The sequence below is a fragment of the Synechococcus sp. MIT2312 genome (genome assembly GCF_059772315.1).
The window spans coordinates 1,927,580-1,985,250 of record NZ_CM186281.1 but is presented as its reverse complement, the minus strand read 5'-3'; the positions used below and the strand labels follow the sequence as shown (position 1 = coordinate 1,985,250).

General features: G+C 58.3%; 43 protein-coding genes and 1 pseudogene (2 of these 44 running past the window's edge). 32 read left to right on the top strand and 12 right to left on the bottom strand.

What is annotated here, in order from left to right; genetic code table 11:
• Window positions 1–3,365, bottom strand: the 5' portion of a protein-coding gene (locus tag AC6EI9_RS10995; protein WP_498467800.1) for a CHAT domain-containing protein. 709 nt of this gene lie to the left of the window's left edge; 3,365 of the gene's 4,074 nt are visible here — the first part of the coding sequence; its start codon is at window positions 3,363–3,365; its stop codon lies beyond the left edge, outside the window.
• Between the two features lie 112 nt (window positions 3,366–3,477).
• Here AC6EI9_RS10995 and AC6EI9_RS10990 point away from each other — a divergent pair, with 112 nt between their 5' ends.
• Window positions 3,478–5,175, top strand: coding sequence for a ShlB/FhaC/HecB family hemolysin secretion/activation protein (locus tag AC6EI9_RS10990; RefSeq protein ID WP_498467799.1), 1,698 nt, complete (start codon window positions 3,478–3,480; stop codon window positions 5,173–5,175).
• Between the two features lie 16 nt (window positions 5,176–5,191).
• Here the strand turns inward: AC6EI9_RS10990 and AC6EI9_RS10985 are convergent, their stop codons facing one another.
• Window positions 5,192–5,872 (bottom strand): Crp/Fnr family transcriptional regulator, encoded by a 681-nt coding sequence (locus AC6EI9_RS10985; RefSeq protein WP_498467798.1) that lies wholly within the window; start codon window positions 5,870–5,872, stop codon window positions 5,192–5,194.
• Window positions 5,873–6,051: 179 nt separating this feature from the next.
• Between AC6EI9_RS10985 and AC6EI9_RS10980 the strand changes: the two genes are divergently transcribed.
• Window positions 6,052–6,714 (top strand): Coq4 family protein, encoded by a 663-nt coding sequence (locus tag AC6EI9_RS10980; protein ID WP_498467797.1) that lies wholly within the window; start codon window positions 6,052–6,054, stop codon window positions 6,712–6,714.
• A 65-nt stretch (window positions 6,715–6,779) separates the two neighbouring features.
• A complete protein-coding gene (locus AC6EI9_RS10975; protein WP_498467796.1) occupies window positions 6,780–7,346 on the top strand; it encodes a cyclic nucleotide-binding domain-containing protein in 567 nt (188 codons plus the stop codon).
• Between the two features lie 5 nt (window positions 7,347–7,351).
• Here AC6EI9_RS10975 and alaS read toward each other — a convergent pair whose 3' ends face one another.
• Window positions 7,352–10,030: an alanine--tRNA ligase gene (gene alaS / locus AC6EI9_RS10970; RefSeq protein WP_498467795.1), complete on the bottom strand. Its 2,679-nt coding sequence runs from the start codon at window positions 10,028–10,030 to the stop codon at window positions 7,352–7,354.
• Window positions 10,031–10,065: 35 nt separating this feature from the next.
• Here alaS and AC6EI9_RS10965 point away from each other — a divergent pair, with 35 nt between their 5' ends.
• From AC6EI9_RS10965 to AC6EI9_RS10910, 12 genes are all read left to right on the top strand, one after another.
• Window positions 10,066–10,479, top strand: coding sequence for a hypothetical protein (locus AC6EI9_RS10965; protein WP_498467794.1), 414 nt, complete (start codon window positions 10,066–10,068; stop codon window positions 10,477–10,479).
• Window positions 10,476–13,676 (top strand): DEAD/DEAH box helicase, encoded by a 3,201-nt coding sequence (locus tag AC6EI9_RS10960; protein WP_498467793.1) that lies wholly within the window; start codon window positions 10,476–10,478, stop codon window positions 13,674–13,676. The genes AC6EI9_RS10965 and AC6EI9_RS10960 overlap by 4 nt, the downstream gene beginning before the upstream one ends.
• 4 nt (window positions 13,677–13,680) lie before the next feature.
• The gene (locus tag AC6EI9_RS10955; protein ID WP_498467792.1) at window positions 13,681–14,589 is read left to right on the top strand and encodes an SWIM zinc finger family protein; all 909 of its coding nucleotides are present in this window, start codon (window positions 13,681–13,683) and stop codon (window positions 14,587–14,589) included.
• The gene (locus AC6EI9_RS10950; protein WP_498467791.1) at window positions 14,582–15,040 is read left to right on the top strand and encodes an MEKHLA domain-containing protein; all 459 of its coding nucleotides are present in this window, start codon (window positions 14,582–14,584) and stop codon (window positions 15,038–15,040) included. Before AC6EI9_RS10955 ends, AC6EI9_RS10950 begins: the two co-directional genes overlap by 8 nt.
• Window positions 15,041–15,215: 175 nt before the next feature.
• Complete coding sequence (locus tag AC6EI9_RS10945; RefSeq protein ID WP_498467790.1) at window positions 15,216–15,629, top strand: Hsp20/alpha crystallin family protein; 414 nt, start codon at window positions 15,216–15,218, stop codon at window positions 15,627–15,629.
• A gap of 154 nt (window positions 15,630–15,783) precedes the next feature.
• A complete protein-coding gene (locus AC6EI9_RS10940) occupies window positions 15,784–16,908 on the top strand; it encodes a TRAP transporter substrate-binding protein (RefSeq protein WP_498467789.1) in 1,125 nt (374 codons plus the stop codon).
• Window positions 16,905–17,477: a TRAP transporter small permease subunit gene (locus AC6EI9_RS10935; RefSeq protein ID WP_498467788.1), complete on the top strand. Its 573-nt coding sequence runs from the start codon at window positions 16,905–16,907 to the stop codon at window positions 17,475–17,477. Before AC6EI9_RS10940 ends, AC6EI9_RS10935 begins: the two co-directional genes overlap by 4 nt.
• Window positions 17,474–18,865: a TRAP transporter large permease gene (locus AC6EI9_RS10930; RefSeq protein ID WP_498467787.1), complete on the top strand. Its 1,392-nt coding sequence runs from the start codon at window positions 17,474–17,476 to the stop codon at window positions 18,863–18,865. Before AC6EI9_RS10935 ends, AC6EI9_RS10930 begins: the two co-directional genes overlap by 4 nt.
• 38 nt (window positions 18,866–18,903) lie before the next feature.
• Entirely contained in the window at window positions 18,904–20,676 is a 1,773-nt protein-coding gene (locus AC6EI9_RS10925; protein ID WP_498467786.1) for a diflavin flavoprotein, read from the top strand.
• Window positions 20,676–22,505, top strand: coding sequence for a flavin reductase (locus tag AC6EI9_RS10920; RefSeq protein ID WP_498467785.1), 1,830 nt, complete (start codon window positions 20,676–20,678; stop codon window positions 22,503–22,505). The genes AC6EI9_RS10925 and AC6EI9_RS10920 overlap by 1 nt, the downstream gene beginning before the upstream one ends.
• Before the next feature lie 88 nt (window positions 22,506–22,593).
• A complete protein-coding gene (locus AC6EI9_RS10915) occupies window positions 22,594–23,121 on the top strand; it encodes an NAD(P)H-dependent oxidoreductase (RefSeq protein ID WP_498467784.1) in 528 nt (175 codons plus the stop codon).
• Window positions 23,122–23,277: 156 nt separating this feature from the next.
• Window positions 23,278–23,484, top strand: a complete 207-nt coding sequence (locus AC6EI9_RS10910) for a hypothetical protein (protein ID WP_498467783.1) — start codon at window positions 23,278–23,280, stop codon at window positions 23,482–23,484.
• 4 nt (window positions 23,485–23,488) lie between these two features.
• Here the strand turns inward: AC6EI9_RS10910 and AC6EI9_RS10905 are convergent, their stop codons facing one another.
• From AC6EI9_RS10905 to AC6EI9_RS10890, 4 genes are all read right to left on the bottom strand, one after another.
• Window positions 23,489–23,749, bottom strand: coding sequence for a hypothetical protein (locus AC6EI9_RS10905; protein ID WP_498467782.1), 261 nt, complete (start codon window positions 23,747–23,749; stop codon window positions 23,489–23,491).
• Window positions 23,750–23,845: 96 nt separating this feature from the next.
• Complete coding sequence (gcvP, locus tag AC6EI9_RS10900) at window positions 23,846–26,788, bottom strand: aminomethyl-transferring glycine dehydrogenase (RefSeq protein ID WP_498467781.1); 2,943 nt, start codon at window positions 26,786–26,788, stop codon at window positions 23,846–23,848.
• Between the two features lie 57 nt (window positions 26,789–26,845).
• Window positions 26,846–27,235, bottom strand: coding sequence for a glycine cleavage system protein GcvH (gcvH, locus tag AC6EI9_RS10895; RefSeq protein WP_498467780.1), 390 nt, complete (start codon window positions 27,233–27,235; stop codon window positions 26,846–26,848).
• Window positions 27,236–27,254: 19 nt separating this feature from the next.
• A complete protein-coding gene (locus AC6EI9_RS10890; protein ID WP_498470041.1) occupies window positions 27,255–28,532 on the bottom strand; it encodes a methionine gamma-lyase family protein in 1,278 nt (425 codons plus the stop codon).
• A 210-nt stretch (window positions 28,533–28,742) separates the two neighbouring features.
• On the opposite strand from AC6EI9_RS10890, the gene AC6EI9_RS10885 reads away from it, so the two are divergent.
• Window positions 28,743–29,606: an acyl-CoA desaturase gene (locus AC6EI9_RS10885; RefSeq protein ID WP_498470040.1), complete on the top strand. Its 864-nt coding sequence runs from the start codon at window positions 28,743–28,745 to the stop codon at window positions 29,604–29,606.
• On the opposite strand, the gene AC6EI9_RS10880 is transcribed toward AC6EI9_RS10885, so the two are convergent.
• A complete protein-coding gene (locus AC6EI9_RS10880) occupies window positions 29,594–30,319 on the bottom strand; it encodes a DUF8644 domain-containing protein (RefSeq protein WP_498467779.1) in 726 nt (241 codons plus the stop codon). The genes AC6EI9_RS10885 and AC6EI9_RS10880 overlap by 13 nt on opposite strands.
• 56 nt (window positions 30,320–30,375) lie before the next feature.
• Here AC6EI9_RS10880 and AC6EI9_RS10875 point away from each other — a divergent pair, with 56 nt between their 5' ends.
• The 12 genes and pseudogenes from AC6EI9_RS10875 (at window position 30,376) to AC6EI9_RS10820 (ending at window position 51,480) form a co-directional block, all read left to right on the top strand.
• Window positions 30,376–31,308: an acyl-CoA desaturase gene (locus AC6EI9_RS10875; RefSeq protein ID WP_498467778.1), complete on the top strand. Its 933-nt coding sequence runs from the start codon at window positions 30,376–30,378 to the stop codon at window positions 31,306–31,308.
• Window positions 31,309–31,350: 42 nt separating this feature from the next.
• Entirely contained in the window at window positions 31,351–31,809 is a 459-nt protein-coding gene (rplI, locus tag AC6EI9_RS10870) for a 50S ribosomal protein L9 (protein WP_498467777.1), read from the top strand.
• Window positions 31,810–31,884: 75 nt separating this feature from the next.
• Window positions 31,885–33,303 (top strand): replicative DNA helicase, encoded by a 1,419-nt coding sequence (gene dnaB / locus AC6EI9_RS10865; RefSeq protein WP_186989711.1) that lies wholly within the window; start codon window positions 31,885–31,887, stop codon window positions 33,301–33,303.
• Window positions 33,304–33,311: 8 nt separating this feature from the next.
• Complete coding sequence (locus tag AC6EI9_RS10860) at window positions 33,312–33,536, top strand: hypothetical protein (RefSeq protein WP_498467776.1); 225 nt, start codon at window positions 33,312–33,314, stop codon at window positions 33,534–33,536.
• 210 nt (window positions 33,537–33,746) lie between these two features.
• Window positions 33,747–34,628, top strand: a complete 882-nt coding sequence (locus AC6EI9_RS10855; protein WP_498467775.1) for an AraC family transcriptional regulator — start codon at window positions 33,747–33,749, stop codon at window positions 34,626–34,628.
• A gap of 210 nt (window positions 34,629–34,838) precedes the next feature.
• Window positions 34,839–36,356: pseudogene (locus tag AC6EI9_RS10850) on the top strand (DUF4347 domain-containing protein); the annotation flags it as partial.
• 147 nt (window positions 36,357–36,503) lie between these two features.
• Window positions 36,504–43,358, top strand: coding sequence for a cadherin-like domain-containing protein (locus tag AC6EI9_RS10845; protein WP_498470039.1), 6,855 nt, complete (start codon window positions 36,504–36,506; stop codon window positions 43,356–43,358).
• A 410-nt stretch (window positions 43,359–43,768) separates the two neighbouring features.
• Window positions 43,769–47,533, top strand: coding sequence for a SwmB domain-containing protein (locus AC6EI9_RS10840; protein ID WP_498467774.1), 3,765 nt, complete (start codon window positions 43,769–43,771; stop codon window positions 47,531–47,533).
• 60 nt (window positions 47,534–47,593) lie between these two features.
• Window positions 47,594–49,570 carry a tRNA uridine-5-carboxymethylaminomethyl(34) synthesis enzyme MnmG gene (mnmG, locus tag AC6EI9_RS10835; RefSeq protein ID WP_498467773.1) on the top strand — a complete coding sequence of 659 codons (1,977 nt, stop codon included), beginning with the start codon at window positions 47,594–47,596 and terminating at the stop codon, window positions 49,568–49,570.
• Window positions 49,571–49,594: 24 nt separating this feature from the next.
• Window positions 49,595–50,353, top strand: coding sequence for a hypothetical protein (locus AC6EI9_RS10830; RefSeq protein WP_498467772.1), 759 nt, complete (start codon window positions 49,595–49,597; stop codon window positions 50,351–50,353).
• A 32-nt stretch (window positions 50,354–50,385) separates the two neighbouring features.
• Complete coding sequence (locus tag AC6EI9_RS10825; protein WP_498470038.1) at window positions 50,386–50,961, top strand: chorismate lyase; 576 nt, start codon at window positions 50,386–50,388, stop codon at window positions 50,959–50,961.
• 87 nt (window positions 50,962–51,048) lie between these two features.
• Complete coding sequence (locus AC6EI9_RS10820; protein ID WP_498467771.1) at window positions 51,049–51,480, top strand: hypothetical protein; 432 nt, start codon at window positions 51,049–51,051, stop codon at window positions 51,478–51,480.
• A 10-nt stretch (window positions 51,481–51,490) separates the two neighbouring features.
• Here the strand turns inward: AC6EI9_RS10820 and AC6EI9_RS10815 are convergent, their stop codons facing one another.
• The 3 genes from AC6EI9_RS10815 to AC6EI9_RS10805 all read right to left on the bottom strand — a co-directional run bounded on the left by AC6EI9_RS10815 (window position 51,491) and on the right by AC6EI9_RS10805 (window position 53,312).
• Complete coding sequence (locus tag AC6EI9_RS10815) at window positions 51,491–52,012, bottom strand: DUF1269 domain-containing protein (protein ID WP_498467770.1); 522 nt, start codon at window positions 52,010–52,012, stop codon at window positions 51,491–51,493.
• A gap of 44 nt (window positions 52,013–52,056) precedes the next feature.
• Window positions 52,057–52,653, bottom strand: a complete 597-nt coding sequence (locus AC6EI9_RS10810) for an RNA helicase (RefSeq protein ID WP_498467769.1) — start codon at window positions 52,651–52,653, stop codon at window positions 52,057–52,059.
• 110 nt (window positions 52,654–52,763) lie between these two features.
• Entirely contained in the window at window positions 52,764–53,312 is a 549-nt protein-coding gene (locus AC6EI9_RS10805; RefSeq protein ID WP_498467768.1) for a SprT family zinc-dependent metalloprotease, read from the bottom strand.
• 92 nt (window positions 53,313–53,404) lie between these two features.
• Between AC6EI9_RS10805 and AC6EI9_RS10800 the strand changes: the two genes are divergently transcribed.
• The 4 genes from AC6EI9_RS10800 (at window position 53,405) to AC6EI9_RS10785 (ending at window position 57,334) form a co-directional block, all read left to right on the top strand.
• Complete coding sequence (locus AC6EI9_RS10800; protein ID WP_498467767.1) at window positions 53,405–53,824, top strand: hypothetical protein; 420 nt, start codon at window positions 53,405–53,407, stop codon at window positions 53,822–53,824.
• 48 nt (window positions 53,825–53,872) lie between these two features.
• Window positions 53,873–55,936: an NAD-dependent DNA ligase LigA gene (gene ligA, locus AC6EI9_RS10795; RefSeq protein WP_498470036.1), complete on the top strand. Its 2,064-nt coding sequence runs from the start codon at window positions 53,873–53,875 to the stop codon at window positions 55,934–55,936.
• 85 nt (window positions 55,937–56,021) lie between these two features.
• The gene (locus AC6EI9_RS10790) at window positions 56,022–57,149 is read left to right on the top strand and encodes a TIGR00341 family protein (RefSeq protein ID WP_498467766.1); all 1,128 of its coding nucleotides are present in this window, start codon (window positions 56,022–56,024) and stop codon (window positions 57,147–57,149) included.
• A complete protein-coding gene (locus tag AC6EI9_RS10785; protein ID WP_498467765.1) occupies window positions 57,146–57,334 on the top strand; it encodes a hypothetical protein in 189 nt (62 codons plus the stop codon). The genes AC6EI9_RS10790 and AC6EI9_RS10785 overlap by 4 nt, the downstream gene beginning before the upstream one ends.
• Here AC6EI9_RS10785 and AC6EI9_RS10780 read toward each other — a convergent pair.
• Window positions 57,316–57,671, bottom strand: partial view of a TVP38/TMEM64 family protein gene (locus AC6EI9_RS10780; RefSeq protein WP_498467764.1) — the 3' portion only. 286 nt of this gene lie beyond the right edge of the window; the window shows 356 of its 642 coding nt (coding positions 287–642); the start codon falls outside the window, past its right edge — the gene reads right to left on this strand; its stop codon occupies window positions 57,316–57,318. The genes AC6EI9_RS10785 and AC6EI9_RS10780 overlap by 19 nt on opposite strands.

The following is a 57,671-nucleotide window of genomic DNA, read 5'->3' as shown; positions in this document are numbered from 1 at the left end:
AGAGCCAGAGACGGCGTAAGACCGAAGGCATAATCCAGACCGAAGAAGCTGGATCCATCGCTCAGCGCCGCGAAGGGCACGGCCTGGAGGCCCTGATCAGCAGCAATCAGAAGCGTCTGGATGCCCTGGCCCTGAAGCGCATCCTGGATCGGTGCCACCAGCAGTGCGTGCAGCTGACGGGTCGGCGACGTGGGGTCGCCAACCGCCAACGGCTCCTGCCGTGACAGCTGGCGATACAGGGCCTTGAGCAAGCCAGCAAAGCGCTCGCGGTCCACCGTTAAACGCCGAGCCTGGACTGGAGCTTTCGAACTGATCAGGGTCAGGTCGAGGAAACCATCCTGAGCGTTGTCAGATGAAGACGACGTGAAACGCACCTGAAGCACCGCAGGACTGATGCCGAGGCCTTGACGCTCGACCTGATCCAGCACACCCTGCAAATCCTCAACAGTGGGTGTGGAGGGGAGGGCACTCTGAAGAGCTTGGTCCAAGCCAAGCAAAGATGCCGTGCGGCTTGCAGCGGCCTGGTCAGACTCTTGCAACTGTGCAACGGCCTGTTCGGGAGCCATGGTCTGGGTGCTCTCAGCCATCACCGTTGTTTGTGTGGTGACTGCTGTTGCATCCGTCGATGCATCGCTGCCACTGCCGAGATCAACCTGAAGACCGGTTTCAGGACTTTGCCGCTGCGCCGCGAGCAGAGTCACCGATCCGGCGGAGGACGTCTCTGGATCAGAGGCAACAGCAGTTGTCTGATTCGTCAGTTGAAGAACAGGAACATCCTCCACAGCGTTAAGCAGCTCGACCGAGACGATGTCCTCCTCGGACTCAGGCTGCTCTTGGATCACCACTGATTCCGGTTTGGTCTCCGATACAGGATCCAGCCCGTTGTTTCCACCATCGTCATCGCCACTCTTACCGCCGCTGCCACCGCTGCCGTCACCGCTGCGACCGCTGCCTCCGCCGCTACCAGAGCAAAGACTCGATGAACCTGTTCCAGTGCATGTGGCAGTGGTCGGCGACGTTGAAAGCACCTCAAGGGAGCCGTCCTTCACAACGGTGGCTCCGCTGTAGCTGATGGCCGCCGAAGCAGGAAAGCGGAGCGTTCCAGCTCCGGCCTTGGTCAATGCACCAGAGCCTGTGATGGGGGAATCCCAAACCAGCGTGGAACCAGACCCAACGCTGAGCTCACCACCGCCAGCACCCAGCTCGAGGCTGGTGCCGGTCACCGTTTCTGAGCGGTCACGGCGCAAGGACGAACCGTTATCCAGAAAGAGTGACCCCCCTGAAGGGGTCAGCACTGATGATCCCGCCGGCTGATCCATCCAGATCGTGCCACCGCCGGTGGCCTCCCCTCTCTGGACCAACACGGCATTCTTGAAGCGAGCAACACCTGCCCCTGTCTGGAGAAGGTCGCCGTAGGTGGCGGTGGACTGACCATCCTTGAGGTTCAGCTCGGCCTCCACAACCAGTTCACCCACACCAGCCACTGTGAGATCAGAGTTGTAAGCCGAAGAAGCGACATCAACGGCAACAGCATTGCCAGTACTGGGGTTAAGCGTGAGGCTGTCCTGGTTTAAATCAACTGTGGAACTGGATCTGAGCAAAACGGGAGTGGTAATTGTGTTGTCTCCCGACCAATTCGTCAGCGTGCCCCCCCAGAGCTCAATGTTCTCGGCAAGGCTGATCCCACCGGCAACCTCGAGGGTGGCGCCAGACTGAACCTTCGTCACTGAGGAAATGCCCAATGCATTGGCACCAATCACCCTCAGTGCCCCCCCCTGCACATCACTGTTACCTGACCAGGTGCTGCTGCCTCCCGACAAAATCAGTCGGCCGTTCCCTGTTTTGGTCAGTTCACCACTGCCTGTGAGCGTGGCGGCCAGCTCTGGAGACGCGTGACCAGAGGTACCGATGGTGGTGTCACCGGTGGAAACCTCAAGTGGCCCCTTAAGGTCCATGGTGACACTCGAGGCAGACTCAACAAAACCAGTACCGGCCTTGAGAGTGAGGCCTCCGGTGCCGGTTGTGATGTTGGAATTGAGCTGGATATATCCGGCGGCATCAAGAGTGAGATTTCCTGAGCTGTTGGAGTAATCGATCGATGCATCTGATTCCCAGGTGATGTTGCCTCCCTCAGAAGGATCCGTTGATCCAGTGAGAATCCGCACATCGGTTGCGCTGCCAAGTGCCGTCTTGATGTCAGCAACATCCACCCGTGAAGCGGACGCACTGGATTCAAACAACCGTCCCCCACCTAAGGGATCGGTTTGTTCATTGATCGTTCCAGCTGAATTCCCAATCGTGATGTTGTAAGGATCAAGCAACCATTCACCTGCCGATCCCTTGATCGCTGAGACATCAATGACTTCAGGTTGAGCACGCAAATAGGAACCTGATGTTTCAATCCGCCCTCCATCTCCACCAGCGGGCCCACCGCGGGCGAGAAGAACTCCCTCCGCAACCGTCCCTCCAGAGGGATGGTTGAGATCACTCCAAACCACAACTGTTCCGCCGGAGCCGTTACCCGTCGACGACACATCCACAAGAGAGCCACGCTGCATCCATGTCTGGGTTGCCTGGCGCACCGCTGGATCGGTGTTCTGCCAGCTGCCGCCGACCTGAACCAAGCCCCCGTCTCCGGAGCCAGTCGCCAGCAATTCCGCACCATCCCCAATACGGATCAAATCTGCGGCAAGCGTGAGATTGCCCCCATCGCCTGCTGGATTGCCAAGCGAAAGCCGGCTCTGATCCACATCAATACGGCCGCCAGGAGCATCCACGAGCAGAGCCTCGTCGACATCGATGGAGATTCCCTCCATGCGGATCCATGGTCGTTTCCCGGCCAATTCCCCAGACAGCAAGCCCAGCGCACCGGGCAATGGGTCACCAGCCAAAGCTGGAATTGCATGCTGCGGAGTGTGAAACACATCGAACACACCACCGGCAAAGCGCAGTTGTGCCGCTGTGCTCAGCGTCAGCTGAGGGATCTGCTGAAAAGAGGCACCAGGCATCAATTGAATCCCCCCTGGAGAAAGCAGGAACAGATGCGAGGGAGATGTCAGTGAAACGCTTTTGTTGATGAAGCTGCCGTCTGGAGATGTGACTCCCAGAACCAGATTGCGAACACCATCGCTGTTGATCGAGACGCCTTGAATCGCACCGCGGGTGTCGAATTCACTGAGTCGATGAAAGCGGTTGGTGCCGCTGTCTCTTCCACCATCGATCCGGCAAAGACCACTGCTGCAGCGACCGTTCGCCGACCCATTGACCAGAGTTCCCAGTCCATCCGCAGCGCGACCGGCGACATCAGCCTGCGCGGGCGAAACACCGAGAAGGGCAACCAGTGGAAACAGCACCAGTCGTCGCATTGCGTGCTGCCTCCGTGGAGTCCGTGCAACGAATTTGTTGCTTGAAACCGACGTTAAGCCAATTTTGTTTGTTCAACTTTAAAGTTCGCGACAATGCTCAGTTGCCAGGTCAATGCTGCTTCTGCTGGCGCAACTGGTGTCCCCTCCCCTGCAACCAGGTCCAGTTCGCCTGCCCGAACAGGCACCGGTTCAGCAACTTGAGCCAGATCCTTCCAGCACCAAGCCAGAGCTCGACGATCGACAGCTTGTGCCAAACGGTGATGGCTTGAAAGAGCCTGGCCAGCTGCCACTCAAACCAGCTTCAAGAGACGGCGTCTCTTCTTCAGTTGAGATCAAAGGGACAACGCCATACAGCCAGACGGAACTCCGTCAACTGCTGAGCCGTTGCCAAGCAGACGGCAGTGCACAGTCCGACCTGAAACGCTGCGCCGAGGCCCTCAGCGGAAAACTGCAGCAGGACGGCTATGTGAATTCACGGGTGTTCATCGACGACGAACCCGCGCCAGGTCATCTCACTGTCGTGATGGGCCGTCTGGTCGAGCTGCGCATCAACAGCGAGGATCAGCGTCTCGAGCAAAAGGTGCGCCGTCGTCTCGCCAACCTTCTTGGTCAGGTCCTGCACCTGCCCGATCTTCAGCAACAGCTGCAGCAACTGAAACAGCAATCTGTCGTCGGTAGCGTTTCAGGAAGCCTGGGGAAACTTGGAAGTGACCCCACGCAAGCCGTTCTGACTCTCACGGTGACCGCTGCAAGTCATCCCTGGAGGGGAGATCTCAGTGTTCGCAACGACGGCAACGCAGGCAGCGGTGAATGGCGAGCCGTCACTGTGCTGCAAAAACCGAAAGTTCTGATCGATGACGACCTGCTTCAGATCTACGGCGAACTCAACGCTGACCGCGATCCGGAACTGGGCGCCTCACTCGGCTCGATCAGCTACACCCTGCCCTTAGGCGAATCGGTGGACATCACTGGATCCTTTGGTGCCAGTCGCCGCAATCTGGTTGAAGCCCAAGGACCTGCCCACGGCCTCAGTTTTCGTCAGTACCAAGGACTGGCACAGCTGCAATGGACGCTCAAAGATTCGGATAACCAGCTTTGGTACGCCCAGGCCGGCCTCAGCGCCAACCGCAGCGACAGCTACCTGGATGGTCGCTCAATTGGTCTGATCATCGGAGGTCCGGACGGCGACCTGAGCACCGGATATCTGCGAATCAGCCTCGGCCATGCGGGCATGAACAACAACCTGGCCTGGACAGGTCAGGCGTACTGGCTTCAAGGAATCGCGGGCTTCAGCAGCGAAAAACAACTGAAGGATCTTGCCTTCTATGGCATCCATCCCGATCAATCCCGAGCGCTGGGTGGCATCACCACCCTCGGCTGGCGGATGGCGTCCAACCTGCAACTCAATTGGCGGGCAGCAGGTCAGGTGGCCTTCAACGAGCTCACCAATGACATGGGCTTTTCGCTGGGAAGCGATGTGGGGCTCAAAGGGCTTCCAGGAACATTGATCAGCGGAGACACCGGCTGGCTGAGCAGCGCTGAATTGAACTGGTCTTTCTGGCAACAACGCAACAACACTTTCCAACTCGTGCCCTTCTTCGGCATCGGCGGAATTCAGACCACACGCGACACAGTGAGCTTCAGCGACACGATTGGCTCGGGGGGGATCCTGCTGCGCTGGTTGCATGGACGCCATTGGTCACTCGAACTGGGCTGGACAGAACAGTTCAACGACGGCGACAACATCGGTGTCTGGAACGACTGGTTGCTCGGTAGTGGAGCCTATGGAAAATTGCGATATCGGTTCTAGCGATACGACAATCCTTTTAATCAATCAAGCCGCGCTTCTCCAACGGCTTGAGATCAGCCAGAGACAGACGCCCATCCTGCTCAATCACCGTGCCGCGTTGACGCAATTTGCTCAGGGTGCGCGATGCGGTTTCCCTTGCAAGGCCCGCAATCAAGGCAATTTCCTGCTGCGCGAGAGGCGGGATCTGAGCCTGAAGATCGTCGTCAATCGAGCTCTTGCGAGCCAGATAGGCGAGAGCACCCAGCAACCTCGTCGTGGCATCCGCAGTCTGTAGTGCAAAACGACGGTTGAGGTCTCGCAAGCGGTTCGCCTCCAGCTTGGCGAGGGCAAGCGCAAAATCGGCTTGCTGACTGAGCAGTGCAGCAAAGGGTGGAATCCGCAGTTTCACCAAACGCAGACTGGTCAGAGCGACCACATCAGCCGATCGCGAGTCTCCATCGAACACCGCCATCTCGCCAAAGACATCGCCAGTGCCCAACAGGGACATCACGACCTCATCACCATCAGTTGTGTACGTGCGCACTTTGGCCAACCCATCACAAAGCAAAAACAGAGACTCACCCCAGTCCTGCTCCATGACAATCACCTGATCGGCTTCATGAACTAGTTCACGCTGCCGATCAAGGATCTTGTCGAGCAATTCATCATCAAGACTCTCGAAAAGAGCAATAACCCGCAGATCGTCGCGACTGATCATCGGCAGCGCAGAGAAATTGAATTTGAGTCTCTCCAAAGCGACGTCATCGCCATGAAAAAGACTCTGAATCCATAGCACGTCAAAGCTCAGGCTTCATGCGGATGGTGGATATCCACCCAATCTTCAGACCATGACTGAGCATCGGAAACAACCCAAAATGGGCTATCTGCTCAGCATCCATGCAAATCAAACTCGGAGAACGATTACAGAGCCTGAAGTTGCTAGCCAGCCTGGCGGCCTTTCTGAAAAACCCCGGCTCTCTCGACAGTGTCCTCGCCGTGGGCGCCAGCGTGAAGAACAGCCCACTCGCCGAACAGATGACCCGCCATCTGCTGGATAATCCCGACTTCGCTCAACTGGTGAGCGACGGTTGGCGTCCGCAGCCGATTGACTTGACGGCACTCCAGACACTTCCTGCGGGAACGCTCGGACGCTGCTACGCCGATCAACTGATCAGCCAGGGAATTACTCCTGACACACTGATCGACGCTTCACCCATCAACGATGAGCGTGACTACATCACACATCGCCTCAAAGAGACCCACGACATCACCCACGTACTGACCGGGTTTGGAATCGATGGCGTCAGTGAGCTGGGCCTGCAGGGGTTCAACCTTGCCCAGAACCGATCTCCACTGGCGGTGATGCTGATCTTCGGTGGCATGCTCACGGCACTGCAGAATGATGAACCTCTGGCTCCGATGCTGCGCGCACTGGCAAAGGGCTTCCAGATGGGACTGGATGCTGAGCTTGTGATCGCACGCAAACTGGAAGAGGGCTGGGATCGCCCCCTCAGTGCGTGGCGTAGTGAGCTCAGACTGCCCGAAGCAATCCCTGGCTGATCCTTCCATAGGCGCGGGCGTTATCGCACGAATGGAGGTATCACGGAAAGAGCCGCCGAGAAGCCGTGTGGGGAGATGAACCTCAGCTGCAGGCCTTCCGAGAACGACTCAAACTCCTGCTGGTCACACACCAGCAGGAGCTCAATCCTGAGCAGGTTGCCGCTAGCGAAGGAGACATTCTGTTTCGTCAGGGCGACTCGGTGGAGACTTTGATGTTGCTGACTCAGGGTCGCATCGCGGTTGATGTCCACCACGACGATCAAACCCATACGTTGGCCGAAGTCGAAGCCGTGGAATTACTTGGCGAAGTTGGATTCTTCGCCAATGGCAAGCACTACGCCGATTTCCGTGTTGTGGGGGGACCCGCAGAACTTCTGGCCATTCCAGGCCAGGCACTGCTCCAGGCCATGTTGTTTGACACTGATCTCGTCGTGGAGATGCTGTCACTGGTGAGTGAGCGGTGCCGCCGCGGCAATCAGGTCATCGCCATGCTGCTGAGCGGAATCGAAGCCGTGCATGACGAGTCCCAGGACAGGATCGAACAGATCACAACAGAGCTGGGGGGAGTCCACTTCTGCATTGCCAAAGCCAGCAGACAGCTGCTGGAGCTGCAGCAGCAGCGCCGAAGCTGAACGGCTCAACTCAGCGCGTCACCCAGCTCCTGCCTTGCCGCATCCAAGGCTCCATCGAGAGCTGCTCCATCCCGACCTCCGGCCTGAGCCAGATTCGGGCGGCCACCACCACCGCCACCACAGCGTTTGGCGATCCCGCCAATGAACTTGCCCGCTTGCTGGCCGTTGGCGATCACAGCTTTGCCAAAGGCAGCCACGAGAATCACCTTGCCCTGATCGGCAGGGTCCGGCAGGCCACCGATCACCACTGCTGCATTCGCACCCAGTTGATCGCTCAGGTTCTGAGCAGCACCCTGCAGCCCGCTGCCATCGACACCATCAAGACGCTCAACCAGCAGCTGAAAGTCACCAACAACAACCGCCTTGGAAGCCAGGGCTGCTGATTTAGCAACCGCCAACTCCGCCTGCACAGCCTGCAGCGCCTTGCTCGTCGTCTTCAGCTCGTCCTGAAGAGCGCTCACCCTCTCAACGATCTCGCCGGGCTGAGCTTTGAAGCGCTCTCCCAGCTGCCTCACCACAGCATCACGTTCATTGAGGTAGGCGAGCACAGCAGGGCCTGCCACAGCTTCGATGCGACGGATTCCGGCTGCCACTCCACTTTCACTGACAATCTTGAACAGACCGATCTCAGCGGTGTTGGCCACATGGGTGCCTCCGCAGAGTTCCATCGACACACCAGGCACGTCGACAACGCGCACCACATCGGCGTATTTCTCACCAAACATGGCCACAGCGCCAGCGGCCTTGGCCTTGTCGATCGCCATCTCCTGCACCTGGAGCTCATGGGCGTCGGCGATCCAGCTGTTGATCAGAACCTCAATACGCTCCAGCTCCTCGGAGCTCACAGCCCGCGGACAATGGAAGTCGAAACGCAAACGATCGAAGTTCACCAGCGATCCGGCCTGACCAATGCCTGGATCCACCAACTGCTTCAGGGCCGATTGCAACAGATGCGTCGCGGTGTGATTCGCCTGGGCACGGCGACGGCAACTCCGGTCAACACGACCCTGCACCACATCACCCACCACCAGTGTTCCGCGCTCAACCCGACCGCTGTGCACGAACACACTGCGGTTCCGGCTCACTGATTCCACGCTGACAATCAGGCCATCGCCGTCATGGCCTTCACCCGCGAGGGTGCCGCGATCGCCCACCTGGCCGCCCCCTTCGCCATAGAAGGGAGTGGTGTCTAGCACCACCTGCACCGCATCACCGGCAACGGCTTGTTGAGCAGGGTCACCATTCACCACAAGAGCCTGCACACTGCTGCTCTGCTCGAGCTGCTCGTAACCACGGAAATCGGTTCCATCAATCCCCGAGGCCACCTGATCAATGGCGTCCTGAAGCGTGAGGTCAATGCTCACGGCAGCGGCTTTGGCGCGCTGACGCTGTTGCTCCATCGCCAGTTCAAATCCAGCCAGATCAACGGCCAGACCATGCTCCTCAGCAATTTCCTGCGTGAGCTCGAGCGGAAATCCATAGGTGTCATACAGCTCAAAAGCCTGAGCACCGCTGATCTGCTTCGGCTTGGCCGCAAGCACATCCGCCAACAGTTTCTCTCCCCGTTCCAGGGTCTCCAGGAATCGGGCTTCCTCGCGTTGCAGCTCCGCCAGGATCACCTTCTTGCGCTCCAACAACTGAGGATGCACCGCCTGCATCAGCGCAATGGCCGCTTCACCCATGGTCTTGAGAAACGGCTTGTCGATACCCAGGAGACGTCCATGCCGCACCACCCGACGCAGCAGCCGACGCAGGATGTAGCCGCGGCCCAGATTGCTGGCCGTGACGCCATCGCTGATGAGCTGCGTCACGGCGCGACTGTGGTCGCCGATCACCTTGAGCGAGGTTTTGCCCTTGTCGTCGAGCTGGGGGTAGTCGACACCAGCCAGATCAGCCGCTGCTTCAATCAACGGAAAAATCAGATCGGTTTCGTAGTTATTGGGAACCTTCTGCAGGATCTGAGCCATGCGCTCCAGACCCATGCCCGTGTCGATGTTGCGATTCGCCAGCGGTGTGAGCGTGCCCTCCGCATCGCGATTCGACTGCATGAAGACCAGGTTGTAGAACTCGATGAAACGATCGTCGTCTTCAAGATCGATTCCTTCATCACCAAGTTCCGGCTTGAAGTCGTAATAAATCTCCGAGCAAGGGCCACAGGGTCCTGTTGGGCCTGAGGCCCAAAAGTTGTCGGCTTCATCCATCCGGATGATGCGCTTGGGATTGACGCCGACAACATCACGCCAGATCTGCTCAGCTTCATCGTCTTCCCGGAAGACGCTCACCACCAAATTTTTGGGATCCAAGCCGTAGATGACCGTGCTCAGCTCCCAGGCCCATTCAATGGCCTGCTGCTTGAAATAATCCCCAAAAGAGAAGTTGCCCAGCATCTCGAAGAAGGTGTGGTGCCGGGCAGTGCGACCCACGTTCTCGATGTCGTTGGTGCGAATGCACTTCTGGCTGCTGGTCGCACAGGGGGCAGGCCGTTCCTGTTGACCGAGAAAGATCGGCTTGAACGGCAACATTCCCGCGATCGTGAGCAGAACCGTGGGGTCCTCTGGCACAAGTGAGGCACTGGGCATGCGCCTGTGACCACGCTGCTCATAAAAAGCGAGGAACGCTTCCCGGATCTCTGCACCGGTGCGGGGACCAGCTGCCTCGTTTCGCGACGATCGTGCAACAGCCATGGCGGGTTCGGGCTTGAACAGCAGGTCCTCCAGCCATGATCGCCTTTGAGCTGCCACCGACTTTGGCCGATAGCATCGACGAGCAGAGTCGCGCAGCGTTAAGACTGCGCTCCCTAGGCTGGGCCCTGATCGCAGGACTGGCGGCAGGGCTACTCAGCCTGCCCTTCGGTGTTGATCAGGTGGTGAGATCCACCGGTTGCGGACTGTTCTACGGACTGCTGGCCTTCCATCTTGTCCGTGTGGACCCGGAGGACTCTCACCTGCAGGCTGGGCTCGTCGGAGCCGTCTGCGGGATCCGCAGTTTGGGAATGTGCCTGCCCTCCCCTTGGGCAGATGCTGATTCCCTGGCATCATTGGTGAAGGATCTCGTTATGGGGTGGCTGCCGCTGATCGGCAGTTCGCTCCTGCTACACGGAACCCAACGCATGTTGTCTGCGTCGCGGCCATGAGCCTGCTGCACGCCACCTGGCTTCCGGCCATTCGTACTCCCAGCAGCTCCGGTCGAGCTGCTCTGCTCGTGTGGGCTGACACCTGGCGTGTGGCCGAGCCGATGGGACCGGGCGCCACGCCCGCCATTCATCCCTTCACCCTCAGCACTGAGGAGCTTCGGGCCTTGCTCACGGATCGTGACCTGCTCCCAGACGGAATCATTGACGCAACGGCCTGCCTGACTCTGCCCAGTCGCAGCGTCAAGCCGAAACGCAGGCGCTCGGCAGCCGCAGAAACACCCTCCGAGGACGACCCCCCGTGGTGCGGTCTGCCGCTGCAGGCCGGTGAACCGATTCCGAAGACCACCGAATGGTGGCCCTGGCAGGTGCAGGGCCTGGCCATCGAACCGATGGCTGCCACCGAGTGGCTGGCCAAGCTGCCGCTTTCAGGTCGTCATCCGGATCTGGCCGATGAACTGCGCTGGTGGAGCCACATGCAGCGCTGGGCCCTGAGCCTGGTGGCACGAGGCCGCTGGCTGCCCCAGGTGGAGCTGAGCAGAGGCGAGGGCTACCCCCACCGAGCCCGCTGGGTGCCACTGCTGAATCGGGAGGAAGACCGGCGCCGGCTGGAGGATCTGGCGGCGGGACTCCCCCTGGTTGCCACCTGTGCCCTGCCCTGGCGCGAACCGACCGGACGACGCAGCAACCGCATGACCCGGCTGCGTCCGGAGGCGATGCGAGCCGCCAATCCCGTGGCCTGTTGTCGACCCCGCAGCGGCCGGCTGCGCGTGGCCACCCTGCTGGAAGACCTTCTGGATGCGCAGCTGCGCAAAGGCTTCAGCCCTGATCAGGAAGGCCTGGACCCACTGCTCTGCGCCTGGGAAGAGGCTCTCAGCTCTGAGACCGGCGTGATCAACCTCAATGATGAGGATGCCGAGCGGTTAGCCACCGCCAGCCACCACTGGCGAGAGGGCGTGGCCGGCAATGTTGCTGCAGCACGGGCCTGCCTCGAACTGGCCACACCGTCTGAGGGTGAGGATCTCTGGCCCCTGCGCTTCTTCCTGCAGGCGGAGTCGGACCCCACACTGAAGCTGCCGGCTAGTGCCGCATGGGCTGCAGGCCCCAAGGGTCTGCAGCTGGGAGAGATTCCCGTGGAGCATCCCAGCGAAGTGCTGCTGGAAGGCATGGGTCGAGCCTTGACGGTGTTCGCTCCGATTGAGCGGGGCCTCGAAAGCGCCACACCGGAAGCGATGCAGCTCACCCCTGCCGAAGCCTTCGTGCTGGTGCGCACGGCCGCACGCCAACTTCGCGATGTGGGTGTGGGCGTCGATCTGCCGCCGAGCCTTTCCGGCGGGCTGGCCAGCCGACTGGGACTGGCGATCAAAGCGGAACTGCCCGAGCGTTCCCGCGGCTTCACTTTGGGCGAGAGCCTCGACTGGAGCTGGGAGCTGATGATCGGAGGCGTCACGCTCACCCTGCGCGAACTGGAACGCCTGAGTGGCAAACGCAGCCCGCTGGTGCGTCACAAGGGAGCCTGGATCGAACTGCGACCCAATGACCTCAAGAACGCTGAACGCTTCTGTGGCGCCAATCCCGAGCTCAGCCTGGACGATGCCCTGCGACTGACCGCCACCGAGGGCGACACGCTGATGCGCCTTCCCGTGCATGCCTTCGATGCCGGCCCCAGGCTTCAGGGGGTGCTTGAGCAGTACCACCAGCAGAAATCACCGGATCCGCTGCCCGCTCCTGAAGGGTTCTGTGGACAGTTGCGGCCGTATCAGGAGCGTGGGCTGGGCTGGCTCGCCTTCCTGCACCGTTTCGATCAGGGTGCCTGCCTGGCCGATGACATGGGCCTGGGCAAAACGATCCAGCTGCTGGCTTTCCTGCAACACCTCAAGGTGGAACAGGAGCTGAAGAAGCCCGTCCTGCTGGTGGCCCCCACATCGGTGCTGACCAACTGGAAACGGGAGGCCGCAGCCTTCACGCCAGAGCTCAACGTGCATGAGCACTACGGACCCAAACGGCCCACAACTCTGGCTGCTCTCAAAAAGGCTCTCAAGGATGTCGACCTCGTTCTCACCAGTTACGGACTGGTGCAGCGGGACATCGAGCTGCTGGAGAGCTTCGACTGGCAGGGAACAGTGATCGATGAGGCCCAGGCCATCAAGAACCCCTCGGCCAAACAGAGCCAGGCCACACGCGATCTGGCACGCACCCGCAAGGGCACCCGCTTTCGCATCGCCCTCACCGGAACGCCGGTGGAGAACAGGGTGAGTGAGTTGTGGGCGCTGATGGATTTCCTCAACCCCAGGGTTCTGGGTGAAGAGGAATTCTTCCGCCAGCGCTATCGCATGCCGATCGAGCGCTACGGCGACATGTCGTCACTGCGTGACCTCAAGTCGCGGGTGGGACCCTTCATCCTCAGGCGCTTGAAGACCGACAAGGCGATCATCTCTGATCTGCCGGAGAAGGTGGAGCTGAGCGAATGGGTCGGGCTGAGCAAGGAACAGAAATCGCTGTATGCCAGGACCGTCGAGGACACCCTCGACGCCATTGCCCGTGCTCCGAGGGGCAAACGCCACGGACAGGTGCTGGGACTGCTGACCCGCCTCAAACAGATCTGCAACCATCCCGCCCTTGCGCTGAAGGAGAAGGACGCAAGCGAGGATTTCCTGCAACGTTCCGCGAAGCTGCAACGGCTCGAAGAGATCCTCGAGGAAGTGGTCGAAGCCGGCGACCGCGCTCTGCTCTTCACCCAGTTCGCGGAATGGGGAACGCTTCTGAGGGAGTATCTGCAACGCCGCTGGCGCAGCGAGGTGCCCTTCCTCAGCGGCAGCACCAGCAAAACGGAGCGGCAGGCCATGGTCGATCGTTTTCAGGAAGATCCCCGCGGACCACAACTGTTCCTGCTCTCACTGAAGGCCGGTGGCGTGGGCCTCAATCTCACCCGTGCCAGCCATGTGTTCCACATCGATCGATGGTGGAACCCAGCCGTGGAGAATCAAGCCACAGACAGGGCTTATCGCATCGGACAGACCAACCGCGTGATGGTGCACAAGTTCATCACCAGCGGCTCGGTGGAAGAAAAGATTGACCGGATGATCCGCGAGAAGTCCAGACTGGCGGAAGACATCGTGGGCTCCGGCGAGGAATGGCTCGGAGGACTCGAAATGGGCCAGCTCAAGGAGCTGGTGAGCCTTGAAGACAATCCGTCCTGACGCGATGACCATCACCCCCAACAGCAGCGGCATCAACACTTCACTGAGTGACGAGGGGCTCGGGCAGCAACCCTGGTGGGTTGAACAGTGGATGGAGCTCATCAACTCCTACCGCTTCAAAAAACGCCTTGAACGGGCCTGGACCTACGCCCGAGAAGGACATGTGACATCGATTCGCTTCGAAGGGCGCCGGGTGCATGCCCGTGTTCAGGGAACCGATGAAGACCCCTACAAAGTGAAGCTCTGGCTGGATGTGCTGAGCGATGAGGACTGGGGCTTCGTGCTGGAAGCCCTGACGCAAAAGGCCCGCTGGTCGGCACAGCTTCTGGCCGGAATCATGCCGGCGGACATCGAACGGGCCTTTGCGGCCAGTGGCCGCCGGCTCTTCCCCTTCAAGCTGCAGGAGGTGCGCAGTGAATGCAGCTGTCCGGATAAGGCCAATCCCTGCAAGCACATCAGTGCGGTGTACTTCCTGATGGGAGAACGCTTCAGTGAAGACCCATTCGTGCTGTTTCAGCTGAGGGGGCGCACGCGCACGAAGCTGCTGGAAAATCTGGCAGAACACCGGCTCAAGGCCCTGCAGGCCAGGGCCGATCAAGCCAAGGCTGACAGCAAATCATTGCCCTCCACCGATGGCGCCGAGTCCAACCCGGACGACACCATCACACCTCCACATCCAGCGGTGCTGGATCCAACGCTCTGGTGGCGTTATGAGGCCAACCTCGACGGTGATCTGGTGGTGATCACCCCCGCGATGGAAGGAGATACAGGCCTTGATGCGGCCGGCGATCTTCCCCTGGCTGAGGAGCCACGCTTCCCCGAATCAAGACCTCGCTTCCTGCAGCATCTGCGTGATCAGGGTCAGGCCCTGGCACAGAGAGCCATGCTGGAAGCCATGGCGGCCGGTGGCTGACTCAGCGCCCTGGCAGACGCCGGAGTCGCAGTGCCTGATCTCCAGGCTGATGCTGTCTCACCAACGGGCCTTCAAGCGACCACTGCTGAACGGTGGAGACCCGGCCAGGGAGTTGTTTAGCTGCGAGATGGCCGTTCTCGCCCACGACAACAGCCAAGATCCCCGCCTGATTTATGCCAATGCCACCGCTCTGCGTCTGTGGGAACGGTCTTGGCAGGAGATGATCGGCATGCCCTCCCGCTACACGGCTGAGACAACAGCGCATGAGCAACGCGCTTCCGCCCTGCAACGCGCACAGAACCAGGACGCTGTCGAGGGCTACAGCGGCGTGCGGGTGTCACGAACCGGTCAACGATTCATGATCAACAACGCAAGAATCTGGACCCTCTGGGACGACAACGGCTGCCACTGCGGGCAAGCGGCAGCATTTTCAAGTTGGCACTGGCTTTGAATGAGATGCGGCGATGTTCGGTTGTCGCGAAAGAGCTGTCGTGACAACCGAATCCGGTGGTCTAGACCGAACAGAATCGGGCGGTTGTCCCCCTGCTCAGAATCAATCAGCCCGCACATATTGGCGTTGTGGGTGATGTCAACACCCCATCAACATCACTCTTCAGGAGTTACCCATGATCACTCTTCGTCAGTCACCGTTTGATCTGTTCGAGCGTCTCGACCAGCAGCTTTCACAGGTTGAACGTGTACCAGCCGCTGAAATTCAGGAAAGCGAAGATCACTACTCCATTCGCCTGGAACTCCCCGGCGTGGCTCACGACAGCATCGACGTCAAAGCCAGCGACCGCAGTCTCAGCGTCAGCGCTGAGCGTTTGAACCCTCAGACCAATGCAGCCGAAGAGGCCGAGGCACCGACCAACAACACCTTGCTCAGCGAGTTTCGCTACGGCAACTGGAGCCGCAGCTTTCGCTTCGCCCATTCCCTCGACCGCGATGCTCTTCGGGCCAGCTACCGCGACGGCATCCTCACGATTGAGGCGCCCAAAACCGATAACCGCACCACCGTGTCGGTGAAGGTGGACAGCTGATGACAGCGCTTTGAGCCTCAACCAAGAGAGAACGGTTCAGCCCTCTGCCAAGCAGGGGGCTTTTTTTGATTGCGAAACCAGGGTCAAATCGGGGCCGATCGATAATCTTGCCCAGACAGCGTCGTCTCCCAGGCGACCCAACCAGGAGCACGTGATGCAACGTCGGCAGCTGCTCCGGACCAGTGGGCAAGCGCTCGCCGCTGCAGCCGGAGCCGGAGCACTGAGCGCCTGCACGATTCGTCGGGCTGAAACAGCTCGCAGCAGTGGCCTTCCCCAGGTGCGCTGGCGGATGGCGACCAGCTGGCCGGTCTCACTCGACACCATTTACGGAGGTGCCGAAACCATCTGCGAACAGGTGAAGGCGATGAGTGGCGGAGGGTTCACGATCGAACCGTTTGCCGCCGGTGAAATCGTTCCCGGACTTGAAGTGCTGGATGCCGTTCAGGCCGGCTCGGTGGAATGCGGCCATACGGCCAGCTACTACTACGTGGGCAAAAATCCAGCATTCGCCTTCGGCACTGCCGTGCCATTCGGGCTTACGGCGCAGCAACAGAATGCCTGGCTTTATCAGGGAGGCGGCAATGAAGCGATGGATGCCTTGTTCGCCGATTTCGGCGCCAAGAGCTTCCCTGCCGGAAATACCGGCGGTCAACTGGGCGGCTGGTTCAAGCGACCTGTCGACAATCTGGCGTCCCTGAAGGGTCTGAAGATGCGCATCCCAGGACTGGGAGGCAAGGTGATGGCCAGCCTGGGAGTGAATGTTCAGGTCTTGCCAGGTGGCGAGATCTATCTGGCACTGGAACGGGGAGCGATCGACGCTGCGGAGTTCACCGGCCCCTATGACGATGAGAAGCTCGGCTTGGCGAAAGCTGCGAAGCACTATTACTACCCAGGCTGGTGGGAACCCGGGCCGAGCCTCACTGCGCTGGTCAACCGCAGTGCCTGGGACAAACTGCCGGAGGAGTATCAGGCCATGTTCAGCACAGCCTGCTATCAGGCGAATCTGGGCATGCTCAGCAAATACGAGCAACGCAACAGCGAGGCGCTGCTGAGACTGCGACGACAGGGAATCAAACTTGAGGCCTACAGCAACGACATCCTGGAAGCGGCCAAGGAGGCCACCAGCGTGTTGTTTGCAGATCTGGCGGCTGATGATGCCGACTTCCGAGACCTACTGGAACGCTGGCGTTTGTTCCAGAAAGAAACGCTGAACTGGAATCGCATCAACGAGCTGCCGCTGGTGAAGTTCAACACCAGCGCCCAGGGAGGTGAAGGATGAGCGAACCTCTCTCCGGTGTGGTGCGCCTGTTCGATCGCCTCAACGCCGCGGCCGCCTGGCTGGCGCGCTGGTCCGTGCTGCTGATGCTGGCCATCGGCATCTGGAATGTTGTTGGCCGCTATTTGGGCTCTGCCATCGGGATCAATCTCAGCTCCAACGGACTGATTGAGGCCCAGTGGTATCTCTTCGATCTGACCTTTCTTCTCGGCCTCGGCTGGACTTTGCAGAAAAAGGGCCACGTGCGTGTGGATGTGCTGCAGAGCCGCTGGTCACCACGCCGCCGCAACCGACAGGAGCTCAACAACATCCTGCTGCTGTTGCTGCCCTTCGCCTTCGGAGTCATGGCGATCTCCATTGCACCAGCGCTGCGCTCCTGGAGCATTGCCGAGATGTCGCCGGATCCAGGCGGGCTGCCACGCACCTGGGTGAAATCGCTGATTCCAATTGGCTTTCTGTTGTTAGGGCTGCAAGGGATCGCGGAAGCACTGCGGCTGCGGCTGGCCCTCGGCAACCCCGAAGCAACTCAAGCTGCCGAGGAGCAGAACCAGGAGGGAGGCACTGCGCTGTGATCGAAATTGAAGCCCTCGGCTGGGTGATCAGCTTTGACCCCTCGGCGGTGCTGGCTCCCGGGATGTTTTTGGCGCTGATCGTGGCGCTACTGAGCGGATTTCCCGTCGCCTTCTGTCTTGGTGGGATTGGCGTGATCTTTGCTCTGCTGGGCATGCTCAGCGGAGAAATCGAACCGCAGTTCGTCACGGCGCTGCCTCAACGCATCCTGGGGATCATGGCCAACTTCACCCTGTTGGCCATCCCCGCTTTTGTGTTCATGGGTTCGATGCTGGAGAGCTCCGGCATCGCCGAACGGCTGCTGGAAACCATGGGCCGGCTGCTGGGACGCCTGCGTGGCGGCCTGGCATTGGCCGTCGTTCTTGTGGGTTCGCTCCTGGCTGCCACAACGGGTGTGGTGGCAGCGACCGTGACCACCATGGGCCTGATCTCCTTGCCGGCCATGCTGAGAGCGGGATACGACAAAAGCCTCGCCACAGGGGTGATTGTGGCGTCAGGCACGCTCGGGCAGATCATCCCCCCGAGCATTGTTCTGGTGGTGCTGGGCGATCAGCTCGGCATTTCAGTCGGTGATCTCTTCATCGGGGCGCTGGTTCCAGGCCTGCTGATGTCGACGGTGTTCGCCATCTACGTGCTGGTGATCAGTGCGCTCAAGCCGGAACTGGCCCCCGAACTCAAGCCCGAGCTCACCGGCCCCAGTCATCCTCTGCAGTTGGTGCAGTCGGTGTTGCCGCCGATCACTCTGATCGTGGCTGTGCTCGGGAGCATTTTCTTCGGCATTGCCACACCGACCGAAGCGGGCGTGATCGGAGCCGTCGGAGCCATGGTGCTGGCAGGCCTCAATGGTGGTTTCAGTCGTCAACAACTGTCGAATGTCTGCGAGGGCACCATGCGCACCACCGCCATGGTGATGGCCATCCTGATGGGATCCACCGCCTTCAGCCTCGTGTTCCGCGGTGTCGGCGGCGATCAGTTGATTTCCGATCTGCTGCTCAACCTGCCTGGAGGACGAGTGGGTTTCCTGGTGTTCAGCATGCTGATCATCTTCCTGCTGGGCTTCTTCATCGATTTCTTCGAAATCGCATTCATCGCAGTACCACTGCTTTTACCCGCAGCTCGTCAGCTGCTGGGGCCCGAAGCTCTGGTGTGGTTCGGCGTGATCATCGGTGCCAACCTGCAGACCTCCTTTCTCACACCGCCCTTCGGCTTTGCGCTGTTCTTTCTACGCGGCGTGGCTCCCGATGAAGTGCGCACGCGCGATATCTATCGAGGCGCCCTGCCGTTTGTCGGACTGCAGGTTGCGGTTCTGGCCCTGATCATCGCGGTGCCGGGGCTGGTCGACTGGCTACCCCGCCTGGCTGGAACCCTCAGCCCGGGTCCGATGGCCTGAAGATCTTCGTAAAGTTGGTCACAACGCGCGATTCGGTCATGGTCACGGCAAGCCTGAACAGCACGAATTCCACTGCTGTGACCCCCCGTCTCTCACTGCAGTGCGAGCCGATCGCTGCAGACAGCACCACGATCCGATCCCTGGACTGGGAACGCAGCCGTTTCGACATTGAATTCGGCTTACGCAACGGCACCACTTACAACGCATTCCTGGTCCGGGGCGAACGCACCGCCCTGATCGACACCAGCCACGCCAAGTTCCGCGACACCTGGGTGCCACTTCTGAAGGAGCAGATCGATCCGAAGGCGATCGACCATTCGATCGTGAGTCACACCGAACCGGATCACTCAGGGCTGATCGGCGATCTGATCGATCTCAATCCCGACATCGAGATCGTGGGTTCGAAGGTGGCGATCCAGTTCCTCCAAGACCAGGTGCATCGCCCCTTCAAATCGCGTGCGGTGAAAACCGGCGATGAACTGGATCTGGGCACCAGTCCAGACAGCGGCGTGCAGCATCGCTTCGAATTCCTGAGTGCTCCCAACCTGCACTGGCCCGACACGATCTTCTCCTTCGATCACGGCAGCGGCATTCTCTACACCTGCGATGCCTTCGGGCTGCATTACTGCTCAGAAGAATTGTTTGACTCGGATCCCGGGGCCATCGCACCGGACTTCCGTTTCTATTACGACTGCCTGATGGGTCCCAATGCCCGCAGCGTGTTGCAAGCGCTGAAGCGCATGGATGCCTTACCGGAGATCAACACCGTCGCCGTGGGGCACGGACCCCTGCTGCGTCAACACCTCAGCCACTGGTTGAACGACTACAGGGAGTGGAGCAGCCAGCGCAGCAAGGGCGACAGCTATGCGGCCGTTTGCTATCTCAGCCAGTACGGCTTCTCGGACCGTCTCAGCCAGGCCATCGCCCACGGCATCGGCAAAGCCGATGCACAGGTTCAGCTGGTGGATCTCCGGGCCACCGATCCGCAGGAACTGACTGCACTGGTCGGCGAAGCCAAAGCAGTGGTGGTTCCCACCTGGCCATCGGAACCGGATGGTGAACTGCAGGCCTCAATCGGAACTCTTCTCGCTGCTCTCCAGCCCAAGCAACTGGTTGGGGTCTACGACGCGTTCGGCGGCAATGATGAGCCGATCGATGCTGTAGCCGAGCAGCTGCGCAATCAGGGGCTGAAACCGGCGTTTGAACCTTTGCGCATCCGCCAGCTGCCCCAGGGCGGCGACTACCAGCGCTGCGAAGAATCAGGAACCGACCTCGGACAGATTCTGACTAGAAAAAAATCGATCGAAGCACTGCGCAGCATCGACGCCAACCTCGACAAGGCACTGGGTCGCCTCACCGGTGGTTTGTACATCGTGACGGCGAGCCACGGCGAAGGTGATGCCCGCCGCAGTGGCGCGATGGTGGCCAGCTGGGTGGCTCAGGCCAGTTTCCGCCCCCCTGGCCTGAGCGTCGCCGTGGCCAAGGATCGAGCGATTGAAGCGCTGATGCAGGTGGGCGACAGCTTTGTGATCAACGTGCTGCGGCAGGACCGCTACAAACCCTTGATGCAGCATTTTCTCAAGCGTTTCCCTCCCGGCGCCGATCGATTCGAAGGGGTGAATGTGCTGCATGGTGCCGCTGAAGGCGGCCCGGTTCTCACAGACGCACTGGCCTACCTGAGCTGCCGGGTGGAACAACGAATGGAAGGACCGGACCACTGGATCATCTACGCGCTGGTGGAGCAAGGCAACGTGGCTGACATCGACGGGAGAACAGCCGTTCATCACCGCAAAACGGGCAACCACTACTGATGGTCACCACCGTCGCGGCCAACTCGGCGTCCGCTGACCGGCAGGTGATCACCCTGCCAATCGACAAGGGCCTGATCTGTCTGCGGGGACTGAGCCCTCAGCGGCTGCGCTTCGAGCTTGAATACGCACTGGAGCGGGGCAGCACGGCCAACAGTTTCCTGTTCGAGGCCGGGCTTGATGCGACGGGAGTTGAGCAACCCGCCGTTCTGGTGCATCCGCCAGGGATGGCCTACAGCAGTGTGTTCCTACCTGCACTGCTCAACGCTTTGCCGGCCAAGGATCAACCCCTGCTGATTGTGGTGGGGCACGTCAATCCCAACCGTGTGGCCTTGTTGCAGGAGCTGGCCGGGATCTACTCAGGGCTCGAACTGATTGCGTCCAATCCGGGCGCCAAGCTGCTGGAAGAGCTCTGGAACCAACGCAAACCCTCGCCCCCCGGTGAGGAAGTGGAACAACCACCACTACCCGATTTCCCGCCGCTGAGAGTGATCCGAGGGGAAGAGTCACAGGCGTTGAGCAACGGGCGCAACCTGCTGCTGCTGCCGGCACCAACACCCCGCTGGCCAGGTGGGCTCATGGCCTTCGAACAGCGTTACGGACTGTTGATGAGCGACAAGTTCTTCAGCGCCCACCTCTGCACCAACAGCTGGGCGGAAGCCAACCGCAGCAGCACCGAAGAAGAGCGTCGCCATTTCTACGACTGCCTGATGGCACCGATGGCCCGCAAGGTCGACATGCTGGTGGAGCGGCTGGAGGAACTGAGCATCCGCACGATTGCGCCAGCCCACGGTCCCGCCATCGATGCCAGCTGGCGCAGCCTTCTGAATGACTACCACCGCTGGGGAGAAAGCCATCAGCAATCCAGCCTGAATGTGGTTCTGCTGTTTGCCAGCGCTTACGGCAACACCTCAGCCATTGCCGATGCCCTAGCCCGCGGAGTGAGTCGCACCGACATCCGAGTCACCAGCCTCAACTGCGAGTTCACACCATCGGAGGAACTCGTGACCGCGATCCAGTCAGCGGATGGGATCCTGATCGGCTCACCCACCCTCGGGGGCCACGCTCCAACCCCGGTGGTCTCGGCTTTAGGGACACTGCTTGCAGAGGGTGACCGCAGCAAGCCAGTGGGCGTGTTCGGCAGCTTTGGCTGGAGCGGTGAAGCCGTGGACCTGCTGGAAACGAAGCTGCGAGATGGCGGCTTCAATTTCGGCTTCGAGCCGATCCGGGTCAAATTCAGTCCTGATCGAGCCAAGGTGAAGGAGCTCGAGGAAACCGGCACCCGTTTCGCCCGCAAACTGCTGCAGGCGGAAAAGCGCGCCCAACGCCGTAACGCCGGAAGCATGAGCGAAAGCCGCAGCGATCCAGCTGTGCTGGCCCTCGGACGGGTGGTCGGATCCTTGTGCATTCTCACCACACGAAAGGGAGAACTCAGCGGCGCCATGGTGGCGAGTTGGGTCAGCCAGGCCAGCTTCACACCTCCTGGACTGACGGTGGCCGTGGCCAAGGACCGCGCCGTGGAAGCCCTTCTGCACAAAGGCGATCGCTTTGCGCTGAACGTGCTGGCCGAGGGGCGAGAAAGTGGACCGATGAAACAGTTCCTGCAACCGTTTCAACCTGGCGCCGACCGGTTCAGCGGGCTGGAACTGGAGACCAGTCCGAATGAACAACCGCTGCTCCCCGACGCGCTGGCCTGGCTTGAGGGGCGAGTGAGCCAGCGGATGGAATGCGGAGACCACTGGCTGATCTACGCCGAGCTGGATCACGGCGGCGTATTGGATCAGGAAGCCTCCACAGCCGTCCACCACAGGCGCAGCGGCGCTAATTACTAAGCAGCGGCCCCAACACGACAACGACCACTCGGCAGTCACTCTCTTGAAAAAGTCGTCACAATTCAAACCTGCGACTTGAACGCTGATCATGAGCAAGCAGAACAGTGCTGATGTGTTGGTGATTGCCGCCAGTAACGGCGAAAACCTCAAACTGGCCCAACGCTTCGTGGATCAGACCCACGAGCAGGGCAGCAGCGCTGATCTCCTCGACCTCACCACACTCGAGCTCCCCCTGTTCACACCACGGGCTAAGGAACAGGGCATGCCAAATGGCGTACAGCCATTGCAGCAACAACTGATGGCAGTTCCGCGATGGGTGATCTGCGCACCGGAATACAACGGTTCAATTCCCCCTGTACTGACCAATGCCATCGCCTGGCTGTCCGTTCAGGGGGATGACTTCCGATCTCTCTTCAACGGTCGGCCGATCGCCATGGCCAGCTTCTCCGGTGGCGGCGGAATGGAGCTGCTGGTGTCGCTGCGGATCCAGCTCACTCATCTCGGCGCACAGGTGGTGGGGCGCCAACTGCTCAGCAACTACTCGAAAGCAGCGAAAGACGACAGCATTGCCGACCTCGTGCAGCGCCTGATGCAGATGAAACCACTGCAGTTGTGACTGAATTGATCCGCCAATGAATCTGAAATAAGCGATCAATCAGGATTGGCCACTGAAATCAAACGGAAATCAATTCAAAAGAGAATCGGGATTTCATACACACACCACATCTAGCGCACTGAAATAGCGAGGTCACTAACAATTTCCATTCCAAGAATGGGCATGACCCGGGATCCTCAGTACGCAGTTCGCTACCGCGGATTTGTTCTCTTGCAACAACGCAACAACAGCTGGCTGGTGAGACCGGAACGAAGCCCGATGAGGCTGTTGCCCTTTCGCACCCCGACCTGCTCGCTGGCGGATGTGAAAGCGCTGTTGGACTGGCGACTGGAGCAGGACAAAAGCCTGATCTCAGTCGCCTGAAAACTCAGGCCGCCTGAGGTGGTGGCGTGGGCGATCCCTGAGACTGAATGGGGATCACCAGCGTTGCCCAGCGGTCAGGACGCTCGGGACGCTGACGTCGTGCCTGACGAATCCCAAAAGGAACTCTCAGCACATTGGTGCCTTCAATCGGCAATGTATGCCCTCGGCCGAGGGCAGCCTGAAGGCAATCAGGAATGTCGGGAAGCTGCAGCGAGTCTGAGGTCTGCTCCGTCAATTCAATTTGTTTTTTGGTGTCGCGACTCATTGATTCCCCATTTGCGACGGTGAATGCTGTGCAGTGTGCTCAAAGTTTTGATTGCACAATTAAAAATCGAAGATTAATTTCCGATTTCGGTAAAATTTAACCCATCGCCTCTGAAGTGGCGGCAGCCATGTCTTCAACACTGGGACAGGTGCAGATCAGATTGCGATCGCCATAGGCGTTATCAATTCGGGCCACCGCCGGCCAGAACTTGCTTTGGCGCTGATCCGGCAACGGGAAGGCAGCCTGTTCCCGGGAATAGGGACGATCCCAGTGGTCGGCCGTGACGGCACTCAGGGTGTGGGGAGAGCGTCGTAAGGGATTGTTATCGCGATCGCTCTCACCGTTTTCAATCGCCGCGACTTCGGCGCGAATCGCGATCATGGCGTCGCAGAAGCGATCCAGCTCTTCGAGGCTCTCGCTTTCAGTGGGTTCAACCATCACGGTTCCCGCCACTGGCCAGCTCACCGTCGGAGCATGGAAGCCGTAGTCCATCAGACGCTTCGCCAGATCATCCACCTCGAGGCCGGCGCTGCGCCTCAGATCGCGCAGATCAAGGATGCATTCGTGGGCCACAAGTCCTCCTTCTCCCCGGAACAGCACCGGGTAGTGAGAATCCAGCCGATGCGCCAGATAATTGGCCGACAGCAAGGCCACAGCCGTGGCTTGCCGCAGGCCAGCAGGGCCCATCAAACGCAGATACATCCAGCTGATCGGCAGGATGCCAGCACTGCCCAGAGGGGCCGCAGATACCGCTGAAATGGACTGGTCACCGCCGCAGGGCTTCAAGGGATGGCCAGGGAGGAATGGCAACAGATGCTCGCCCACACCGATGGGGCCAACCCCTGGTCCTCCTCCGCCATGGGGAATGCAGAACGTCTTGTGCAGGTTGAGATGGCAGACATCCGCCCCGAACGCTCCCGGCCTGCAAACACCGACTTGAGCGTTGAGGTTGGCTCCATCCAGATACACCTGACCGCCATGGTCATGCACAAGGCTGCAGATCTCACGGATACGCGTCTCGAAGACCCCATGCGTTGAGGGATAGGTGACCATCAGCGCCGCCAGAACATCGGCATGCTCAGAAAGCTTGCTGCGCAGATCGTGGACATCGACATTCCCCTGCTCATCACAGCCCACGGGCACCACCCGCATGCCAGCCATCACGGCACTGGCTGGGTTGGTGCCGTGGGCACTGGTGGGAATCAGACACACATCGCGATGGCTCTCGCCTCTTGCCTGATGCCAGGCGCGAATCACCAGCAGACCCGCGAACTCCCCCTGAGACCCTGCATTCGGCTGCAAAGAAACCCCGGCGAAACCGGTGAGCTCAGCCAACCAGCTCTCGAGGTCCTGCGCCATGCGCTGATTGCCCTTCAGCTGATCAGCGGGGGCAAAGGGGTGAATGCTCCCGAACTCCCTCCAGCTCACCGGCGCCAGCTCCGCCGCCGCATTGAGCTTCATGGTGCAGCTTCCTAGGGGAATCATCCCGTGCACCAGCGAAAGGTCTTTGCTGACCAGACGCTGGATGTAGCGAAGCAGCTCGGTCTCACTGCGATAGCGGTGAAACACCGGCTGCTGCAACCAGGGCTTGGAACGCAACGGCAAGCCAGCCAGAGCTGCCTCGTGCTTCGCGGTATCGGACAGCTCTGAAGGATGGCCTCCAGTGGCCTCAGCCACCAGCGACAGCAGCCGAGACACCTCCTTGTTGTCGCTGAGCTCATCCAGGCTGATGCCGAAGCCTTCCGCCTGTTCGATCGCCGCACCATCGGGCAGGACCCGCAGATTGAAACCAGCTCGGGCTGCCAGCTGATGCACCTGCGGCGCCTGGGCGCAGATCACATCAATACTGTCGAAGCGAGATCCCTGCGGTAGAGCGAGTCCAAGCGCGCTGAGTCCTTCTTCGAGCTGACAGCGCAGCTGCAGCACGCGACGAGCGATCAGCTCGAGACCTTCCGGCCCGTGATGAATGGCATAGAACGACGCCATCACCGCCAGCAGCACCTGGGCAGTGCAGATATTGCTGGTGGCTTTGTCTCGGCGGATGTGCTGTTCACGGGTCTGCAACGCCAATCGCAGAGCGACATTGCCTTCGCCATCTTTTGACTGGCCAACGATGCGCCCTGGCACCTGCCGGCGGTAGGCATCGCGGGTGGCAAAGAACGCCGCGTGGGGGCCGCCTCCACCCATCGGTACACCAAAACGCTGAGCGCTGCCCACGGCGATATCGGCACCGAGAGCGCCCACCGGCTCAAGCAGAACCTGAGCCAATGGATCAATGGCCACCGTGACCAAAGCGCCATGCTCATGGGCCCTGGACATACAGGCACGAGGGTCCCAGAGCCGGCCGCAGCGTCCAGGCAGCTGCAACAGCACTCCGAACACATCGTCACCCCAGGCGAACTGATCCGGCTCAGCCACCTCGAGCTGAATCCCGATTGGCTGGGCCCTGGTGCGCAGAACCGCCAGGGTCTGTGGCAACACAGCAGCATCCACCAGAAAACGACTGGCTTCAGCTCGCTTGCAAACGCCAAAGCTCATCGACATCGCCTCAGCTGCCGCAGTGGCCTCATCCAGAAGCGAGGCATTGGCAATCGGCAGTCCGGTCAGCTCACTGACCAAGGTTTGGAAATTGAGCAGTGCCTCCAGGCGTCCCTGAGCAATTTCGGCCTGGTAAGGGGTGTAAGCCGTATACCAGGACGGGTTTTCCAGCACCTGCCGCTGAATCAATGCGGGCGTGACTGTGCCGTAGTAGCCCAGACCGATCAACGATCGGGTCACGCGATTCAGACCAGCAAGCTGACGCAGTTCAGAGAGAGCTTCGGCCTCTCCAACTCCATCCGGGAGCTGCCCCTGAGGCGGACTGGAATCGAGAATGTCCTGCGGGACGACGGCCTGCAGAAAGCGCTCAAGATCGCTGAAGCCGAGCCGATCGAGCATCAGCTGGTTGGCTGCGGATCCAGGGCCGATATGGCGCTGCGCGAAAGGCGGAAGAGTCGTCACTGAAGCGGTCTCCACCATGCGCTGGTCCAGCAGGGTCATGGTGCAGCCACAGAAGGCGCAGACTTTAGGCAACTTGCGCCGAACGACGATGTGATATCAGGTCGCGGCAACCTTGGCCGCGTAGGTGGCGGCGTCCATCAACTGTTCCAGCTGCGTCAGATCGCTGGGACGAATCACCAGCAACCAGCCCTCGCCATGGGGATCCTTCTGCAGTTCTTCGGGATTGGCCAGCAGAGCCTCATTGCGCTGCACAACCGCGCCACTGAGGGGGGCATACATCTCTTCCACGGCCTTCACCGACTCAACGGTGCCGAAACTGGTTCCACGACTGAGATCAGCACCCACCTCGGGGAGATCCACAAACACAATGTCGCCGAGTTGATCCACGGCATAGGCGCTCAAGCCGATGCGGATCGAATCAGCGTCCTGCCAGGCGTATTCATGGCTGTCCGCATAGCGGTAGGAGGCAGGGAAGTCGAAGGCCATCGGGCCGCACCAGCGTCTCTCAATCAGTGTGCGCCAGATTCAGATGTCCTGCCGCAGCCAGGGCTTCCAGCGCCCTGGTCAGCGCAAGCTCGACATGGGCGTGATGGGTCCCGCCCTGAACGTAGAGATTGAACGGCTCGCGCAACGGCGCGTCAGCGGAGAACTCACTGGTGCTGCCATCGATGAAGGTGCCTCCTGCCATCACCAGATCACTGGCATAACCGGGCATCGCTGCCGGCACAGGATCCAGGTATGAGCCCACCGGAGAGCAAGCCTGAAAGGCACGGCAGATCACTTTGAGTGCCTCAGGCTCCCCCAGCTGCACGGCCTGGATCAGATCACTGCGTGACGCGCCGGCAACGGGCTGCACCGGAAATCCAAGATCAGCGAACACACCAGCCACGAGATCAGCACCGATCAAGGCTTCCGCCACCATCTGCGGCGCCAGAAACAGTCCCTGCAGCAGCAGTCGATGCAGATCAAAACCAGTCCCCCCTTCACTGCCAATCCCTGGTGCCGTAAGACGACAGCAGGCCTGTTCCACAAGATCGGCGCGTCCGGCGACGTAGCCACCGGCGGGCGCGATGGTTCCTCCCAGGTTTTTGATCAATGAACCAGCCACCAGATCCGCACCCACCTCGGGCGGCTCCTGGGCTTCAACCAGTTCGCCATAGCAGTTATCTACAAAACAGACGCAGTCAGGCTGCCGTTCATGAATGCGGGCGCAGAGGCGACCGATCGTCTGAACGCTCAGCGATGGGCGCCAGCTGTAGCCACAGCTGCGCTGGATCAGGATCAGTCGACACGGTTGAGCCAGGGCCTGCGCGAGAGCCTGCTCGTCCACGGCTCCGGCATCGCTGAGCGGCAACTCGTCGTAGGCGATGCCGAAGTCCTTCAAGGACCCTTGACCCTCTCCACGCAGACCAATGACCTCTTCAAGCGTGTCGTAGGGACGCCCGGTGATCGACAGCATGCGATCACCGGGTCTAAGCACACCGAAGAGGGCAGCAGCGATGGCATGGGTGCCACTCACGAACTGAAGTCGCACAGCCGCTGCTTGCGCACCCAGCACCCGTGCGAACACCCGGTCGATCACCTCTCGGCCCTGATCACCGTGCCCGTACCCGCTGACGGAGGCGAAATGCTGAGTCCCGACCCGTTCTGCCTCAAACGCCGCCAGTACCTTCTGCAGCCGATCGGACACAGCCGCGGTGCGCTGCCGAGCCAGAGGCTGCTGACGCTCGCGCACAGCCGCGACCTTGCTGCGGGCAAATGCCCTGGCCTCACTGAGATTCATCCCCTGCGCACCGGTGCTCTCTCCATAGCGATTTGAAGCCTGTGCCATGGGAGAACCGCGAAAAGCCTGCTGTTTTCTCTTACATTCACACTCCCAACCAATTGTTTTGGTTTCGGCTGTCGCCGTTTCAACCGCAACAGAACTGGTTCAAGGAGAAACTTTTTGGTTACCACCACTCCGGCAGCTACCACCTCAAACCGCGAACTGCGCATGCGCGCGGCGGTGATGGCTCCCCGTGAACGGCTGCCGCGTAAACAGCGCAAGCTCAAAGGCGGCACCACGTCCTTCATGGTGGCGATGCACGTGCTGGCCACCATTGCTCTGCTGCCAAGGTTCTGGAGCATTCAGGGAGTTGTGGCCCTCGCTGTTCTCTACTGGGCCACGGTGCTCGGGGTGACACTCGGCCTGCATCGGCTGGTGGCACACCGCAGCTTCGAGGTGCCCCGCTGGCTCGAACGGGTGCTGGTGATCATGGGCACTCTGGCCGCACAAAGCGGCCCCATCGACTGGGTGGCCCTGCACCGTCACCACCACAAGTTCTCCGATCAACCCAACGATCATCACGATGCAGGCCGGGGCCTGTGGTGGAGCCACAGCGAGTGGATGCTGCACGAAATCCCCGCTCTTGAGCACAAGGAACGCTTCGGTGGCGACCTGCTGAAAGATCCCTTCTATGTCTGGCTGGATCGCTGGTTCCTGGTGCTGCAGATTCCGATTGGACTAGCGCTCTATTACTACGGCAATGCAGCCCAGGTGCATGGAGGCGGCGTCGGTCTGGTGCTGTGGGCCATTCCTCTACGCCTGGTTGTGGTGTACCACGTCACATGGCTGGTGAATTCAGCGACACACGCCTTCGGTTATCGCAATTTCGACTGCCCGGATCTCTCTCGCAACTGCTGGTGGGTGGCCGTGCTGTCGTTCGGAGAGGGATGGCACAACAACCATCACGCCCATCCGGGCAGTGCTCGCCACGGACTGCGCTGGTTCGAGTTCGACATCACCTGGATGCATATCCGGTTGCTGCAGAAGCTTGGACTGACCAGGCGCGTGCGTCAGGCGCGTTATCCAGGCTGAGCAGCCGCTCTCAATTCGGCCAGAAACGCTTCAGCGTTCTGGCCCTTGCTGCCTTCCAGAGCCATGTGTGTGGCATGAAGGTCAAGAAACTCTCCATCGAGCTCCTCGGCGCTGTACTCCCTTAGACCTGCCATCACTTCGGCAAAGCGATCACGTCGCTGGTTCTTGGTGACTGGATAAGCCTCCATTACCTGATCACGACACTGACGCCAGGCCTGACCGCGGCAAAGGCTGTCGGCAATCGCCGCACTGAGGGCAGCTGCTTCCGTTTGATCAATCCGCCAATCGAAACCTGGCGGCAAGGGTCCGAGGCCGACAAAGATCTCCAGCAGCTCGCCGGCACCGAGCGGCTCCCCATGGGCCGCGAGCAGGGGTACGGCACTGTCGCTCAGCACCCGCAGCAGATCGGGGTGAACTTCCGCCAGCTGATCGCGGATCGGATCCAGGCCCCGATGCAGCACCGCATTCGCCTGGCCGAGCGCGAGAAACACTTCCGGCCCTGGAGAAGAGAGCTTGCCGTTGCGCAGATTGGAGATCTGTGAATTGTGCACACGACCAAGGTCCAAGGCATCAGCCAGAGCAGGCAACACCTTGTGCGACCAGCCATTGCGCTCATGCCACACATGGATCAGATGGGCCATCGCCTGGCGCCCTTCCTCGAGACGCTGGCGGTAACCCTTGGTCACATGATCAGAACCGCTTGCCTTATCCATTGCTTGATACGTATCCGTATCGCGTGTAGTGTGCAGAGATCAACCGGGACCAAGTCATGGCACCAAGCGCGATTAGAACGCCGTCGCCACCCAGTCGGAAATCAGTTTCGCATCGTGGCCCCAAGCTGGCAATCAAGCCCTACCAGCGCCCCAAGAGCAAGGCGCCTATGGTTGCCAAGACTGAAAAAAGCTGGGTAACGATCGGGTTCATGATCGTGATCCATGCCCTGGCACTCCTGGCACTCGCTCCTGGCTTCTGGAGTTGGCCGGCCGTCACCAGCCTGCTGGTTCTGTATTGGGTCACCGCCTGCCTGGGTGTCACCGTCGGTTACCACCGACTGCTCTCACACCGCTCCTTCCGAGTGCCTCGCTGGCTGGAGCGTTTCTTTGCCACCTGCGGTGCCCTGAGCTGCCAGCACGGACCCATCGACTGGGTGGGACTGCATCGGCATCACCACAAGTATTCCGATACGGATGCGGATCACCACAACAGCAACAAAGGCTTCTGGTGGAGCCACATGGGCTGGATGTTCAATGCGATTCCGGCCATGAAGGATGTCCCCCGCATGGCCGGTGATCTGGCCAAGGACCCCTACTACCGCTGGCTGAACAACTGGTTCCTGGTTCTGCAGCTGCCCCTGGCTGGTCTGCTGTTCTGGATCGGCAGCGCCACAGGTGCCGGCGGCTGGGCCTTGGTGCTCTGGGGCATTCCCCTGCGTCTGGTGCTCGTGTATCACGTGACCTGGCTGGTGAATTCCGCCACGCACTGCTGGGGCACTGTGGCCTTTGACAGCGGCGATGATTCGCGCAACAACAAGTGGGTCGCAGCACTGACCTTTGGCGAGGGCTGGCACAACAACCACCACGCCTTCCCCCACTCGGCTCGTCACGGCCTGCAAGCAGGTCAGATCGACCTCACCTGGGAGCACATCCGCCTGATGCGCGCCCTGGGCCTGGCCACCAAAATTCGCCTGCCCGTGAAGTCGTAAAGTTGTCGATCGCTAAACAGACGTCGTCAGGATCGCTCTCCCATGGCCAAGCGCGTACAAGTCGTACTGAATGAGGACGTTCTCAGCCTCGGCCGGGATGGAGATCTGGTGGAGGTTGCTCCTGGTTATGCCCGCAACTTCCTGCTGCCCTTCGGCAAAGCCGTTCCTGTCACCCCCGCGGTGATGAAGCAGGTGGAGCACCGCAGGGCCAAGGAGGTTGAGCGCCAGGCTGCTCTCAAGGAGGAAGCCGTCGCCTTCCGCACCGCCCTCGACACCATTGGTCGCTTCACCGTGAAGAAGCAAACCGGAGAGGACGACGTGCTGTTTGGCACCGTCACCAATGGTGATGTGGCCGAGGTGATCGAAGAAGCCACCAAGAAGGAAGTGGATCGCCGTGACATCACCGTGCCCGACATCCATCGGACCGGAAACTACAAGGTTCAGGTGAAGCTTCACAGCGAAGTGACCGCTGAGATCAATCTGGAAGTGGTCAGCTACTGAGCACAGAGCAAAAATGACTCTGATGTCACCGACAAGGTGCGTCAGAGTGGATCTTCTTTCTGAGCTGCTGCCGCCATGGTGAGCGTTCCCTTGTCAGAGTCCGGTGGCGAGTCCACCGAGGGGGAACGCCGCGGTTTCGGCAAGGGTCGCCGCCGAGAGGAACCCAGCTTCGAGGCACTGCCCGATTCGATCCCGCCTCAAAACCTGGAGGCAGAAGAAGCCGTGCTGGGCGGCATCCTGCTCGACCCGGATGCCATCGGTCGCGTGGCCGATGTGCTGCAACCGGAAGCGTTTTATCTCAATGCCCATCGGGAGATCTTCCGCACGGCGGTGATGCTCCATAGCCAGGGCAAACCGACCGATCTCACAGCGATGACCGCCTGGCTCGCGGACACCGGTGCTCTCGAAAAAGTGGGTGGCAGCAGCAGGCTGGTGGAGCTGGTCGAACGCGTGGCCTCCACCGCTTCGATCGAACAGGTGGCCCGCCTGGTGATGGATAAGTATCTGCGCCGCCAGCTGATCCGCTCGGGCAACGAAGTGATCCAGCTGGGCTTCGATCAAGGGCTGCCGATGGAGCAGGTGCTGGACAAGGCCGAGCAAACCATCTTTGCCATCAGCCAGGAGAAGCCTTCGCAGGGGCTGACGCCCACCGCCGAGATTCTCACCAGCACCTTCAACGAGATCGAAAGCCGCTCCTTGGGCACCTCGGTGGCAGGCATCCCGGTGAATTTCTACGACCTCGACGCCATGACCCAGGGCCTGCAGCGCAGTGACCTGATCATCGTGGCCGGACGCCCTGCCATGGGCAAAACATCGATCGTGCTCAACCTGGCCAAGAACGTGGCCCAGTTGCACGACCTGCCGGTGTGCGTGTTCTCCCTGGAAATGAGCAAGGAGCAGCTCACCTACAGATTGCTGTCGATGGAAGTCGGCATCGAAGCAGGCCGGCTGCGCACAGGTCGCCTGCAACAAGAGGAATGGCCCCTGCTCGGCCAGGGCATCAACACCCTCGGCCAGCTGCCGATCTACATCGACGACAAACCCAACTCCGGCGTGCTGGAAATGCGTTCGCTCTGCCGCAGGCTGATGGCCGAACAGGGCAAGGAACTCGGCCTGATCGTGATCGACTACCTGCAGCTGATGGAAGGATCCAGCCCTGACAACCGCGTGCAGGAAATTTCAAGAATCACAAGAGCGCTCAAGGGCATGGCCCGTGAACTGAACGTGCCGGTGATCGCCCTGTCGCAGCTCAGCCGAGGCGTGGAATCGCGCACCAACAAACGACCGATGCTCAGCGACCTGCGCGAATCGGGCTCGATTGAGCAGGACGCTGATCTGGTGCTGATGATCTACCGCGACGAGTACTACAACCCCGAGACTCCCGACCGGGGCATCACGGAAGTGATCGTGACCAAGCACCGCAACGGCCCGGTGGGCACCGTGAAACTACTGTTCGAGCCGCAGTTCACCCGTTTCCGTAACCTGGCGGCCTAGACCTCAGCATGTGGATTGGGCGCATCCTTCTGCTTGGCGTTGGCTCGTCGTACATCGCACGCTGGATCCTCAGTCCTCAGCGGCATCGCAACTATGTGGCCGGTTGGCTCAAGGCGTTGCGTAAAACCACCGGCTGGATGCCGCGGGGGCGTCACAGGATCCGCCGTTTTGGGCGCAGGACCTTTGTCTCGACCCTGAGCCGCTCGAATCGACGCTGCTCAAATCAACAGTGACTGTGCGAGTGCGCAAGAGTTGCCGCGCTGGATGATTGACAACAATCGCGTACGCATCGGCTCAACATCGCGAACAGTCCTGCGAATGAGGAGCAACAGTTTCAGTGCATCTTTGGATTGTCGGTGATCCAGTTGGACAGGACGTTTTCCAGCTGTCAGGGCTTGCAAAAGCTCTTCCAACCATTGTCGCCCGATCTTGTGGCACTGCAAATGAGCCGCGGACCGTTGCAGGGACGACTACGCGTCTTTCAGCTCGGAGCAATTCGTTTCAATCTGCTGGAAACCAATCAAAGCCTGTTTCTGAGCGGAACCCGCCGGCCAAAACCTTGCACCATGGCCATCCCTTTAGAAAAGGCACAGGCATCGTCGACATATCGCGCACAGGGAATTCCTGTGGCGTGGCCAGCCCTGATGGGATACAACCGCCACCTCACCGACTTTGATCTAAAGATGCCCGCCGGAGCCCGTCTAGCCACAATCGTGATTGGCAAAGAAGTGTTGCTGGAGCAGCTGGAGCGCCGAGGTGGAAGCGAGCGCACCCTGGATCGCTGGGGGAGCACCAATCAACTGGAACTGCTGCCTGAGCTGCAGCAACGCTTGCGGGACCAGCTGAACCAACTGATTCAAGGTGCTGCGCAGAGATGGAATCCCGAAGACCCCGATCGACTGATCGACAGCCTGATTCGGTGCTTTGAGGAGCCCCAGGCACGCACAAAGCAGATTGCCAAACGGGAGGCACGCCATGAAGCTGCCATCGATCTACTGCACTGGTGCGACAGAAACCCAATGAAGACAGTCACCGTTGAAGCACTCAGCGACGAGCTCTTCCAATCTCGTACGTCATTGTTTAAAGGATCCAAGGAGCATTTCGGACAGACACCCCTGGAGTTACAACGCTCCGTCCGCATGGACCGCGTCCGACAACTGCTGCTGGACCCAAGGCGTCGTACCAATCAGGGCCTCAACGGTGTTGGCGACACCGCTGCATCGATGGGCTTCACCAGCCGCAGCCACTTCGCTCGACGCTATCAGGAGCAATACGGAGAACACCCGCAGGACACACTCGCCAAGAGCCTTAAGGACACCACTTGATCCAGGCGGAATCAGTGAGCACAAGCGGCTGCACAAGCAACAAGCCTGCCAAAACCGTGGAAGACAGGGGAACGCCTCGAAGCTGGAACACCAAAATTCAGCCAAAAACAGAAAAGAAGGGCGCAAACGGCAATCGCGCACAAACGGGCTCTTGGGGCGATCAAAGGCAGAAGTGAACTTGCCACAATGAATCTGAGAATTCGATGAGATGTGTCTGGCCCAGCACTGAGAGCAAGCAAGTCAAGACTGGGTGCGGTGCCAAAGTTCGCCGCATCTGGGCCAGAACGTGACCCTCTGAGTCAGGCAATAATCGTTGTCGCGCCAGGGCTGGAGCTTCCAGCATTTCGAGGCGGTCTTGATGTCTTTAGACCGCGCAGCGACTCAGGCTCTCATCCTCTCCAAACGATTGGGGAGGCCATCAGCAAGCGTCGCAGGCAAAGCAAGCCCTTAGGAGAGCTGCACCTTGTTGCTCATGCCAACGGCAATGGCATTCAGCTCGGTGACCAATGGATCAACACTCAAACACTGGATCGCTTTGCCCCAGAGCTCACCAAGTGGCAAATCGACACCCTTGTGCTGTGGTGTTGCGAAATCGGGAACAACAAAACGTTCCTCACAACGCTTGAAAAGCTGACATCAGCTGATGTCTTTGCCACGCCAAAAAGAATTGACAGAAATACAAATTACGTCACCAACAGAAGCAACACAACACACAACCTCACTGAGCTGATTGGAGCTGAAGCACTGAGAACCTGGGATGGCAACCTCAGCTGGATGCAATTAAACGACAGCATTGAAGGTTATAAAAAAAATATACAAACAGGCGCAGCAATCGCCCTATCTAGCGACGGCAACCGCTTTATCACAGGAGCGTCAAAAGATTGGGCACCAGGGAAGCGGCAAGGGAGCGCTTTTGTCTATGAGCGCAATGGAACTGGCTGGAGCCAACTGGGCAACAAAATCAAGGGAGAGAACAAGCAGGATTTATTTGGCAATCAAGTCAGCATGTCTGCAGATGGCGGTCGAGTCGCGATCAGCGCAATATACGGAGATAATTCACCTTATATACACAATTCTGGCAACGTACGGGTATTCGAACTTTCGGGCGACACTTGGACGCAATTAGGCGAAACAAGCGATATTAAAGGCAACTGGAAAAACCAAAGACTAGGAAAATCTATCGCCTTATCAGGAGACGGTAATACCATTATTACCACAGCAGTTCGGCACCACACCAGAAAAGGCTATTCCAAAATCCATAGATGGACAGGAACAAAATGGGAACAAGTAGGGAGCAACATTGTAGGGACACAGAAACGGGAAGAGTCTGGCAAGACATCCGCAATTTCTTACGACGGCACAGTCGTCGCAATTGGCAGCACAGAATATCAAAATCCTGACGAGACAGGTAAGCAAAAGGTCGGCAGGGTCAAGGTCTTCGAACTCTCAAATGGAGACTGGGTACAGCGCGGGGCCGACATCATTGGTGACGTTAAAAATGGCAAAAGTGGCTGGTCAATCTCCCTCTCCGACGACGGAAATACACTGGCAGTCGGGGCGCCCTTTGCGAATAATGACTCAGGCTACACAGCCACTTATCACTTCAACGAAACCGAAACCGATAACAGCCAAAAATGGGAGAAATCTGCGACACTCGATGGCACAAGTAATAGTTATTTTGGCGGCGCTGTTGATCTCTCAGGAGATGGATCAACCCTCGTCGTCTCAGCCAACCAAGCCAATGGAGACAATGGCACACACTCTGGAACGGTTTTTGTCTACGAATTAGCCGATAACAGAAACGATGCTGGAGAGCGCTACTGGGAACAGTTAGGCCAAAGCATTGAAGGCGAAGCAAAGCAAAACAGACTGGGGATGGGACCAAGAAGCATCGCCATCAGCAGTGATGGAAGCACGATTGCTTTAGGTTCCCAACAACATGATGGTGCTACTGGAGCAGACACTGGCCAAGTCAGAGTCTTTACCAAATCTGGACTCACGATCACCCAAACAGGCACAACTTCGGGTGATCACCTCCTCACCACAGAAGCGAGCGATTCCTCGTCCTTCTCCGTCGTCCTTAACGCTCAACCCACCGATGACATCGTTGTCAACATCACAGGTGGCGATGCATCCGAATTCTTACTCAGTTCCTCATCACTCACCTTCACCACCAGCAACTGGGAGACACCACAAACCGTCACCGTTACTGGCGTTGATGACAACTCCATCGATGGAAATATCACTACCACTCTCACCGCCACCGCTTCCAACACCGGCGGATTCTTAGGCACTGAACAAGCATCCACAACCGTCATCACCACAGACAACGAAGTCGCCGGCATCACCATTGCCCAGGCCAGCACGCCACTCGTCACAACAGAAGCCGGCTCCACTGCCTCATTCACCGTCGTCCTCGACGCCAAACCCACAGACAACGTCACCGTCGCCATCACAGGTGATGACAGCACAGAACATCAACTCAGTGCTTCATCGCTGACCTTCACCGCCAGCAACTGGAATACAGCACAGACCGTCACCGTCACAGGTGTTGATGACAGCCTCGACGATGGCGATATCACCACCACAATCACCGCCACCGCCTCCAACACCGGCGGTTACGCAGGCACTGAAACAGCCACCGCAACGCTCAAGACATCCGACGACGACACCGCCGGCATCACCATTGCCCAGGCCAGCACTCCACTTGTCACAACAGAAGCCGGCACCACTGCCTCATTCACCGTTGTCCTCGACGCCAAACCCACAGACAACGTCACCGTCTCCATCACCGGTGCCGACGACACAGAGCATTCCCTCAGCTCCTCATCGCTGACCTTCACCACCAGCAACTGGAACACAGCCCAGACCGTCACCGTCACAGGCGTTGACGACAACCTCGACGATGGCGATATCACCACCACAATCACCGCCACCGCCTCCAACACCGGCGGCTACGCAGGCACTGAAACAGCCACCGCAACGCTCCAAACAACCGACGACGACACCGCCGGCATCACCATTGCCCAGGCCAGCACTCCACTTGTCACAACAGAAGCCGGCACCACTGCCTCATTCACCGTTGTCCTCGACGCCAAACCCACAGACAACGTCACCGTCTCCATCACAGGCAATGACAGCACTGAACATCAACTCAGCTCCTCATCGCTGACCTTCACCACCAGCAACTGGAACACAGCCCAGACCGTCACCGTCACAGGCGTTGACGACAACCTCGACGATGGCGACATCACCACCACACTCACCGCCACCGCCTCCAACACAGGCGGCTACGCAGGCACTGAAACAGCCACCGCAACGCTCAAAACAACCGACGACGACAGTTCCGGCATCACCATTGCTCAGGCCAGCTCTCCACTCGTCACAACAGAAGCCGGCTCCACCGCCTCATTCACCGTCGTCCTCGACAACAAGCCCACAGACAACGTCACCGTCTCCATCACAGGTGCCGACGACACAGAGCATTCCCTCAGCTCCTCATCGCTGACCTTCACCACCAGCAACTGGAACACAGCCCAGACCGTCACCGTCACAGGCGTTGACGACAACCTCGACGATGGCGATATCACCACCACACTCACCGCCACCGCTTCCAATTCAGGTGGTTTTACAGGGTCGGAAGCGGCATCAATCACAGTCATGACCACTGATGACGACACCGCCGGCGTCACCATTGCCCAGGCCAGCTCTCCACTCGTCACAACAGAAGCCGGCTCCACCGCCTCATTCACCGTCGTCCTCGACGCCAAACCCACAGACAACGTCACCGTCTCCATCACAGGCAATGACAGCACAGAGCATCAACTCAGCTCCTCATCGCTGACCTTCACCACCAGCAACTGGAACACAGCCCAGACCGTCACCGTCTCAGGCGTTGACGACAACCTCGATGATGGGGATATCACCACCACACTCACCGCCACTGCCTCCAACACAGGCGGTTATGCAGGCACTGAAACAGCCACCGCAACGCTCAAAACAACCGACGACGACATCGCCGGCATCACCATTGCCCAGGCCAGCACTCCACTCGTCACAACAGAAGCCGGCTCCACCGCCTCATTCACCGTCGTCCTCGACGCCAAACCCACAGACAACGTCACCGTCTCCATCACAGGCAATGACAGCACTGAACATCAACTCAGCTCCTCATCGCTGACCTTCACCGCCAGCAACTGGAATACAGCACAGACCGTCACCGTCACAGGTGTTGATGACAGCCTCGACGATGGCGATATCACCACCACAATCACCGCCACCGCCTCCAACACCGGCGGCTACGCAGGCACTGAAACAGCCACCGCAACGCTCCAAACAACCGACGACGACACCGCCGGCATCACCATTGCTCAGGCCAGCACTCCACTCGTCACAACAGAAGCCGGCACCACTGCCTCATTCACCGTCGTCCTTGACGCCAAACCCACAGACAACGTCACCGTCTCCATCACAGGTGATGACAGCACAGAACATCAACTCAGTGCCTCATCGCTGACCTTCACCGCCAGCAACTGGAACACAGCACAGACCGTCACCGTCACAGGTGTTGATGACAGCCTCGACGATGGCGATATCACCACCACAATCACCGCCACCGCCTCCAACACCGGCGGTTACGCAGGCACTGAAACAGCCACCGCAACGCTCAAGACATCCGACGACGACACCGCCGGCATCACCATTGCCCAGGCCAGCACTCCACTCGTCACAACAGAAGCCGGCACCACTGCCTCATTCACCGTTGTCCTTGACGCCAAACCCACAGACAACGTCACCGTCTCCATCACCGGTGCCGACGACACAGAGCATTCCCTCAGCTCCTCGTCGCTGACCTTCACCGCCAGCAACTGGAACACAGCCCAGACCGTCACCGTCACAGGTGTTGACGACAGCATCGTTGATGGCGATATCACCACCACACTCACCGCCACCGCCTCCAACACAGGCGGTTATGCAGGCACTGAAACAGCCACCGCAACGCTCAAAACAACCGACAACGACACCGCCGGCATCACCATTGCCCAGGCCAGCTCTCCACTCGTCACAACAGAAGCCGGCTCCACCGCCTCATTCACCGTCGTCCTTGACAACAAGCCCACAGACAACGTCACCGTCTCCATCACTGGCAATGACAGCACAGAACATCAACTCAGCTCCTCATCGCTGACCTTCACCGCCAGCAACTGGAATACAGCACAGACCGTCACCGTCACAGGTGTTGACGACAGCATCGTTGATGGCGATATCACCACCACACTCACCGCCACCGCCTCCAACACAGGCGGTTATGCAGGTACTGAAACAGCCACCGCAACACTCAAAACATCGGATAACGATAATCCGCCTGCGATCACCGACCAAAGCAAGTCTGAGCTTGAAACTCTTGCTGGTGGCAGCGAAATTCTCGATCTTGCAGACTCCAATTCTGGCAACGACACAGATCAAGATGGCGATGCGATTTCTTATTCAATTACTGATGGCAATAGCGCCAATTTTTTCACGATTGGCGAGACTACAGGAAAAATTTTATTGGCAACTGGCCAATCACTTGATCATGACACAAGTGATCTACACACACTTGAGATCACAGCAAGCTCCACAGGTGGCAGCACAACAGCAAAAGTCGAAATCAATGTTCTCGACGTCAACAATGCACCAGTCGCAGCAGACGACAGTGGCTCCATTAATGAAAACGCAACCTTAAGCCGAACAGAAGCGCAAGGACTCATCCTGAATAATGATTCAGATGCTGACAGTGACGCCCTCACGATCAGCCAATTTCATGCTGGCACTACCGATGCAGATTCACCAAGAATTGGGCAATTTAATACCAGCCTGGAAGGAGACTATGGAACGCTAACGCTACAAACCAATGGATCATTCAATTACGTAGCCGACCAAATATCAGCCGATGCATTACAGGCAGGAGAAATTCAGGACGATGTCTTCAGCTACACATTGAGCGACGGCAAAGATATCGATACAGCTGAGTTAACAATCTCCGTCGCAGGCGTCAACGACCAGCCGTTTCTGATTGATGCAATTAAAACCAAGAAATATACCGAGGGGCAAATTAATGTTCCATTAATTATTGATGGCAGCCTCGATATCCGCGATGTTGACGATAGCAATATCGAAAGCGCAACGGTTTCCATCTCATCGACCACTTTCGTCAGCACAGAAGACACACTTGCCTTCAACAACGCCTATGGAATCAGCGGTAATTGGAATTCCAGCTCAGGCGTATTAACCCTCAGCGGCTCAGCAACGAAAGCCAATTATATCAATGCCCTGCAAACAGTTACTTATACCAACACCAATACCTCTGATCCCCAAGGCGGTGCCAGAGCGATCGCATGGCAGGTCAACGATGGAGATGCGAACTCCACTGCCATTGAATCCAACATCATTGTTCTTGGTCAAAATGATGCCCCCGAAGCCAACAATGACACGGCGAGTGTCGATGGTGGCTCGACAGTTGCAACGCAAACCAATCTGCTAGCAAACGATACCGACCCTGAAGGCCATTCTCGCTCCATTACCTCGTTCAGAATTGGAAGCGAGCAACAATCAAATGCCGGCTTTTCGCCAGGGGCAACCATCACTGGATCCTATGGAAAAATGACCATCCAATCGGATGGGACATACAGCTATCAAGCCCAAGAGACAGCCGCCTACAAATTACTCGCCGGCGAAACAGCCACTGAAACTTATACATACACAATCACAGATAGTCAAACCGTTGACGAAGGAATTGACAGCGGTGAAATCACAATCACAATTACGGGAGTCAATGATTCGCCCACAGCAATTGATGACACCGCAAAAATCAACGAAGACAGTTCAAAACAATTTGAAGATCACCTGGGAATTTTAAAAAACGACACTGATATTGACGGAGATCAACTTTACATCAAAAGTGTTCGAGCAGGAGCCGAAACTAGTAGCAGAAGTTTAAATACAGGCACAGACAGCTCACCACAAAGCAGCACATTAAAGACCAAAACCCAGAACAACGAAACAGTTTCAGAAACTCAAAGTGACAGCTCAGGCAAGGAAACATCAAGTGAAGGCTTAGACACTGAAAATCAAAACAATGAGTCTAACAGCGAAACTCAAAGCGAAAGCTCATTAACGAAAACTTCAGGCAAAACCTCAGACACTGAGATTCAAAAAAAGGAAACCGAAACCGGAACTCGAAGCTCCAGCGTCGATAGTCTAAGCACCGAGATTAAAGGCACTTATGGCAACTTAATTGTCAACCCGAACGGGTCCTATCGCTACACCGCCAACCTGGCCGATGCCTTGGATAGTGGCGACAAAGAGATCGATCGCTTCACTTACACGCTCACCGATCTCAGCAGCGATGACAGCGCAGAAATGGCCATTGAGGTCACCGGCATCAACGATGCACCTGTCTTGGCAGCCGTGACGGCTGGAACAATTGCTGATCAAGCCAACTCATCGTCCCTGGTCAGCAACAACATCTCAGGCAGGCTCTCTGCAACGGATGCTGATGCTTCTGCAGTCCTGAACTATGGAATCAGTGGAAACAGCGGATCAACAGCATCTGGAAATTACGGCACGTTGAGTCTCAATCGCTCGACCGGAGCCTATGAATACATTCCCACCACAGCTGTGATTGAAGCCCTAAATCAAGGTGACAGCGTCTCCGACTCCTTTGAGCTCTTCGTTTCTGACGGCAGTCTTTCATCAACCAGAACCTTCCAGGTCAACATCACCGGTGCCAATGATGCCAGTGGAGGTGGTGGTGGTGGGAGTGAGAACAACAACAGTGATCGAACTCATGCCAAACCCAGTCAACTGATCAGCAACAACGACGGCAGTGGCTTCCGCGTCACCGGCAGCAGCGGTGTTTGGGTTCAACTGGAAGTACTCAGAAACAACTCTGATTGGCAGAACAGCCTGCAAATCATTAGTGCAGATGGACAAGCCATTGGATCCATTGGCGCGACAAGACGCTCATCCAACATGGGCGTCCATGAACTCTTCCTCAGCAGCGGCAGCGAAATCAGATTTCATCAGTCAAGTCATAATCAGAAACTCAATCAATCCCCAAGTCTTCAGATTATTCAAGACATCGACAATAGTTTCTTACTTCATCTTGAAGACAACAAAAATCAAGGTCAAGACTATGACGATTTATCCATCAAAATCACCACCTCTAGGCAGTCCAAAAACATCAACACTTTCAAACTTGCCTCAGAACAACGCCATATTAACGATCCAATCCTGAATCTGACGGATCTCCAGCCAGGAGCAACCAAGCTACGTCTGACACTGAACAGCGACTGCGGCGACACCAGTCGCGTGGCATTTGTGAAACTCACTTCTGATGATGTCAGCGGATTCACGGTTGACGGCATTGCATCGACGGATGGACGCGCCTTTGAACAAGCTGTGCGCGACAGCCTGATCAACCCCGACAACACAGAGATCCTGATGAATGGAGAGAGGACCAGAACAGTCGAGTGGACACTCGATCAAAAAGAGGGAGGATTTTATGCCCCTGTGTTTATCAATCAAGTGACCAATCATCTAGTGACCTATGGCATGGCCAATAGCCTCAAAGGAGAGCACTACATCAAAAATCTGGGCAGCAACTTCTTTGGTTATGAAGACACACTCTCAGCTCAGGAATCCGACTGGGACTTCAACGACATCACCATGCTGGTGGAAATGATCTGAGCTTTTGGGGTAAACAAACCGGTAGCACCGAATCACTAACTCAAAAAGGGACAATGCTTAACAAGCATCTTGAAACCGTGCTGAATTAAACAATATTCCGATCTGTTGCTGACGATCAATCGCGATGAGCACTACAAACCTGGAACCGCTGACCAGGGCATCACCGAAGTGATCAGAAGGTGATGAAGCACCGCAATGGACTGATGAGCACGTGAAACCGCTTTTAGGAGCACAGCTCTCATAGCTGTACAAGCTGGCGGCCTGTGCCACGTGAACCAGCCTGAAGGCAGGTTTCAGGTCAACAACCATTTTGATCCCAATCGTGCAGAAATCAGCTGCCCTCACCCATCAGGGGCATGCACCTAAAGGCAAGACTTCTGAAAATCAGATGTGAATTCTCTGAGACCAGCGTGGCCGCTCCTACCTTCCAGTCAGCGGCCACCTCAACTGACGGCTACACCGTCGTTCTCAGCTACAACGAGGCTCTCTCCTCCACAACCGCAGCCACCACAGACTTCGCTGTCACAACTGCTGGTTCTACCAATACCGTTACCGCTGTTGCCACCTCAGGCACCAACGTTGAGCTCACCCTCACAACGCCCGTCTTAAAAGATCAAAGCGTCACCGTTGCCTACACCGATCCCAACACTGGATCCGACGACGCCAACGCCGTACAAGACAGCGCGGGCAATGACGCCGCTTCCCTATCTGCGACAGCGGTTACAAACAACTCCACCTACGTAAAAGGCTTACAAGTTGAACTCTTTGAAGGAATCAACTTCGATGGCTTGATTCAGAGACAGTATGAAGAGGCGATCAATCTTGATGATACTTACAACTCAAGCATTGCAGGACAAGATGGCGAGACGTGGTCAATACGCGCATACGGAGAAATCCAGGCTTGGACAACAGGAACAAATCGCTGGTATACGCTTAGTGACGACAGAGTCCGGATCTGGATTAACGATGAAGTGGCAGTTAACGAGCCAAATGATCACTCTAAAAAGTATGACATAGTTACGGCAACAGGCCTAACAAATGGCCAGTGGTACAGCATCAAGATTGAATTCGCCGAAAACACACAAGTCTCAAAGTTAGATCTTCTTCAATACCCATATAACGGCCAACTAGTACCTGCAGAACAACTTCGCTTTAATACCAAAGCACCCGTCTTCCAATCGGCAGCCACATCTGCAGACGGCACCAAAGTCGTTCTCACCTACGACGAGGCCCTCTCCTACGAGGAGGCAAGCGACTGGTACGTGGGAGGTACCTCCTCAACCACAGCAACCACCTCGGACTTCGCGGTCACAACCGACAGCTCAGCCAATGCCGTCACTGGCGTTGCAGTCTCCGGCGCAACCGTTGAGCTCACCCTCACAAATACCATCAAAAATGACCAGACGGTCACCGTTTCCTATACCGATCCCAACCTTGGATCCAGTCTTGGAAACAATGACGTCAACGCCATTCAAGGCATCCAAGGCAATGACGCCGCTTCGATTACAAACAAAGCCGTTACCAATAACTCCAACGTCGCCGGTACTCCTCCCCTCATCACCGGACCCTCTGGTTCAGCAGGTGATACAACCTCCAGCAAATCAATCCCTGAAAACACAACTGCTGTTTCTCAACTCACGGCAAATGAAGCCGTCACATGGTCTCTCAGTGGCGGTGCTGATGCAGCCAAATTTCAGATTGATGCCAGTGGCAACCTGAGCTTCCAGGCCGCTCCAGATTTCGAAAATCCAAACGACCTTGGTGACACTGCTAACAACAACACCTACGTCGTCACCGTCCGCGCCACTGACACCGCTGGAAACACTGCCGATCAAACCGTCACCACCACCGTGACTGATGTTGATGAAAACAGTCCCCTCATCACCGGACCCTCTGGTTCAGCAGGTGATACAACCTCCAGCAAATCAATCCCTGAAAACACAACTGCTGTTTCTCAACTCACGGCAAATGAAGCCGTCACATGGTCTCTCAGTGGCGGTGCTGATGCAGCCAAATTTCAGATTGATGCCAGTGGCAACCTGAGCTTCCAGGCCGCTCCAGATTTCGAAAATCCAAACGACCTTGGTGACACTGCTAACAACAACACCTACGTCGTCACCGTCCGCGCCACTGACACCGCTGGAAACACTGCCGATCAAACCGTCACCACCACCGTGACTGATGTTGATGAAAACAGTCCCCTCATCACCGGACCCTCTGGTTCAGCAGGTGATACAACCTCCAGCAAATCAATCCCTGAAAACACAACTGCTGTTTCTCAACTCACGGCAAATGAAGCCGTCACATGGTCTCTCAGTGGCGGTGCTGATGCAGCCAAATTTCAGATTGATGCCAGTGGCAACCTGAGCTTCCAGGCCGCTCCAGATTTCGAAAATCCAAACGACCTTGGTGACACTGCTAACAACAACACCTACGTCGTCACCGTCCGCGCCACTGACACCGCTGGAAACACTGCCGATCAAACCGTCACCACCACCGTGACTGATGTTGATGACAGCGGCATCACCATTACCAAAACCGGAACTGTCAGAGGAACCGACCTTCTCACTACAGAAGCTGGTGGTTCTTCCACATACACCGTTGTTCTTGATAACAAACCTACCGCAAACGTCACAGTTTCAATCACAGGAAATGATGCAACAGAAAACTCTTTAAATGAAGACTCGCTCACCTTCACAAGCACAAACTGGAATACCGCTCAAACCGTCACCGTCACTGGCGTTGATGACAACATCGATGATGGCGACATCACCACCACTCTCACAGCCACTGCATCCAACACAGGCGGTTACGCAGGCACCGAAACATCAACAGTCAGGGTTAAAAACACCGACGACGACACCAACGGCGTCACCATTACCAAAACCGGGGCTACCGATGACTCTGGCAACCTCCGTACGACAGAAGCGGGCTCCACATCCACATTCACCGTTGCTCTGGATGCTCAACCAACCGCCAACGTCACCGTCGCAACCACTGGACTCGATGCCACTGAAAACTCCCTAAGCAGCGACTCCCTGACCTTCACCAGCGCCAACTGGAATACAGCTCAAACAGTCACCATCACCGGCGTTGACGATTCCATCGTTGACGGTGATATCACCACCACTCTCACGACAACTGCATCCAACACTGGTGGTTACGCCGGCAGCGAAACATCAACGGTTACTATCAAAAATATTGACAATGATACGTATCCCAGCCCAAATCCTTCACCAACTCCAAACAATCAAGAGGGATCTGATCAACTCAAAACAATAGCGTCCAAGCTGACTGCTACTGCAGATGGCAATGGTCTAACAGTCTCAGGGCCAGAAAGCACAGGAACCTGGGTCAACTTACAAACCAATTATTCCAATGCCGATTTACAAAACAGCCTCCAGCTGATCAGTAGCAAACGCGGTTTAATTGGCACAATTGGTGCAATATCGAAGGGAACCGTCTTAGGCCAAGCAGAGATTTATCTTGAGAGCGGAGAATCCTTATCATTCGCCCTACAAAGCAGTAATAGTTCACTAGTCAACACACCAGACTGCCAGTTAGTCGAAAAGAATGGAGCCTGGCAATTAGACATTGAAGATGGAGGCTCAAGCGCTGACAATGACTTCAATGACTTAGGCATCACCATCAGCACACACAGCACATGTCAACGACCTGAGGACCATCAAATTGCTCAGCAACAGAAACAGATTACTGATGGACTTTTCGACTTACGAAATATCAATAGAGACACGCTAAATCTACAGATTGACGTGAACAGCTCATCTGATTTCAACAACCGCCTTGCCTTTATACGCCTTGATAACGATACGAACAATTTAAGCTTCAATGGCATCTCCGCATGGAATGAAGCAGCCTTCAAAGATGCTATTACCGGAGCACTCATCGACCCGGCAAATGAACGAATCCAAGTCAAAGGAGAATCCAACACAACCATCACTTGGAACCTAGATAAAGACGAATTTGGTCTTTATGCACCAGTCTTAATTACCGAAGAAAATGAGATCATTACTATCGGCAGCAGCGCATTTCAGAATGGAAATCCACTCCTGAAATCGATCGGGCAAAACCACTTCTGCTTTGAAGATGATCCGAATTCCAAGAATGCCGACTTTGACTACAACGACCTCAGCTTCAAAATAAGCGTTCTCTAACTCAAGCCACTCACGGAACACCACGGGTGCCTCCGTGATCGGATATTGGAGAATGCATGCATGAGCCTTGGCACCATCTCCACTGAAGTCTTCGACGTGATCGTCGTGGGAGGAGGCCATGCAGGCTGTGAAGCCGCCATCACGGCTGCCCGCTTGGGGCTGAATACAGCACTGTTCACACTCAATCTCGACCGCATCGCCTGGCAACCCTGTAATCCGGCGGTCGGCGGACCGGCAAAAAGTCAGCTGGTGCATGAGGTGGATGCTCTTGGCGGCGTGATTGGGCGCCTGGCCGATGCCACAGCCATCCAGAAGCGCATCCTGAACGCCAGCCGCGGCCCGGCCGTCTGGGCCCTGCGTGCCCAGACCGACAAGCGGCAGTACTCGCGCCAGATGCTGCAACTGCTGCAGCACACCCCCAACCTGGCTCTGCGCGAAGCGATGGTGACCGGTTTGGAGATCGACGGGGATCCAAACGGCGGCGGAGAAGCCTGGGATCCCAGCCAGGGAGCAGCCGCGCGCATCACGGGCGTGCGCACCTATTTCGGCAGCGTCTACGAGGCCAAAGCGGTGGTGCTCACCGCCGGCACCTTTCTCGGGGGCCGCATCTGGGTCGGGCACCAGTCGATGGCCGCTGGCCGGGCCGGCGAGCAGGCTGCCGAAGGGCTCACTGAAGCCCTGCAGCAGCTGGGATTCCACACCGACCGGCTCAAAACAGGCACTCCGGCGCGAGTTGACCGGCGCAGCATCGCGCTCGATCAACTGGAGGAACAACCCAGCGACGCGACAGACCGTTTTTTCTCCTTTGACCCAGGTTCCTGGAGCTGCGGTGAACAGATGAGTTGTCACATCACCCGCACCACTGCTGCAACCCATCAGCTGATTAAGGACAACCTGCACCTCACCGCGATCTACGGCGGCGTGATCGACAGCAAGGGGCCTCGATACTGCCCTTCAATCGAAGACAAGATCGTTCGCTTTGCCGACAAGGACAGCCACCAGATCTTTCTGGAGCCCGAAGGTCGCGACACTCCTGAGATTTACGTGCAGGGGTTCTCCACCGGGCTGCCGGAGCCCATCCAGCTGCAATTGCTGCGCAGCCTGCCAGGACTGGAACAGTGCGTGATGCTGAGACCGGCTTACTCAGTCGATTACGACTACCTGCCAGCCACCCAGCTGCTGCCGTCACTGGAAACCAAGCGGGTGGAGGGGCTGTTCAGCGCAGGCCAGCTCAACGGCACAACCGGCTACGAAGAGGCCGCTGCTCAGGGCCTGGTCGCCGGACTCAACGCCGTGCGGCGCATCCGCGGCCAGGAGGCCGTGCACTTTTCTCGCGAAAGCAGCTACATCGGCACGATGATCGATGATCTGGTGAACAAGGATCTGCGCGAGCCCTACAGGGTGCTAACCAGCCGCAGTGAGTACCGCCTTGTGCTTCGGGGTGACAACGCTGACAGGCGCCTGACACCGCTCGGCCGAGATCTGGGCCTGATCGATGACCGCCGCTGGCAGTTGTTCGAGCAAAAACTTGCTGCCATGGAAACCGAAAAGCAACGGCTGCAGAGCCAGCGGCTCAAAGTGAGCGACCCGGTGGCAGCGGCTGTGGAAGCAGAGACCGGCGCACCGATCAAGGGATCGATCACCCTGGCCGATCTGCTGCGCCGACCAGGAATGCATGCAGCAGACCTGGTACGCCACGGCCTGGCCGCTGCCGATTTGCCCCTGCCGGTGCGGGAAGGAGCTGAGATCGACATCAAATACAGCGGCTATCTCCAAAGGCAACAGCAGCAGATCGATCAGGTGAGACGTCAGGGCAAACGCAAGCTGCCCGCAGGGATCGATTACGCCAACATCAACACGCTGTCGCGCGAAGCCCGTGAAAAACTGACCGACGTGCGCCCGCTCACCCTGGGCCAGGCCAGCCAGATTCCCGGTGTCAGCCAGGCAGATCTCAGCGCCCTGCTCGTCTGGCTTGAACTGCAGCAGCGCCGCAACCCGAGCAAGGCATCACTCGCCTCCAACGCAAACGCTCGATAGCGTTAGCGCACTCACCAGTCTGCGGTGCCCACACGTCTCCCCACCTCCAGGGATTACTGGAACCTGCGCGCCGAGCAGGTCATGGACCGCGTGTTCACTGACAGAGACAACATCCTGGAGACCGTGCAGGTCCAGGTCTATCCACAGACAGCTCAGTCAGCGCAGGAAGCTCAAGGAGCTCAGACAGAAGCAAACACCCTCAATCTCCCTGCACTCACCTGGCCGCAAGTGAGCCTCGCTGCCCTGGGTCTCATTGCCGTACTGGGCAGCAGCGGCTTGGCACTGCAGTGGAAGCTGAGCCAGCAGGCGCTGGAGCGGGAAGGCAATCTCGCCTTGATCGAACGATTGCGCAACAACCAACCCGCTCAAAGCAGAAACAACCAAAGCAAGCCTGCTCCAACAACCACAACACAGACAGTCACGGAGCCGTTGACCGAAGCGACTTCAGCAGCAGACGAATTGGAGATCACCGCACTACCGAACACAGCGGCGACAAAACTGGACCCGATCACGGTTCCACTGCCGACAGCCGAGTTCAGCAGCACCGCCTCAATCGCTGACCAAGCACCATCAATCGCACCCCAACCTCTGCTGGTGGGTGTCGTCCACGCTGGCAACGGCGACGGCTCAGCCATCTTTCAACTCGGCGGGCTGTCCCTCTCCACTGTTCCCGGTGAATCAATCGGCAACAGTGGCTGGACTTTGCAAAGCGTCAGCGCCAATGGCGCGGTGATTGAGCGATCGGGTGCAACGCAATCCCTGAGTGTCGGAGGTGCCTTCTGAACACGGTGAGCGCCCTGATCCCCTCGCCTTCCGTGCTGTGGGAAGCCCCGACATCCTCAGTTCTGGCAGGCGACGAGCCTGGCTGGCTGCCGGGCCCATGGAGACTGATGCTGCTCGGAGATGGCAGTCCTACCAGACACCTGCGCTTGCTCACTGGCCACAGCGTGCAAGTGCGTCTGATCGCGATGGACGCAGACGCCAACCTCAACGACACAACAGGCGGACCACGACCAGCAGAGGTTCAGGAACTGCAACCACCCCTGCTGCGCCGCCAGGTGTGGCTGAACTGTGGCGACACCACATTGGCGTGGGCCGAAAGCTGGTGGAACCAGGATGAAGCGGAGCGCAATCTGAGCAACCGTGAGCAGCCGATCTGGCTCAGCCTCACCCAAGGACGCTCGGAACTGTTCCGTGAAGTGGATGGACTGGCGCTGGTCACGGAACCATGGCTGGAAGAAGGCTTTGGTGAACGAGGCCCCTTCTGGAGCCGCCATTACCGCTTCTTCCGTCAGGGCAAAGAACTCACCGTGATCCGTGAAGTGTTCAGCCCAGCACTTGAGCGCTGGCTGGGCGAAGCTCCGAGGCGACCGCTTCATGCAACGTCATGAAGAAAATCAGCGTTTGATGCGGATTTTCACTTGACAACTTGCCGGCTGTTGTGCTGGAGCAATCATGGCCACATCGGCAATGGTTCCATGGCGACCTCCACCTGGATAACCCTCAACGATCTGGGCCGCAATTTCGGCATCTCCTCAATCCACTGCGGACGAGCCCTCGAACATGAAGGATGGCGGGACCGACACGGACATCCCACAGACGCAGCGCTTGCAGCAGGTGCCGTTGATCAACTCACGCCTCATCGAAGTGGGCGTTCGGTGCTCTGGAACGCTGAACTCTGCGCCAATGTCCTGGAGCAATGTGGTTATCGGCCAGTGACGCGATCTGAGCGCATCAGCCAATGGACGGATCTGCTGGAGGCCATGACCGCCGGCTCGCCATCGATCACCACCACAGCTGACCAGATGGCTGAAGAGCTGCCCACCGATCTGGTGGAAGACGTCAACCATCAACTGAGCAGGCGGGGCTGCGGGTTTCAAGTGTGCCGGTCACTCAGCAACCGGCACTGAGCTGTTCGGATCAGGCCATCCGTAAGGCTTTGGCTTGCTTGCGAGCCTGCTCCAGCTGTTCCTTGAGCTTTTCTTCATCCATGTGGCTGAGGCTGGTATGCACCAAACGGGCATTGGGCACATGACGGCGCAGCCGCTCGATCACTCGATCCGGGGTTGAGTCCCGCACAAGCAGAGCCAGTGCCGCACTGCCCTGAGGCAGTGTTTCCGTGAGCTCCTTGAGGAATTTGTCGTTAATGCCAATGTCGCTGAGAGCACCCGACGCAGCGCCGGCACTGGCACCAGCTGCCACGCCAAGCAGCGGATTGGCAAAGATCAGTCCGATCAGCAGTCCCCAGAAGCTTCCGCCCATGGCACCTGTTGCAGTCATGTTGATGGCCTGGCGAAGGTGAACATGACCATCACTGCCATGTTCGAGAACCACTGCATCTTCAAGAGTGATCAGATGCTCTTCCTGGATCGCGACTAACTCCAGACGAACCTGCTCAGCTTCCTCAACCTTGGGGAAACCAATCACAACAAGATTGCTCATCGTGTTGATGCAACGATCCCAACTATAGGTAGAAATGCTGTCGCTCAATCGCGACGGCGACTGGAACGTGGCAAGGGTCGACGGGATGACGACCGAGAGGTCGGCGATGAGGCTGTCGGAGAACTCGCTGTTGGCGAAGAAGCTGTTGGCGACGAACCAGAATCTGTCAGGGCATCACGATTGGCGGATCGCTTCCAGCGCTCCACGCGGAAACTGTCGTCTTCTGGCCAGACATCATCTTCGCCGGACGGACTCGCAGGCGATGTCGAGGTCACGGGCGGAGGCAACACCGGCTGACGGCGAGAGAGCGCCTGAAGTGGCCGTTTGCGTCTTGAAGGCGTTGATCGTTCAAGCGTTGGTGAAACGACCGAAGGCTTCGGGCGTGCGGACTGCCAACTCTGCGGCCGCTCAGACACCTCACGCCAGTCATCCTCTTCATCCAACAGCCAGTCGATTCGGTCACCAACCCAACGACCCATCGCATCCAAGCGGGAGGCGCCATCCAGGCGATCCAGACTGCGTCGCCCCGGTCTGGCTCCGGAGACACCATCCACGAGCTGACGCCCGGTATCCAACCAGCGGTCAAGTCGCCGGTCCAAGGGGTCAGGACTGCGCTGCGAGCGTTGTCGACGTGAATCCATGCTCCGACGTTACCGACGTCTGTGCTGCAACCAACGCTCCCGTTGCAGACCAATCAGCACGATCGAAACGCCGCCTGCCTCCAACACCCAGAGAAACACCTCCATTCCGCTCAGCTCAGCTCCGCTGCAGGTTCGTAGCGAAGCAGACAACTGGCATTCCAGCGACCCCCATGAAGCCGATCGCAGCACAATCGACAGGCCGCCTGACGCATCCTGCGGCGATACGGAGTCTGGTGCCCGCATTGAGGACAGATCGCGATCCAGCGCGGAGAGCTCTGCGGCACAGGGAAGCGGTGGCGCACGCTGACTTCAAATCGTGTCTGAGCGGCATTGATGGTCTCCATGCGATGCCGAAAGCAGGGCCCATGCCCCTCCTCTCGCTTCAGCACCAGGTCCACCCAGGCATGGATCATCTCGTGACAGAGGGTGCTTTCAGTGGCTTCTCTCGGTAGAGGGTCCAGCAAGGGCTTGGACAACACAATTTCACGCTCGAAGGGTGGCGCAACAGCAGGTCCTCGCCGGTAAAGACCGGCTGTACGACGCAAGCGACCATCACTCCAGCGCAACGCCAGCAGGGGTTGATGTCCTTGGCAGAGAGCTCCCTCGAAATGCTCCCGATTCAGGCGATGAAACAGAGGGAGCAGGGGCTCGAGCGGCATGAGTGGCGGCGGCCTTGAACAACATCGTCGGCCCAGTCTGCCTCCATCCAGCGGTCCGTCAGTCAGACTCTGCACTCACTTGGAATCAGCTGATGGATCTGGGTCTGGTGCGTGAGATCGGGAGCAAGGCCCTCCTGGCCGGGGGTGGTGCCCTGCTTCTTTATTGGACGATCACCGCCGTGAAGCTGGTGCTCAGCGCCCGCGGCATCAACCCGCTGATCAAGCAATTTTTCACGCAGGTCGCAGCAGGCCGTGTGGATGCGGCCTATCTGCTCACCACCAAGTCATACCGACAGCATGTCAACCGACAACAGTTCATTCGTTTCCTTGCAGGCCTGAAGCTCAACCGCTTTCGCAACCTCAAATCCGGTCGGCCACGCCTGCAGGAGGGCAGCATGATCCTCACGGTGAAGCTGATCGCGGAAAACAAGGAAGAAATGCCCCTCGACTTCACTTTCACCAAGTTGGAAGACACCTGGAAAATCGAGCGGATCGCCACCGTCAAGAGCTGAGTCGTCCTGCCTGTGACCGCTCCAGCTCCACACACCGCACCGAATCAGATCAGCAAGCGCGCCGCTGAACTGAGGCAGCTGCTCACCCGAGCCGCCCATGCGTACTACGTGCTGGATGCTCCCGAGCTGGAAGACGCGGTCTACGACCGGCTTTACCGCGAACTGCTGGATCTGGAGTCAGCTCACCCCGAACTGGTGATCAGCGACAGCCCGACCCAGCGGGTGGGTGGAACGCCCTCCGAGGGCTTTACCAGCGTGACCCATCGCATCCCGCTGTTCAGCCTCGACAACGCATTCAGCCCCGAAGAGTTGCGCAGCTGGTACGCACGCCTGCTGAAGGTGCTCGACAGAGAGCCACAAACAGGTGCACCCCTGCCGGCACTGGCCATGGTCGGTGAACTCAAGATCGACGGCAATGCCCTCGCTCTCAGCTACGAGAACGGAGTGCTGATCCGAGGCACCACCCGCGGCGATGGGGAACAGGGAGAAGAGATCACCACCAATGTGCGCACCATCGCGTCGGTCCCGCTGCGGCTGCACATCGACCCCCCACCCGCCTGGGTGGAAGTTCGTGGCGAAGCCCTGATTCCAGACCGCACCTTCGCTGCCATCAATGCCGAGCGGGCAGCTCGGGATGAATCGCTCTTTGCCAATCCCCGCAATGCCTGTGCCGGCACCCTGCGCCAACTCGATCCGAAAGTCGTGGCGGAACGTCGACTGGATTTCTTCGCGTACACGCTGCACTTACCGGAAGACTGGGATGGGCCACGCCCGGCCAGCCAGTGGGAATGCCTCAGCTGGCTGAGACGCGCAGGCTTCCGGGTCAATCCCAATGCAGCCCTGCTGCCTGATCTCGCTGCGGTGGAGACCTTCTTCAACACCTGGGACAGCCGCCGTCACGACCTTGACTACGCCACAGACGGAGTGGTGGTGAAGCTCGACGACCTGCGCCTCCAGGACACCGCGGGGTTCACGCAGAAAGCACCACGCTGGGCCATCGCTCTGAAATACCCAGCCGAGGAAGCTCCAAGCCGGCTGGTACGCCTCACCTGTCAGGTGGGTCGCACGGGCGTGATCACCCCAGTGGCCGAATTTGAACCGGTTGCCCTGGCTGGAACCAGCGTCAGTCGGGCCACACTGCACAACGCCGACCGACTCGCGGAACTGGATCTCCACAGCGGCGACACGGTCGTGGTGCGCAAGGCCGGCGAGATCATCCCTGAAGTGCTGCGCGTGCTTCCCGAACTCAGGCCTGAAGGCGCTCAGCCCCTCGACCTTCCCCATCAGTGCCCCAGCTGCAACTCCGAACTGGTTCGGGAAAGTGGTGAAGCCGCAACACGCTGCGTGAACAGCAGCTGCCCGGCAATCCTGCGCGGCGCTCTGCGTCACTGGGTCAGCAAGGGAGCTCTCGATGTGGAGGGAATGGGCGGCAAATTGATCGAACAGCTTGTGGATCGGGGTCTGGTGCAGGCGATCTCCGACCTGTATCGCCTCGATGCCGCACTGCTGAGCAGCCTGGAACGGATGGGGCAGAAAAGCGCCGAGAACCTTGTATCAGCCATGGAGGCATCCCGTGCCCAGTCCTGGGCACGCCAGCTCTATGGGCTCGGCATTCACCACGTGGGCGAGGTCAATGCCAAAGCTCTCTCAGCAGCATTTCCGGACGTTGCCACGCTGTCCAAATCAGCCGTTGATCACCCTGCAGCGATCAGCGAACTGCATGGCATTGGTCCTGAGATCACTCAGAGCCTGCAGCAATGGTTCAACACCGGAGCCAATCAGAAGCTGATTCAGCAACTTCTAGACGTGGGCCTCTCGCTGGCCACCAGTGAGCAAGAGCGACAAGACTTGGCAAGTCGCAGCAGCTCGGATGGAGTGCTCTCCGGGCAGACGGTGGTCCTGACCGGCACACTTCCCTCAATGAGCCGCAGCCAGGCGAAAGAGCTGATCGAAGCCGCAGGTGGCAAAGTCAGTGGCTCCGTCAGCAAAAAGACCTCCCTCCTGCTCGCTGGAGAAGAAGCCGGCAGCAAGCTGGAGAAGGCCAACAAACTGGGCATCAAGGTGATCGATGAAGCGGGACTGATCACCTTGCTGCAATCCATCGAAACCTGAACATCGTTGCCCGTGATTGATGCGTCCGATCACGGGTTGTGATGGCGGAGACTGAACAGGCCGTCATGTTCAGCGTTTAGCCCCAGTGGACTCCTCATCTCCCTTTGGAAGCTTTCTGAACAATCTGTCCGGTGAATGGCAGATCAACCTCGAGAGCCGGATCCCGCGCAAGGAGCTCTACCAGGCACGCATCGCATCATCGAAGCCTTCACTTGGTTTTTTCGTACTGCTGCTCTGCGCAGCGGTGATCGCCACGCTGGGACTGATCGCCAACAGCACTGCAGTGGTGATCGGAGCGATGATCGTGGCGCCGCTGATGGATCCAATCCTCAGCCTCGCTTTTGCACTCTCCATCAGCAACAACAAGCTGGCGAAGCGGTCGCTGCTGACGGTGGTGATCGGCGTGCTCGCCGTGGTCGCCACCTCAGCACTGCTTGCCTCCCTGCTGGATGTGAGTGAAGTGAACCGGGAGATGACCTCCCGCACAGCTCCCAACCTGATCGACCTGGGCGTCGCCGTGGCGGCGGCTGTGGCCGGATCCTTCAGCATGACCCGCGAACGGCTGTCGAATTCGCTGGCCGGTGTTGCCATCGCCGTGGCCCTGGTTCCACCACTGTGCGTTTGCGGCATTGGCCTGAGCATGGGCAATGAGGTGGTGGCGGTGTTTGGTCGCGGCACGGTGGCCGGCATCACCAATCAGATCTCCGAAGGCTCCTTCCTGCTGTTCCTCGCCAACCTGATCGGGATCACGGTGGCAAGCCTGTTCGTGTTCCTTGTGCAGCGCTACGGAAGCGTCCTGCAGTGCTGGCGCAATCTGGTGCTGTGGCTGGGTCTTTTAGGACTGTTATGCATTCCCCTCTCCTCAGCTCTGCACGACTTCAGCATCAAGCAGGACATTGAAAGCAAGTTCGATGCCTTCAAAGCCGGGCAGGTCCGTCAGCTCAAACTCACCAGAGAAAACCCCTATCTGTGGCAAAGGGTTCGGCTGCTGTTCAGCAATGTTCGCGTCAATAACAACAAAGCCACTGTGGATTTGGTGTTCAGCGCACCAAAGGGAGTGCTGACGGAAGACATCGCCAACAATCTCTCTGCAGACTTCGTGAAGCGAGGGAAAGAGGAGTTCGGCCTTGGTGACATCAAGATCACGATCAGCGTGATTCCGAATCAGATCAACAAATTCAGCGATTCCATGACCTTGCCATCAAGCCGATGAATCAAGCCAATCAGCATCATCCGCCCGTGTTCCGCTGGATCAAAACGGAGTGTGGCCGTGCCAAATATGCCGACCTCAAAAGCCGCAGCGGATTCACCGCCAAAGCACGGCTGGGTTGGTTCGTCGTGATCGCCGCTCTGCGTGACTGGCGGTTGCCTGATCCTGATCAGAGCTCAGGATCCTGAGCATCAGCGCCTGCTTCCTGAAGAGCTTTGCGAGCGGAGCGTCCCACCAGCCACACCACACCCACCGTGGCCAGTACGCCCACGACACGAAGCACCCAGGCCTGCGCCGAGGTCTCTCCAGCCAGCACTTCACCAAACCTCGCTGCACTGCCGGCCAGGGCGCCGAGGGCGCAGAACAGAATCGTGCCGGGAATGATCCCGATCAAACCGAGGTTGTAATCCCGCAGACTCACCTCACTCAGTCCGTAAGCCAGGTTCAGCAAAGAGAACGGGAAAGCGGGCGAGAGGCGCGTCAACAACACCAGGCGAAACCCCTCACGACTGACCGCCTTCTCAA

Excerpts from the sequence above, each read along its gene's own strand:
- AC6EI9_RS10990 (WP_498467799.1), top strand. The coding sequence starts at position 3,478 with ATGCTGCTTCTGCTGGCGCAACTGGTGTCCCCTCCCCTGCAACCAGGT.
- AC6EI9_RS10985 (WP_498467798.1), bottom strand. The coding sequence starts at position 5,872 with ATGATCAGTCGCGACGATCTGCGGGTTATTGCTCTTTTCGAGAGTCTT.
- AC6EI9_RS10980 (WP_498467797.1), top strand. The coding sequence starts at position 6,052 with ATGCAAATCAAACTCGGAGAACGATTACAGAGCCTGAAGTTGCTAGCC.
- alaS (WP_498467795.1), bottom strand. The coding sequence starts at position 10,030 with ATGGCTGTTGCACGATCGTCGCGAAACGAGGCAGCTGGTCCCCGCACC.
- AC6EI9_RS10965 (WP_498467794.1), top strand. The coding sequence starts at position 10,066 with ATGATCGCCTTTGAGCTGCCACCGACTTTGGCCGATAGCATCGACGAG.
- AC6EI9_RS10960 (WP_498467793.1), top strand. The coding sequence starts at position 10,476 with ATGAGCCTGCTGCACGCCACCTGGCTTCCGGCCATTCGTACTCCCAGC.
- AC6EI9_RS10955 (WP_498467792.1), top strand. The coding sequence starts at position 13,681 with ATGACCATCACCCCCAACAGCAGCGGCATCAACACTTCACTGAGTGAC.
- AC6EI9_RS10945 (WP_498467790.1), top strand. The coding sequence starts at position 15,216 with ATGATCACTCTTCGTCAGTCACCGTTTGATCTGTTCGAGCGTCTCGAC.
- AC6EI9_RS10940 (WP_498467789.1), top strand. The coding sequence starts at position 15,784 with ATGCAACGTCGGCAGCTGCTCCGGACCAGTGGGCAAGCGCTCGCCGCT.
- AC6EI9_RS10935 (WP_498467788.1), top strand. The coding sequence starts at position 16,905 with ATGAGCGAACCTCTCTCCGGTGTGGTGCGCCTGTTCGATCGCCTCAAC.
- AC6EI9_RS10925 (WP_498467786.1), top strand. The coding sequence starts at position 18,904 with ATGGTCACGGCAAGCCTGAACAGCACGAATTCCACTGCTGTGACCCCC.
- AC6EI9_RS10920 (WP_498467785.1), top strand. The coding sequence starts at position 20,676 with ATGGTCACCACCGTCGCGGCCAACTCGGCGTCCGCTGACCGGCAGGTG.
- AC6EI9_RS10915 (WP_498467784.1), top strand. The coding sequence starts at position 22,594 with ATGAGCAAGCAGAACAGTGCTGATGTGTTGGTGATTGCCGCCAGTAAC.
- AC6EI9_RS10910 (WP_498467783.1), top strand. The coding sequence starts at position 23,278 with ATGGGCATGACCCGGGATCCTCAGTACGCAGTTCGCTACCGCGGATTT.
- AC6EI9_RS10905 (WP_498467782.1), bottom strand. The coding sequence starts at position 23,749 with ATGAGTCGCGACACCAAAAAACAAATTGAATTGACGGAGCAGACCTCA.
- gcvP (WP_498467781.1), bottom strand. The coding sequence starts at position 26,788 with ATGACCCTGCTGGACCAGCGCATGGTGGAGACCGCTTCAGTGACGACT.
- gcvH (WP_498467780.1), bottom strand. The coding sequence starts at position 27,235 with ATGGCCTTCGACTTCCCTGCCTCCTACCGCTATGCGGACAGCCATGAA.
- AC6EI9_RS10890 (WP_498470041.1), bottom strand. The coding sequence starts at position 28,532 with ATGAATCTCAGTGAGGCCAGGGCATTTGCCCGCAGCAAGGTCGCGGCT.
- AC6EI9_RS10885 (WP_498470040.1), top strand. The coding sequence starts at position 28,743 with ATGCGCGCGGCGGTGATGGCTCCCCGTGAACGGCTGCCGCGTAAACAG.
- AC6EI9_RS10880 (WP_498467779.1), bottom strand. The coding sequence starts at position 30,319 with ATGGATAAGGCAAGCGGTTCTGATCATGTGACCAAGGGTTACCGCCAG.
- AC6EI9_RS10875 (WP_498467778.1), top strand. The coding sequence starts at position 30,376 with ATGGCACCAAGCGCGATTAGAACGCCGTCGCCACCCAGTCGGAAATCA.
- rplI (WP_498467777.1), top strand. The coding sequence starts at position 31,351 with ATGGCCAAGCGCGTACAAGTCGTACTGAATGAGGACGTTCTCAGCCTC.
- dnaB (WP_186989711.1), top strand. The coding sequence starts at position 31,885 with ATGGTGAGCGTTCCCTTGTCAGAGTCCGGTGGCGAGTCCACCGAGGGG.
- AC6EI9_RS10860 (WP_498467776.1), top strand. The coding sequence starts at position 33,312 with ATGTGGATTGGGCGCATCCTTCTGCTTGGCGTTGGCTCGTCGTACATC.
- AC6EI9_RS10855 (WP_498467775.1), top strand. The coding sequence starts at position 33,747 with ATGAGCCGCGGACCGTTGCAGGGACGACTACGCGTCTTTCAGCTCGGA.
- AC6EI9_RS10845 (WP_498470039.1), top strand. The coding sequence starts at position 36,504 with ATGGGACCAAGAAGCATCGCCATCAGCAGTGATGGAAGCACGATTGCT.
- mnmG (WP_498467773.1), top strand. The coding sequence starts at position 47,594 with ATGAGCCTTGGCACCATCTCCACTGAAGTCTTCGACGTGATCGTCGTG.
- AC6EI9_RS10820 (WP_498467771.1), top strand. The coding sequence starts at position 51,049 with ATGGCGACCTCCACCTGGATAACCCTCAACGATCTGGGCCGCAATTTC.
- AC6EI9_RS10815 (WP_498467770.1), bottom strand. The coding sequence starts at position 52,012 with ATGAGCAATCTTGTTGTGATTGGTTTCCCCAAGGTTGAGGAAGCTGAG.
- AC6EI9_RS10810 (WP_498467769.1), bottom strand. The coding sequence starts at position 52,653 with ATGGATTCACGTCGACAACGCTCGCAGCGCAGTCCTGACCCCTTGGAC.
- AC6EI9_RS10805 (WP_498467768.1), bottom strand. The coding sequence starts at position 53,312 with ATGCCGCTCGAGCCCCTGCTCCCTCTGTTTCATCGCCTGAATCGGGAG.
- AC6EI9_RS10800 (WP_498467767.1), top strand. The coding sequence starts at position 53,405 with ATGGATCTGGGTCTGGTGCGTGAGATCGGGAGCAAGGCCCTCCTGGCC.
- AC6EI9_RS10785 (WP_498467765.1), top strand. The coding sequence starts at position 57,146 with ATGAATCAAGCCAATCAGCATCATCCGCCCGTGTTCCGCTGGATCAAA.